This is a genomic window from Flavobacterium foetidum, from assembly GCF_004634245.1.
GTDB classification, from domain to species: Bacteria; Bacteroidota; Bacteroidia; order Flavobacteriales; family Flavobacteriaceae; genus Flavobacterium; species Flavobacterium foetidum.
In genome coordinates this window covers 115,343-173,013 of the sequence record NZ_SJTF01000003.1, presented here as the reverse complement: position 1 = coordinate 173,013, position 57,671 = coordinate 115,343, and the positions used below count along the sequence as shown (strand labels likewise).

Sequence of the window (57,671 nt, the reverse complement as noted above, 5' to 3'; positions counted from 1 at the left end):
TCTAATAGGTTCGTCCCAATTGTCCTGTACAATACGAATTGAATTTTCAAATTTTTTATGCCAGAAAGTCTGCCAGTGTTTTTCGCCCGAATTTCCAAGTCCGGGTAAAATTAAAAGTTGTGTCTCCATTGCCGTGGATTTTTATTTAGTGATTTATTTTTTACTTTCTTTCAGAATTCGGTTTACTTCGTTCACCAAAAGAGGAAAAGCTGGTTCTGTCATTCCGTGGTTGTAACCGTCTAATTCGTAAAGTTTAGTCTGTGTATGGCCAACCAATTTCATCATTCTTGCCAAGTAGGCATTTTCTTCATAGCGCCCAAGCATTTCCAATTCACGGTCTCCGGTAATTAATAACAAGGGAGGGGCATCTGCACGAACGTGATACAAAGGAGCGAATTCATCAATTGTTGGCTGTTTTTCTGGAATTCCCTTTTCTCTTCTTATTTCGAAGTGTGTGATGCATTGGCTGCTAAATGGTATAAGGCCGGCAATTTGATTGGCATCAATGTTTTCTTTTTGAAGCCATTTTTTCTCTAAGCCAATCATCAGGCCTAGATAAGCTCCCGCAGAATGTCCAGAAACAAAAATCTTTGTTTTGTCTCCACCGTAATTTGCTATATTGTTAAACGTCCAAGCAACAGCCGCCGCTGCATCCTCGATTGCTTTTGCCGCTTTTGCTTTAGGAGACAATCTGTAGTTTACGCCAATAATCGCAAAACCTTTATTTTTTAAAGCCTCAGGAATTTCTTTGTTTCCTCCGGTTAGTCCGCCGCCATGAAACCAGACAATTGTAGCAAATCCAGTTTTGTTCTTTGGATAATAAATATCGAGCACACATCTTTCATTGATATACTTGTCAGATTTGTTTGCAGATGCGCCGTAATATTGAATGTTGCTTTTTGTTTCGTATTCTAGATTTTGGGCAACTAGTGAAAATGCAAAGAGAAAGAAACTTAGTAGAAGGATTAATTTTTTCATTTTTTTTGGAAGTTGAGAGTTATGCGCTATAAGAGCGAAATACAAGATATAAAATATCCTAAAATAGTAAACGATGTTTAACATCTAACCCGTAACTTTTAACTCTTAAGCAAACTAAAATTAAAAAAAAAGCCCAAAATGCGGAACAATTTGGACTTGTGCTTTTTCAAGTTATGTTTGATTATATATCGTCAAAATCGATGTCAGTAAAGCTTGATCTTGGGCTTTCAATCTTATCTGAAGTGTATTCTTTTTTGAAATCTTTTTGATGTCTTTCAGAAATTACTTCCTCTCCTTTGTGGTTTAAAACATATGAAGTCATTTCTTCCAATATTTCTGCAAAGGCACTAAAATCTTCTTTGTATAAGTAAATTTTGTGTTTTTTGAAGTGAAACGAACCATCCTCTTCTGTAAATTTTTTGCTTTCGGTAATCGTGATATAATAATCGTCAGCTTTAGTTGCTCTTACATCAAAGAAATAAGTTCTTCTTCCGGCTCGTAATACTTTAGAAAAAATCTCTTCTTTTTCTAACATGTCATTTTCTCTCATAATACGTTCTATCATTATTTTGGAATTAATAGTAATCAAAAATCATAAAAAAATATCTATTACGCAACAATTAAAGTAATTCTTTTTCCGAAAGTTGTTTTAAATATAACGATGCATAATAACCCTCCTGATTTATTAATTGATTATGAGTGCCTTGTTGAATTATCTTACCGTCTTCGAGAATGATAATTTTGTCTGCATTCTTAGCCGATGAAACCCTGTGGCTTACAATTATTGTGGTTTTGTCTTTGCAGATTTCAAATAAATTATTCAAAATAGTTTCTTCTGTTTCGGTGTCTACCGCCGATAAACAGTCATCGAACAAAAGAATCTCTGGGTTTTTGATAATCGCTCTTGCGATAGAAACTCTCTGTTTCTGCCCGCCCGAGAGCGTAATTCCTCTCTCTCCTAAAATAGTGTCGTATTGTTTGTTGAAAGCAATGATATTATCGTGTACTACGGCATTTTTGGCTGCTTGCATGACTTCTTCATCAGTGGCTTCCTGATTTCCGAATTTGATGTTGTTTTTGATTGTATCTGAAAACAGAAAAGCATCCTGAGGAACAATGCCGATACTGTTGCGAAGATTATTTAGGTTCAAGCTGCTGATCTCGTTTTCATCAATTAGGATTTGACCTTTTGTTACATCATACAATCTGGAAATTAATGAAAGTATGGTCGACTTGCCAGAACCTGTTTTTCCAAGAATCGCCAGTGTTTCTCCTTTTTTAATTGTAAAAGAAACATTCTGAAGCGCTTCTATATTGGTGTCGCTGTACGTATAGCTTACATTTTCAAAAGTGATGGTTCCTTTTATCTCGGAGCGGTTTTCGTTTTTGTTTTTGATTTCGGGTTCGATTTTTAAAAATTCATTCAAACGTTTTTGAGAAGCTTCTGCTTCCTGAACCATAGACGAAACCCAGCCCAGAGAAGCCACGGGCCACGTTAGCATATTGACATATAATATAAATTCTGCAATCGTTCCGATGTTCGGAATCGTTCCGTTTATGTACATAACGCCTCCAAAATAAATAACAACCAAGTTGCTGATTCCGATAAGTGCAATCATCAACGGACCAAAAAGAGACTGTACTTTGGCTAAATCAAGGCTTTTGCTTTTGCTTTCTTCTGCAAGAGCCACCATATTATTCTGATGTTGGTTTTCTAATGAATAGGCTTTGATTACGCGGATTCCGGAAAATATTTCCTGTGTAAAACTCGAAACTTTCGACAAATATTGCTGGAAAGTGGTGCTTCTTTTATTGATTTCAGAACTCAGTCTAAAAATGCAATAGGAAAGAATCGGCAGGGGCAAAATAGTGTACAAAGTAAGCAATGGCGAAACACTGTACATAAACAAAATCACAATGATGAAGCGAATTGCTGTGTTAATGGTGTACATGACGGCTGGACCAACGTACATACGAACCTTAGAAACGTCTTCGCTGATTCTGTTCATCAAATCGCCGGTGCGGTTTTGCTTATAGAAATTCTGAGATAATGTCTCATATTGCCTGAAAACTTCATTTTTTAAATCAAATTCGATATGGCGTGACATTACAATCAAAGTCTGACGCATCAAGAAAGTCAGGAAACCTGCGACTATCGTAGTGCCGATGATTAGCAGCACGTTATGAATCAATTCGTTTTGAAAAAGAGCGGTGGCCGTCAAAGAAGATTGTTCTGCAGGAGATAGTTTGTCAAACCTCTCTATGGCATCAAAAGACTTGCTTACTAGCTTTGGAGTAAACAAAGAGAAAATTTGTGCGATAATGGTTATTAAAATCCCTAACGAAAAACTGTATTTATATTTTATGAAATATTTGTTTAAATAGCTTAGTTCTTTCATTTTTTTAAGAAATCTTCTGTTGAAACTAATTGGTTTTTCTGTAAAACATTGCATTAAAATGAATGTAAAACACAATTTGGTTAAAACAAAACGATTGTTATATTGTTATTTTATAGATAAAAAATTAGCACATGTGTATTTTTTAATTATGTTTGAGTTGTCTTTTTGACAAATTCATAATTTTAACAAATAAAACAGCAGCACTATGGATGCAACTTTTGCAACTGGAAAGGAACTTCAAAAAATGGATCCTGTTTTTGGTCAGTTATCTTTTGATGATCACGAACAAATTGTATTTTGCAACGACAAAGATACGGGTTTAAAAGCAATTATTGGTATTCATAATTCGGTTATGGGGCCAGCTTTGGGAGGAACCAGAATGTGGAATTACAATACTGAATGGGAAGCTTTAAACGATGTTTTGCGTCTTTCTCGAGGTATGACATATAAATCAGCCATTACCGGACTTAATATCGGAGGTGGGAAAGCAGTTATTATTGGTGATGCTAAAACTCAGAAAACGCCTGAACTGATGCGTAAGTTTGGTGAATTTGTTCATTCGCTTAGCGGAAGATATATTACTGCTGAAGATGTTGGAATGGAAACCAAAGATATGGACACGGTAAGAGATGTGACTCCTTACGTTACCGGAATTTCTGAAGAAAGAGGGGGTTCTGGAAATCCGTCTCCAATTACCGCTTACGGAGTTTATTTGGGTATGAAAGCGGCTGCAAAAAGCCAGTTTGGTTCTGATGCTTTGGACGGAAAAAAGGTGTTGGTTCAAGGTATTGGTCATGTGGGAGAAACTTTAGTTGAATATTTAACTAAGGAAGGAGCTCAAGTGACTATTTCGGATATCAACGAAGAAAAATTATATCAGGTTGCTTCAAAATACAACGCAACAATTTATACTGGCGAAGATTTGTATGCTGCAGATGTAGATATTTACGCTCCTTGTGCTATGGGTGCTACAATTAATGATGCTACTGTAGATAAGATTAAAGCGAAGGTAATTGCGGGTGCTGCCAACAACCAGTTGGCAGACGAAAATGTTCACGGTGCAAGATTACAAGAAAGGGGAATTTTATACGCTCCAGATTTCTTGATTAATGCCGGTGGAATCATCAATGTTTATGCTGAATTGGCAAATTATGGCAAAGCTGAAATTATGGCTAAAACAGAAAATATCTATAATACAACTTTAGAAATTATTGATTTTGCAGCCAAAAACAATATTACAACACATAAAGCGGCACTTACTATTGCCCAAAACAGAATCGATCAAAGAAGAATCGAGAATGCGGCTAAGTAATTAGAAGTGGTCAGTGTTCACTTTTTTAGTGTTCAATCTTAGAATCTCAGTTTACAGTTTAATCTGTAACTGAGATTTTTTTTGGGCATGTTTGGCACTGCTCACTAAACACTGCTCAATGACCACTATAGATAGAGACTGACCACTAAATTCTGAAAACTGACCACTAAAAGGACGACTTTTTTGCGAATTAATTTTAAAATAAACTTCAAAAGTTATACTTTTGCAAACTAATTTTTAAATGTTCTTACAAGGTGGTAAATAGAAGACATATACGCGTTAAGGTAATGCAGGCCATTTATGCAATGCATCAAAGCGGTTCTGATAATATGGAAAAAGAAGAGAAATTTCTTTTTTATAGCATAGACAATATTCAGGACTTGTATCTAGTAATGCTTTCGTCATTGATTGAAATATGTAAAAAAGAGTCTGTATTTTTACATCTGTCAAGTAAAAAACATCTTGCAACTGCTGCAGAACGAAATCCAAACGAAAAATTCATCAAAAACAAGATTTTTCAGCTTCTTGCCGAAAGCAACTCTTTGAGTATTGCTTTAGAAAATCGCAAAATCAACAATTGGTCTCTAAATGATGATTATATTTTGCTGCTTTTAAATGATATTAAGGCTAGCGAAGTGTACGCAAAATACATGAGAAACAACGTTAACACTTTTGAAGAAGACCGACAATTTATTATCGATTTGTTTGCAGACGTTATTGTGCCAAATGAAAAATTGTACGAATATCTGGAAGACGATAAATTAACGTGGGTAGACGATATTCCGGTAGTAAATACACATATCATCAAACAATTAAAGGCAATAAAAACTGAAAATCCAGACGATTTTAGAGTTCCTAAGCTTTACAAAGATATTGAAGATAAGGATTTTGCGAAAGATTTGTTTAGAAGAACAGTTTTAAATGAAACTGCTTTTGCAAAAGAATACGAAGACAAAACGCCAAATTGGGATAGTGACCGTATCGCAGAAATAGATACCATTATTTTAAAAATGGCAATCTGTGAGTTTGTGAAATTCCCATCGATTCCGGTAAAAGTAACTCTTAACGAATATTTAGAAATTGCTAAAGAGTATTCTACTCCAAAAAGCAGTATTTTTATCAACGGAATTTTAGATAACCTTGTAAAAGAGCTTACCGCTAATAAAAAGATGTTAAAGACAGGCAGAGGGTTGATGTAAACTCCACAGAAAAGCCGAATTCAAAAAAAATTATATAACACAAAAACAAAGATTATGTCAGAAATAATGAAATTTGCTCCTTATTTGCTAATGTTCGCAGTATTGTATTTCTTTATGATTATGCCTGCTCAAAAAAAGGCTAAAAGAGAAAGAGAATTTGCTCAAGCCTTAAAAGTTGGAGACAAAATTATAACAATAGGAGGAATTCACGGAAAAGTTGCGGAGCTTTCAGAAACTTCGTTAGTAATAGAGACCATGTCTGGAAAGCTGAAAATTGAAAGATCTGCTATTTCTTTAGATAAAACAGCAGCTTTAAACAACGTTAACAATAAAAAGGCGTAACGCTTTTAAATTTTCTAAAAAGATATAAATCCCAAATTCCAAAAAAAAATGGAGTTTGGGATTTTTTTGTTTGTCATGGTCATGAAAAAAATAGCATTTGCTCTTCGACTTTGTTAAGAGTGACAACAGCGTTGGAATTTGGAATTTGGAAAAATGAAATTTGAGAAAAATCACCTGTATTTGTCATTCAGCCCCACATGATTTAGAATCATCGGAATCACTTTTTCAATCCTTGAAATCTTGGTTTTTTCCTGTTTCGCCGATTCGATATATTCTAAAAACTCATATTGTTTATAAGGTTTGAAGTTTTCGAAAGCTTCTTTTAACGCTGGATTTTGTTCCATCTCCTTGTTGAGCAGTTCAGAAATAATTGCTTCTTTTTTTGAAGGTTTGATGACTTTTCCTTGCTTTTCGTTCTCAATAGCTTCCTGGATATATTCCAGAATGTCTTTTTCGTTTATTTCTGCTTTTGATTTAAAACGCCATTGTCGCAGCGACTTTGTCACTTCTTCTTGGGCGTTGATAAGTTTTTTCTTTTCATCTTTCAAGAAGACGCCATTGTAAAACCAAATCGTAAAATAATCTTTAAAACCGCCTAGGCCAATAACGTTCTTTTTATTCAAAACATAAACAGGCGCTCCCCATTTTACCGTTTCAGTCAGTTCGGTTTTATCAATAATTGATTTGAGAAGAAGGATTTCTTCTTCCCATTGATTCATTTTGTCCCAAACGTGTTTTTTTTCAGACATTGTGTCGACTATTTTTTTCTTTTATTTTTTTCTCCTGCATCAAACATTCCCGGAATTGCAGTTAGTTCAGCAATTTTTACAATAACATCTGTCGCTTTCTGAATGCTTTCTGCTGGTACATATTCATATTTTCCATGGAAATTATGACCGCCAGCAAAAATATTCGGACAAGGCAGTCCCATATACGAAAGCTGCGAACCATCTGTTCCGCCTCGAATAGGTTTGATGATTGGTTTGATGCTTAATTCTCTCATTGCTTTTTCAGCAATATCAACAATATGTTTTACAGGCAAAACCTTTTCTTTCATATTATAATACTGGTCTTTTACTTCTGCAATTACAATGTCTTCTCCAAATTTTTTGGCAAATCTCTTATTGAATTGTTTCGTCAGCTTATGAATTAGTTCTTTTCGCTTTTCGAACTTCTTTTTGTTGTGATCGCGGATAATCAATTCTAAAACGGTTTCCTCGATATTTCCTTTGATGTGGTGAACGTGGAAAAATCCTTCGTAACCTTTAGTTTCCTGAGGTGTTTCTCCTTTTGGAAGCTCGTTGATAAATTCATTTGCTAAAAGCATCGAATTGATCATTTTTCCTTTTGCATACCCTGGATGCACGCTTTTTCCTTTAAAAGTGATTTTCGCTCCAGCAGCATTAAAATTTTCATATTCTAATTCGCCAATTTGGCTTCCGTCCATGGTATAAGCCCATTGCGCTCCAAATTTTTCTACATCAAAATGATGTGCGCCACGACCGATTTCTTCGTCTGGCGTAAATCCGATTCTGATTTTTCCATGTTTAATTTCAGGATGCTGAATTAAATATTCCATTGCCGAAACAATTTCTGTGATTCCGGCTTTGTCATCGGCGCCCAAAAGAGTTGTTCCGTCAGTAGTAATGATGGTTTGTCCTTTGTATTGAAGTAAATCTTTAAAATAGTTTGGAGATAGGATAATATTTTTCTCTGCATTCAAGACAATATCCTTTCCGTCGTAATTCTCAACAATTTGAGGTTTCACATTTGCGCCGCTAAAGTCTGGTGAAGTATCAAAATGAGAAATAAATCCAATTGTAGGCACTTCGTGATCAACATTGCTTGGCAGCGTGGCCATGATATAAGCTTTATCATCAATAGTTACTTCTTCTAATCCGATTGATTTTAGTTCTTCAACTAACTTATTAGCAAGATTCCATTGTTTTTGAGTACTGGGAGTAGTTTGAGAATTTGGATCCGATTCTGTATCAATTGTTACATAACTGATAAAACGATCTATAATGTGTTGCATTTTTTTGATTTTTTAGCAAATATATAGAAAAATTTTCTGCTGTATAATTTGGCTTCAACCTCTTGAAAATAAAAAGGGATTCTTGAGTGAATCCCTTTTAATTGCTATTTGTGAGTATTTATATGCTTTTAACGCATCTAAAGCCTAGATGGTTGGCAGCCGATCTGATTTCGCCCTTTCCGCGAGTTCCAACCATATAACGAGTGCAATATTGATCTGTACATAAAAATGAACCTCCACGGTGTACACGTTTTATTTCTGCTGGGTCATTGGGGTCGTAATAAGCATCAGGCCCCTTTGGATTTTTTGTCGTTTTGCCGCTTTCAGCCAGCGACTTGTAATAGTCAACGCTGTACCAATCGTTTACCCATTCCCAAACATTGCCCGCCATATCGTAGAGGCCGTAAGCGTTTGGAGCATATTGACCAGTAGGTGCAATTCCTTTAAAGCCGTCTTCACCCGTATCACCATCTTTTATAGGGAAATGTCCTTGGTAGATATTCGCCTGAAATTTTCCTTTTGGTTTTAAATCATTTCCCCAAGCATAGAGGTTTCCTGTTTTGCCGCCGCGCGCTGCAAATTCCCATTCGGCTTCGGTTGGGAGTCTTTTTCCTGCCCATTTTGCGTAAGCGGCAGCATCTTCGTACACAACATGAACCACTGGATATTTTTCTTTTCCTTTAATGGTACTCTGAGGTCCATCGGGATGTCTCCAGTCTGTACCAGGCTCGTAACGCCACCATTGCAGAAAATTATTCAAATTAACGGCCGATGGAGTAGGAGTAAATACAACAGAACCCGTCACTAAATCTTCTTCATTTGCAGTTGGAAATTCTTCCTTAGTAGGTTTTTGTTCGGCTACGGTTATATAACCAGTCGCTTTTACAAATTTTTCAAACTCTTCGTTGGTAACTTCCGTCTGATCCATATAAAACCCATCAACATGCACCCTATGGATCGGAGCTGCATCTTTGGTAACGCCTTTTATGCTGCACAAGCTTTCATCTTCAACATTGCTTCCCATCGAAAATTCACCGCCTGGTATCCACACCATTCCTTCTGGATTTTTGCCGGCGGGTTTAAACTTATTTTCAACGGTAGGCTTGAAATCAGAACTAGCTGCAGTATTCGGAACATCGTTGCATTCCATCGCAACTGTTTCTTTTTTAGGATTCGAAAGTTTAGTAAAGCTATAAGCGATTGAAATAGCGGAAATTGTGAGTAAACCGAAAATCCATATGATTTTGTTTTTCATGGCAATTGTTTTTTGGTCTGGTACTGGTTGTCAAAAAGAATGCGCTAAAATTATAAAAATTAATTTTAATATTATAGTAATTCCATAGGGTTAATAAATTATTTGTCTTTTTCAACCAAAACAACTTCATATTTGTTCTTTCCATCCACTTGAACTGGCTGGTAGTAGGTTTCTCCAAATTTGATGTATTTTACGTCTCCAATGGTAACCTCTTCGCCGCCTTCTGGTAGATTATCTACTAAAGTTCCTGCCGTTGGAGGAACGACTTTGTAGTTGTTTCCGTCTTTTTCGTAAAATGTTCCACCGTAGTAGTAATTATTCACAGTTCCGGTATTGACAGTTTGAGCGCCACTCGGAATATTATTTACGGTTCCGCCAACTGGAGCTGGCACCACTTGGTAACCTCCGTTGTTTGGAGCATACCAATTTCCTTGATCGTAATGATATTGCGTATTTTCGACGCTCACCACGATGGCGGTTACTGCGAGGGTCGTAACAAAAAATCCCCATGGATGCCAAACCGGCCCCCAATAAAACGGACGATAAGGATGATAATAATAAGGATGATATCCGTAATAACGGTAACCTCCATACACATACGGAGGACGTGCGTAAACGACAGTATTTCTCCTTACTACAGTATTATGGTTGTTATTGATTGTTATGTCTCTGCTGCGGTCAACATTTCGAGTATTGCTACTGATGTTGGTGTTTCTATTGCCGGTTCTGTTGTTATAGTTTCTATTTGTAGACGTTGCAGGTCTGGCAGCGTTATTATTGGAATTTGAAGGTATCGTAACTCTATTATTAGATGTAGAGGGCCTGTTTGCCTTATTTATAGAAGAATTAGAAGGACGTCTAATACCGCTTCCATTTGAACCAGGTCGTGTTTGAGTGGGTCTTGTTTGAGTGGGTCTTGTTTGAGTGGGTCTGGTATGTGTGTTACCGCCTCTATGGCCTGCTCCTCCGCCAGCTCGACGTTGTGCAAAACTGTCTATTGAAATAAAAAATGTCCCGATAAGACATAATAGCGCTGTTCTTTTTAGTATTTTAGATATGTTTTTCATTTTCAGTGATTTATGTGAATTAAAGTTATGAAAAAAAAGTAATATTGCTTTTGAAATAAAACAAAAAATAAGTTTAAACCTTTTGATTTACAGTGATATATCCCATTGAATCCTAAAACGCCATCCTTGTTCCAGCGGCAATGTTTTGTCTTGAAAACTGAAATAACTCACCTCTGAGGTCAGTTTGTTTTTATGCCCTTTAAAAAACCAGTTAAAAGCCAATGTAGATTCTTCCTGTCTGTTTTCTCTAATAGAATAATCGGGTCTGTACGAAGCGTGTCTGGCGGCCATTTCTAAATGTTTTGGCCACCATTGAAAAATAGTATGAAAAAAATATCCCGCTTGTACATAATAGCCTTTCATTACGGTCATATAATCGCTGTTGTATTTGTCTATTATTTCTTTGTTATGCCATTCGCTCTGCCATGAAAAGCCACGGTACATAAGAGCGGTTTCCAAATTCCATTGGTTGACTCTGTACTGTCCGGGCAATCCATCTTCAAATCCGTCTAAAGAGCCTCCTCCGGCTTGTGAAAATCTTGTGTACGGACTTCGGTTGGTTATGGCTGAAAAGGCAATAATAGGTGTCGGTTTTTCATGAAATTCTAAATCAGAGCCTTCAAAATCGAGAAATCGTCCTAAGAAATTCCATTGTGCTCTTCCAAAATACATCAGGTTGCCGTCGTCATTAGAAGTGCTTCCACGTCCGGTTCCTGTTAAAGCGGCAAACCAGTAATTAAAATCGGCTATGCCTTTGCCTTTCAAATGACCATAAATTTCGACTCCTAATTGTCTATCAACGGTAAAAGGTCTGTTTATGAGTGATCGTTCCACCATTTGTTGTTCGCCACTGCTGATAAAACGTTCGCGACTAAATTCTGTTTTCCATTGTCCTACTTTAAAATTCAGAAAATCCCATTTTTCAATCATTATCCTAAAATCAAGTAAATTGGACTGGCTCAATTCATATTCCCAATAATATTTAAGCCATGGCTCAAAAGCATGCCCGCCAATTTTTAACCTGGCGCGGTTTATTTTGAAAGTAGTTTTAGCATCTTGACTATAATCATCGTAAGTTAAAGGATCTGTATCATAAGGAGTAGAAAAACGAAATTGCAGTCTGCTTTGTAATTGAAATAGAAATTTGTTGTCCCGGGTTTGCAGTTCAAATCCTTTTTCTCCATATCGAACACTCATTATTTTAGAAGTATCTTTTTCTTCTTGGGAGGTTCCTTTCAAGCTAATTGCCAACAAAAGCATTAAAAGCAGTATTCTGGATTTGTTGATTATTTTGTTTTCTTTATACATATTAAGATTGTGGTTTGTATAAAAACTTGTCTAATTATTTCAAAATTAAATAATTAATATCGGAGCAATGATTCCTGAAAAGCTCGAAGTTGTTTCATTTTATAACTTGCAACCTCTTATTTATTTGTTTTTTGTAAAAAAGCACCTTTTTAAACTATAATATCTAAATTTGCAGCCAAAATAACAACAACACAACTCTTATGTATAAATTGATAATTCGTCCGATACTTTTCTGTTTTGATCCCGAAAAAGTGCATTATTTTACATTTTCATTCGTTAAATTCATTTCAAAAATTCCAGGTGTTTCGGCAATTATTAGGTCAATTTATGAAGTAAAAGACGTTCGACTAGAAAGAGAAGTTTTCGGAATCAAATTCAAGAATCCGGTTGGACTTGCCGCAGGATTTGATAAAGATGCCAAGCTTTATAAAGAATTGGGAGATTTTGGTTTTGGTTTTATCGAAATCGGAACAGTAACGCCAGTTGGACAAGAAGGAAATCCTAAAAAACGTTTATTCCGTTTAAAAGAAGATCAGGCAATTATTAACCGAATGGGATTTAATAACGGCGGTGTTCTAGAGGCGGTTGAGCGCTTGAAGAAAAATTCAGGGGTTTTAATTGGCGGAAACATCGGAAAAAACAAAGTAACCGATAACGACGATGCGGTCAAGGATTATATCATCTGTTTTGATGCTTTGTACCATCATGTTGATTATTTTGTGGTGAATGTAAGTTCGCCAAACACCCCGAATCTAAGAGCATTGCAAGACAAAGAACCTTTGACGGCTTTGTTGCAGACTTTGCAGGACAGAAATGTCGATAAACAAAAAAGCAGCACGCAAAAAGCAAAACCGATTTTACTTAAAATTGCTCCAGATCTTACAGACGAACAATTGTTGGATATTATAGATATTGTAAAAACAACACAAATTGCAGGTGTCATTGCAACCAATACTACAATTTCTAGAGAAGGTCTGCAGTCGTCGAACCAAACAGAAACTGGAGGTTTGTCTGGAAAACCATTAACAAGACGTTCTACAGAAGTCATTCGTTTTCTTTCGGAAAAAAGCAATAAGGCATTCCCGATTATTGGAGTGGGAGGAATTCATTCTGCAGACGATGCTATAGAAAAATTAAACGCAGGAGCTAGTTTGGTTCAATTGTACACTGGTTTTATTTATGAAGGTCCGGCTTTGATAAAAGCAATCAACAAAAAAATCTTAAAGCAAAACGCTTAAAACTCTTTAAGGCAATTGCAGCAAAAGTGCCTGAACAATAAGTCCTGTAATAATAGCAGCTCCAAAACTGATTAGCGTTCCGATTAAAACATATTCAGTCAATTTGCGGTCTTTTGCTTCTTTTAAGTCCCCAAATCTGAAAATTGATTTGGCGGCAAGCAAGAAACCAATCGCTTCAAAGTGATTGGTTATGATAAATCCGAAAACGAATAATCGTTCTAAAATACCAATATAATTTCCAGCAGCTATCAGAGAGTTATCCTGATGGCTGTTTTGGCTTTCGGGTGCCCACATAGAAATAATGGTTTTTATAAATATCGATGTCGGTTTAGTAAGAAGCAAAATTCCGGTTAAGAAAACCCAGAATTCATCGTTTGCCCAAAAATTAGGAATACTTTCTTTTTCGTATAAAAGTGCAATGCCAATCAAAACAAGAACATGTGCTATTTGGTCAACTACAAACCAAGTTCGTTTTGTTTTGCTTTTCTGGAAATTCAATTTGATTAAATCGATTATTCCGTGTGTAACAGCAATTAAAATTGCATAAGGAATAAAACTGATTTCTCCAGCCAAAATTGCGGCCAAGATGCCATGAAGCAAAATATGAATGTATAAATAAACACTTTTGTGCTTTTTATGTTCTTTATCAATAACCCACTTATTAGGTTGCCAAATAAAATCGCCTAATAAATGCGCCAGAAACAGTTTTAAAAATAAAATCATTTGGTTGTATATTGTTTTATCTGTTTTCTAAAGTAAGAGTCTAAATCCATAACAAGTTCAAAATGGGCTCGTTTCTGTCTTCTGCTCACAGCAGCTTGATTAATGCCCAATTTTTGTCCCAGTTCTTCCTGTGATAAAGAAGGATTTTCTATTGCTGCCACTGCAAACTCGGCAGCTTGTACCAGCCAGTTATCCATAAATGTCAAAGCCAGCCTTATCATTAAATTCATTTTTTCGTCAATAGCAGAATCGCCTGTTCTTAATGCCAAATTGACTTTTTGTTTTTTTAAAGTCTCAAAAAGTTCTCCCGAATTGATAAATGCAGGGCCGTTGCTTTCAGATATTTTTTCGGCATCATGAGTCTTGTCTCCAAAACCAATACTCATTCTGGCATCATACTTTAAGGTTCTTAAATGCGCTTTTATCAGAACAGCGGTTATGAAGGAATCTTCGGGATTTCTGATTTCAACCTGAAATTCGTCTCCCCTGTAAATTTCCCATTGACTTGGAGTAGCCCCAAATTTGGCTAAGATTTTTTTAAGGCCTTCTACCCAATGTTCAGATTGTTGTCTTGAACCAATGATGTCTCCTGTAATTACGCTTGTCATAATCAAATATAAATAAAAAATTATAAACATTATATTACAAATATAAGTAATCTTTTTTAATATTACGTTTTTGTGTAATATTTTGTTTTATTACATATTTGTGTAATTTTTAGTGATATTACAGCAATGAATACTCTTTCAGATACTAAAAATTGTCTTTTATTTTCCTAAAAAAGGAACTAACTTAGCATTTGTTAAAGAGTAAGTTTTGAATAAAGAAATCAAGATTATCGAATGTCCTCGCGATGCCATGCAGGGCATAAAGACGTTTATACCTACAAAAAATAAGGTTGCTTACCTGCAAGCCTTGCTTAGAGTGGGTTTTGATACAATTGATTTTGGAAGTTTTGTATCTCCAAAAGCGATTCCGCAAATGCAAGATACAGCTGAGGTGCTTTCACAGTTAGATCTTTCACAAACTTCGAGCAAGCTTCTTGCTATAATTGCCAATACGCAAGGTGCTGCACAGGCATCAGAGCATGAGCCGATTCAGTATTTGGGTTTTCCTTTTTCTATTTCTGAGAATTTCCAGATGCGTAATACGCACAAAACTATTGCCGAATCTTTGGTGACATTGACCGAAATTCTGGAAATCGCCGATAAAAAGAACAAGGAAGTTGTGACCTATCTTTCAATGGGTTTTGGTAATCCTTACGGAGATCCTTGGAATGTCGAAATTGTTGGCGAATGGACACAAAAATTGGCAGGAATGGGGGTGAAAATTTTATCGCTTTCTGATACTATTGGCAGTTCTACACCAGAGGCAATTACCTATTTGTTTTCAGATTTGATTCCGAAATACCCTGAAATTGAGTTCGGTGCACATCTTCACACGACTCCCGACAGTTGGTTCGAGAAAATTGATGCAGCGGCAAAGGCTGGTTGCAAACGTTTTGACGGCGCAATTCAAGGTTTTGGAGGCTGTCCGATGGCAACAGATAAATTGACCGGCAATATGCCTACAGAAAAACTGATTTCGTATTTTACTGCCAATAAAAAAATAACCGGACTTAATTCCTTAAGTTTTGAAAGCGCTTATAATGAAGCCTCAAAATTGTTTGGGAAGTTTCATTGAAAATAAAAATCAATAGTACAGATTTCTAAACGGGACTGATTTTTTTTAAGCATAAACCTTACTACACTTAGAAAATTTCATTAAAAATTGACTATATTTACTATACCCAGATAATAATAACCTATGACATTGAGTTTTAAATTATTGTCAACCCTAGTATTTTGTCATGAAATCAACCTTCATACACAGAATTTCACAAATTATATTATCAGCCTTTTTTCTTTTTTCCTGTTCAAGCGATTTAGATTTTGATCAGGTTGAAGATTTTAAATTAGAGCCCGTTTTTGTGGCAAATCTGGCTTATTTTGATGTTCCTGCCAATAGGTTGGTAAACAATGGGGGCAATCAGATTGCTTATGATGCTCGCGATTTTGATGTTTTTAGGAATAAATTTTTAACAGATCATTTAAAAAAAGCAGCATTTGATGTTGAGATAGAAAATACTATCGAACGAGCTTTTGCTGTCAATATTTTGCTGCTCAGCGCTGATGACAGTGTGCTCGAGACCATACCTTATGTGGTTCCTGCTTACAACGGAAGCGCAAATGTTGTCAAATATCCTACGCAGATTTTTGAAAATCAAAGGCTTGATCTGCTCAAACAAACTGTGAAATTAGGCTTTGTGGTGATTATCACAGCAGGACCTCCTTTAAACCAAAACAGTATTGGAGATCTTAAATTAAAATCAAGTGGAACTGTTTATTTGGAAATAGAATGAGAAAAATATTTCTGACTCTAGCCTTGGTATCACATTTTTGCTGTTTTGCCCAAAATAAGGAAGTGTTGTATAATTTTACTTCTATTCCGCAGTCTTCTTTGGTTAATCCTGGAGCCGATGTTTCGTATAAATATTTTTTCGGATTTCCGGTTTTATCTGGAATTTCTGCTAATCTTGGCTCAAGCGGTTTTGCAGTCTATGATTTGTTTGCCGATAACGGAATCGATTTTAACGATAAAGTTAGAAATGTCATCAATAAATCTTCGAAAAATGACAAGGTAGTAACCAATCAGCAATTGGAATTATTTTCGGGCGGATTTAGGATTGGGGGCAAGGAAAGCCGTTCGTACATTTCTTTCGGACTTTATCAGGAATTTGATTTTTTTATGTATGTTCCTAAAGATCCAGCGCTTTTGGCCTTAGAAGGAAATAGAAATTACATCGGAAAATCATTTAATCTGGGAGATTTAACAGCCAAAGCAGAAATTCTTTCTGTTTTTCATGTCGGTTTTCATAAAAAAGTAAATGATAAATTTGTTTACGGCGGACGTGCAAAAATCTATTCTAGTGGCGCCAATGCAACTTCGACAAAAAATTCGGGTTTTATTTATACAGGTCAGGACACTGGATCTCCAAACATTTATAATCAGATAATATCTTCAAATTTAGAATTGAGAACTTCTGGAATTGCTCGTTTTACGAAAGACGAATACGAAGGAAGTATCGCCAAAGATATTGCACATAATACTTTTTTTAACGGAAGTCTTGGATTAGGTTTAGACATAGGACTTACCTATTACATAAAAAAGAATCTCCAGTTTACGGCTAGTATAATTGATCTTGGCTTTATTAGACAGACTAAAGATATTGAAACTTTAACTTATAAAGGAACTTATCAATATCAGGGGGCAAATCCAGATTTTACGAATCAGAATGATCCGGAGAATATTTTTGACGAATTTGATGCCGCCATTCCACGAGATACTCTTTATAACAAATACACAACCTGGCGACCGACAAAGTTGTATTCTTCTATTCAATATTCATTTGGAGAATCGCGTTCCAACGAAGATTGCGACTGCCTAAAGCGTACTAAAACACGTTACAAAAACGCAGCCGGCTTGCAGCTTTTTGCTATGAATGCGCCAAAAGAACCGCTAACTGCTGTAACAGCTTTTTATCAAAGAAACATTTTCGAAAAATTAGATGTAAAAGCTACTTACACATTTGATGCTTTTTCTAATAAAAATATCGGATTAGGAATATCAGGTACGTTCGGAAAAGTGAATGTTTATGCTCTAGTGAATAATGTTTTAGAATATAAAGATGTTTCAAAAGCTAATAGTATAGCTTTTCAGTTCGGAATTAATTTTGTTTTTCAAGATAATGATGATTAAAGTGGTTTTTGTTTGTGGTTTTTATAGATGAGAATATAGAATTTGGAGTTTGAAGTTTGAATTTGGAGCTTGAAGCTTGAAGTTTGAAATTTGAAGTTTGAAGTTTGAAATTTGAAGTTTGGAATTTGAAGTTTGGAATTTGAAGTTTGGAATTTGAAGTTTGGAATTTGAAGTTTAGAATTTGAAGTTTAGAATTTGAAGTTTAGAATTTGAAGTTTAGAATTTGAAGTTTGGAATTTGGAATTTGAAATTTGAAATTTGGAATTTAAATTTGTAAGCTCTTTCTTGTAAATGCAATTTTATGAAAGGGTAGGTAAACAAGTTGCGAATTTATTCACTATATTTGCACGCAATTCAACTAGAAATTGCATCATGATAGCACACAACTCCAAGATTATCGGCGAAGGTTTAACTTACGACGATGTATTATTAGTACCTAACTACTCGAATGTGCTTCCCCGCGAAGTAAGTATTCAATCAAAATTCTCAAGAAATATTACACTTAATGTTCCGATTGTATCTGCAGCTATGGATACAGTTACCGAAAGCGCAATGGCAATTGCTATGGCACAAGAGGGAGGAATTGGTGTTTTGCATAAAAATATGACTATCGAACAGCAGGCTGCAAAAGTTCGAAAAGTAAAAAGAGCTGAGGCAGGTATGATTATCGATCCAGTAACTTTGCCAATGACTTCTACAATTGCTGACGCTAAGAATGCCATGAAAGAATTCGGAATCGGCGGTATTCCTATCGTTGATGAAAATAGGATCTTAAAAGGAATCGTTACCAATCGTGATTTACGTTTCGAAAAAAATGGAGCCAGACCAATCGCCGAAGTAATGACAAGCCAAAACCTAGTAACTGTTTCTGAAGGAACTTCTTTAGAACAGGCCGAGGTTGTTTTACAAGGTCATAAAATCGAAAAATTACCAGTTGTAAACGAGAAAAACGAATTAGTTGGATTAATCACATTTAGAGATATTACCAAACTGACTCAGAAGCCAATCGCAAACAAAGATTCTTTCGGTCGTTTGAGAGTTGCTGCTGCAATTGGAGTTACTGGAGACGCAGTTTTAAGAGCAGAAGCTTTAGTAAATGCAGGTGTAGATGCCATCATTATCGATACAGCTCACGGACATACAGAAGGGGTAGTGAATACCTTAAAAGAAGTAAAGTCAAAATTCCCTCAAATAGATGTTATCGTTGGGAACATTGCAACACCAGAAGCTGCTAAATATTTGGTAGAAAACGGTGCCGATGGTGTAAAAGTAGGAATAGGACCAGGTTCTATTTGTACGACTCGTATCGTTGCAGGTGTTGGATTTCCTCAGTTCTCAGCAGTTTTAGAAGTTGCTGCGGCAATTAAGGGAACTGGAGTTCCAGTAATTGCTGATGGTGGAATTCGTTACACTGGAGATATTCCTAAAGCAATTGCTGCCGGTGCCGACTGTGTAATGTTGGGTTCATTATTGGCAGGAACAAAAGAATCTCCGGGAGAAACTATCATTTTTGAAGGAAGAAAATTCAAGTCTTACCGCGGAATGGGATCTGTTGAAGCAATGCAGACAGGTTCAAAAGACCGTTATTTCCAAGATGTGGAAGATGATGTTAAGAAATTGGTTCCAGAAGGAATTGTTGGACGTGTTCCTTACAAAGGGGAGTTAAATGAAAGTATGCTTCAGTTTATCGGCGGTCTTCGTGCCGGTATGGGGTACTGCGGTTCAAAAGATATTCCGACCTTACAGCAAAGCGGACGTTTCGTAAGAATCACTTCGAGCGGAATCACTGAGAGTCATCCGCATAACGTAACTATTACAAAAGAGGCTCCAAATTACTCTAGATAATTTAGCTTTCAATCATCATAAAAAGGTGTAAGATCAATATTCTTACGCCTTTTGTTTTTTTTGATTGATTTAAAAATAAAAAAAAAGCAACTTATGAGAGGAATAAGCTGCTTTTTTCAAGAAAGAAAGAATTATATCTTTAAAGTGAAGCGGTATTTTTTTCCGTTTCTCTTAATGTTTGATTTTGTAGAATCTCCTGTAAAAATGGTTTTACCTGACGGTCGATTTCAGATTCAGAGATATTCAAAGCTTTCGGGTCAGAAGACAGACTTAACCATGGTTTTGGTCCATCAAAATCATAACTTCCGAAAACAATTACTGGTGTACCTTTTACTTTTACGTTTTCTTTATCTTTCAAAATCCATTCGTCGGCAAATTTGTAAAGGTATTTAGCATCTTTTTCTAATAATCTTAAGCAGGAATGAGAAGCAGGATATCCCGGCAATTCATATTGATGGAAGCCCACTCCGAGTTTGTTTTCGATGTTGAAATTCCATTTTAATTCCCACTCGTCGTTAAAGGTGCTCGTTGTTTTTTCTGCCTTCCAATTAGTAAAAAACAGTCCTGTTGGAGTAGGGTCTTTTTTTCGTCCCATATTGGTTGGTCCGGTACGAACAAGTTCTCCATTTTCATAAGCGGCAAAAGTCTGTGTCGGATACGAAAAAAGGATAATTTTTGACACCTCTTCTAAGGCCGAAACATGCAGCGGAAATGGTAGGTAATAAACCAAATCACCACTGAAATCTGTCGGAATTACAAGAGAATCCAGTTTTTTAAGGCTTGCTTTGTCGGCTCTGTTAATGGCATAAACGATGTCCATTTTACTGCTGTCGGCTTCGTTGGTTTTCAGCCAATCTTTAGATTTTGAAAACTGATAGGAAACAGCCGATTCAGGTTTTTTATATTCAATTGTTTTCTTAGGCTTTTTATCTTCTGTGTTATCTGTTAAGTTTATAGTGTCGCTTTTTTTGCATGAAACCAATAAACCTAACAGTAACAATAATAAGGCGTTTGCTGCGTAATATAACTTTTTCATAGGTCGTGTTTTTTATTATGATAAAGTTATAAACCTGATAGCTGAAAAGGGTTACATAATTTTTTGAATTGGTTTCGGGATTTTCATTTTCAAATCGATGACAGAAAAGAAGACACTTCAAGGTTCCATTGAAGTTTGTTTTTCAAGAGATAATTTTCGTGTCCAGTATTTTTAAAAATTCCTAGTTTTTTAAAGCCTTGTAGATTTTTGTAAATTTCGTCTGTTTCTTGTCTGCTGACGCTTTTGTCTTTTTCTCCGTAAAGTAATAAGGTGGGACATTTTATTTTTTTTGCATATTCTGAGGGGCTATGACTAAATCCCCAAAAGCCATTTTGTATGCCTCCCCAAAAAAGCAAAATACCAGCCATTGGAAAAGTAGGGGCATTCATTTTCTTAAATCTGGCGCAAACCGTTTGGTACATCGAACCAAAAGGGCATTCTATAATTATTCCTTTTGGATCTATAGAATTGTCATTAAGGCATTTCATTATGGCAACCGCTCCCATAGAAGATCCAAATAGGTAAATATTCTTTTCTCCTGTAGATGAAACGTAATCAAAACAGGTTTTGACTTCTAATGATTCCTTAAAGCCGATTGTTGTCTGGTTTCCTTCAGAGTTACCGCTTCCCATAAAATCTACCAGCAATGTACTATAACCTAATTTTAAAAATTCATCAGAACGTTCGATTAAAGATGATTTTTCCGATCCATATCCATGAAATAAAATAACTGTACCTTTTGAATTTCGATTTCTAATCAGCCAGCATTCTATTTCTTTATTACTCTTAAGTTTTAAAGTTTGATATTTCTGAGAAGGAAATTTTGAATTTTGAGGTTTAGGGTTATTAACTCCAAAAAAGAGAGTAGATGCTTTTTGAAAAGAAGAAAGTTTTTCTGGGCTTTGAGTTTTCTTAGATCTGGCTTCTGCAAAGTGAGTAAATTTATAGGCATGGAAGAAGGCAATACCGTTCATGATTATGAAAATGAATAGTACTATCTTAAAGTATTTATTTCGGAATAGTTTCATTTTTTATGCAATAATTTAGACAATGGCTAATTGAGTTTTTTTTGGAAAGCGTAAAAAATTACATCTCTAGTTTAAAAGCTTCCCCCTCTACAAAAAATCCTTTCGAAGAAGTTATTTTTATTTTTTGATCTTCGGTATAGCCTAAAGTTTCTCCATTTCTAAAAACAACATTACTATTAATTACGTATGAAATAATGTTGGTAAAGAAATTAAAAAGTTCTCCCAATTCCATAGGAGATTGCAAGACTTCCATTTCCTGTTTTTCAAATTCAGGTAATCCATACGTATACATATAGTTTCCTTGCTCAGATGTTTTGATGCCGATATAAATCCACAAATGAACAGGCGATTTTCCCTGCTGTAAATCATTGATGTTCTCCAAATATTGATTTCTAGGTATCAATAAAGTCTGTTTTCCTTGGTAAACACCTACTGAATTTGTGGTAGAAAGAATAGAACATAATAACTTACTTAATATGGTATATCTTTCTATTTGACTTCCTTGTGAAGACATAACCGAAACGATTGCATGACCGGTGTAGTCTTTTAAATCTTCTTTTGCTGTGTGCCAGTTGTAGGCATATTCAATAGTTGTTGCGATTTCCTCGCCCGGAATTTGCGCCGGAATATATGCTACAGCTACTAACTCATTATTTATTTTAAAAACGGCAGAATTATCGTCTCCAGAAAAATCTGTAATAGACAATCCCCAGAAATTTTTTAGGTTTTCAATTACGATTTCTATGTTGTAATTCTCATTATCAGTAAACAGCGGCATGGCAAGAATTACGCTTTTTTCTTTTTTTTGAGGAGTTTCTTTTTTCTTTAAAAAGTCAAATAATCCCATAATTTAGTTTTGAGTAAGTTGATTTATTTCTGTTGAATTAAGTTCAAAGTGTATTCCAATTGTGTGTCTTTATTTTTCAAAAAATCGTCAAAAGTCTGTATTACCTTGAAATCTGGAATAACGCCTCTTCCAAAAATCTGATTTGACTTTTTAGGAACATCTTGGTTTAAATTAACAATAGAAAATTGTGTTCTGATTTTAGTATTCGGCAATTCATATTCAATAGGAGTGTGGCCGTTATGGCCAAAATAACCGCCCATAGTTTCTTCTCCAATCACAATGGCGTTCGTATTTCCTGCTACGAGCGAAGCAAACAACGAGCCAGCAGAAGCGATTCGAGGACTGATTAAGAGATAAACCTGCCCTTTAAAACTATTTTGGTCTGGCTGGAGCAATTCATTAAATTTTTCATTCTGAAAATAATTGTCATCTTGATTTTCTGTAAATTCTTCTTTTAACTCTTCTTCAAAATCTTTTTTTTCTTCTTGTTTCTTCTGCGGTTCCGTTTCTTCATAAACTAAATATTCTGCAAAGGGAATTTCTAGAAAATTAACGTATGCCGATGCGTTTTCACGAAAAGGTTTCTGTGCTAAATAAGAAAAAGTGACAATATCGTTTGGGTCGGTTCCACCGCCATTATTTCTAACATCTACAATTAAGTTTTTTATCTGATTGTTTTTTGCAAGATATTGAAAACAGCTGTCTAGATATTTTTTGTAAGCTAAATGTTCTTTATGTTTGGCGTTTCGCCCGATTACGAATGTGTGAACAGAAAGAAGCGCTGTATTTCCTGTAATAATTTTAAACGAATATTTGTCTTTGGCGCGATTGTATTGCAAGCTATCTACAGGAAGTGAAAATCGTTTTTTGAAGTTTTCTTTTCGCGTATCATTAGAAACAGCTTTTATGGTTTTTGTCTTTTTTTGCGTCTGATTAGGAAGTGAATATTCGACTATAAAACTCTTGCACGGACCATATTCCATTCGGAAATATTTGGCAAACGAACTTCCGATTCCGATAGATTTTCCAGTTATATTGTAGCCGTCTGTTGTATAGTATTTATAGATTGAATTCAGGATTTTATAAGAGTTAATTCCGTTTATGCTGTGAATTTCAGATCCTAAAGGTAGTTGCTGGTTGTCAAAATTAACGACCAATTTGTTTTCAATAAGTTTTACAGGAAACGGAAAAAAAACATTTCCTGAGGCGTATTTTTTTTCAAAATCAGCGGGAAGCGTTGTGTCATTGTGCAGACTGCCTTCAAAATCGGTAATTTGCAAGATGATTTTATAGAACTCGATAAGTTCTTGTGGTTTATTGATTTGTGTAAACGCCCAGGAATAAACGCTGTCAATCTGTTGTTTGCTTCTGTATTTATAAAGTCCAGAATTTGCTTTTTCTCTTATTTCCTTAAAAATGGTTAAATCCTGCTTGAGTTTTTCTGCCGCTATTTTTTCATTCTGAGAAATCAGGAGAATTGGGAAAAACAGAAAAAATAATAGTTTAGATTTGAGCATTTTAGATCGTTTAGTTAAATCTAAAATACTCAAAAAAACTTTAAATCAGATTTTTTATTTTAGCATGCTGCAATAACATAATAGTTTTAGCGTCTGTTATTTCTCCCGATTCAATCATAGCATAGGCTTCATCAAAAGTAAATTCCAAAACTTCGATGTTTTCTTGTTCAGCATCAAGTCCGCCACCTTCGCTTACTTTCATGCTTTGGTTGTATTCGCCGACAAACAAGTATAAGATTTCTGTTACCGAACCTGGTGACATGTAAGTTTCAATTACCTTTTGAACTTTTGTTAAACGGTATCCGGTTTCTTCTTCTGTTTCGCGGATAATAGCCTGTTCAGCATTTTCTTTATCCAAAAGTCCGGCACAAACTTCGATCATCATTCCGGTTCTGTTTCCGTTTAAATAAGTGGGTAAACGGAATTGCCTTGTTAGAATGACTGTTTTGTTGGAGGAGTTATACAATAAAATTGCAGCTCCGTTTCCGCGGTCGTACACCTCGCGAGTATGCGACTCAACAGGCTGATTCTCTTTTTTATAATTAAAAGTGACCTTGTTTAGTAAGTACCAATTATCAGATAACAACTTGGTTTCTGTGATTTCTATTTCTGGATTTTTTCTCATAAAATTTGTGTCAAAAAAAACGCTCTGATTATCAGAGCGTTTATAATGTATTATTTTGTTATTGTTTGTTTTCTATCTGGACCAACCGATACGATTTTGATTGGCACTTCGATTTCTTTCTCAATAAATTCAATATATTCTTTTAGCTCAATTGGCAATTCATCGTAAGTTGTCAATCCAGTTAAATCTTGTTTCCATCCTTTAAATTCTTTGTAAACAGGAGTAACATTTTCTGGTTCGATGTTATACGGGAAGTGAGAAATGTTTTGTCCTTTGTAGTTGTACTCTGTACAAACTTTTAAGGTTTCAAAACCAGAAAGAACATCACCTTTCATCATCATTAACTGCGTAACTCCGTTAACCTGAACAGCATATTTTAAAGCAACAAGGTCTAACCATCCGCAACGTCTTTGTCTTCCTGTTACAGAACCAAATTCGTTACCAACTCTTGCCATAGTTGCACCCACTTCGTCAAAAAGTTCAGTTGGAAAAGGTCCGCTACCAACACGTGTTACATACGCTTTAAAAATTCCGTAAACCTCTTTGATTTTGTTAGGAGCAATTCCTAAACCTGTACAAGCCCCAGCTGCAGTAGTGTTTGATGAAGTTACAAAAGGGTAAGTTCCAAAATCAACATCTAATAAAGATCCCTGAGCTCCTTCGCAAAGAATAGATTTGCCATCTTTTTGAGCTTGGTGCATGTATTCTTCACTGTCAATAAAATCTAATTTTTTCAATTCTTCGATAGCTTCAAAGAATTCTTTTTCAAGTTCAGCTAGATTGTACTGAATAGCAACATCGTAAAAAGCAATCATCGCTTCGTGTTTGTCTGCCAAAGCTCTGTAACGCTCTTTAAAATCTTCTAATTCAATATCGCCAACACGTAAACCATTTCTACCAGTTTTATCCATATAAGTTGGTCCGATTCCTTTAAGCGTCGAACCAATTTTAGCTTTTCCTTTTGAAGCTTCAGAAGCAGCGTCAAGCAAACGGTGAGTTGGCAAAATTAAATGCGCTTTTCTTGAAATGATCAATTTGCTTTTGATGTCAAGGTTGAATTTCTCTAAACCTTCTATTTCTTTTTGAAAAACTACAGGGTCTATTACAACGCCATTTCCGATGATGTTTACTGAATTCTTATGAAAAATTCCAGAAGGAATCGTTCTTAGTACGTGCTTAATTCCGTCAAATTCTAATGTATGTCCTGCATTTGGTCCTCCTTGAAAACGTGCAATAATATCATAATTTGAGGTAAGAACGTCAACAATTTTTCCTTTACCTTCGTCTCCCCATTGTAATCCTAGTAATAAATCTACGGTCATTCTGTTTTTAATTTGCGTTGGGACAATCTAAGCTGTCCTACTGATTGTAGTTAATTTTTCTTTTTTTTTAATTTTTGAAAAGTCTATAAAAAGACTATGAATTTGAGTTTTGCTTTTTGTTTCCGTAGAAATAAAGCGAGTGATTTGTAATTTCGATATCAAAAATTTCTTCGATAGTCTTTTTGATGGTTTGAATTCTTGGGTCACAAAATTCAATTACCTCACCAGAATCTGTCATAATGATGTGATCGTGCTGTTTATCAAAATATGATTTTTCGTAGTAAGCTTGATTCTGCCCAAATTGATGTTTTCTAACCAAAGCGCAGTCCAACAATAACTCAATCGTGTTGTAAAGCGTAGCCCTGCTCACACGATAGTTTTTGTTTTTCATTTTGATATAAAGGTTTTCTATGTCAAAATGTTCCTCGCTGTCGTAAATTTCCTGAAGTATAGCATAACGCTCAGGAGTTTTGCGATGCCCTTTTTGTTCAAGATACATTGTAAAAACATTTTTTACAATTTCTTGATTCTTAGTGTTGTCAGTTGAAATGAGTGTCATATCCTGCAAAGATAATTTTTTATTTTTAATCAATAAAAGTTTCGGGTTTAAAGTTTAGTTATAAAACCCTTATAGAAAGCTTAAAAAGTTAGGTTCTGTATTCTCTGGTCACTTTATCAACTCCGTCAATTTTCTTGATTGCATTAATCATTTTCTTCAATATGGTATTGTTTTTCACAATTACGGCAATTTGTCCGTGAAAAATTCCAGCATCGGTACTGAGCGAAATGCTCTGGATATTGACGCTCATATTATTCGAAATAACTCTCGTCAACTGATTTGTAAGTCCCAAAACATCCATTCCTGTAATATTGATGATCGCTTTGAATTCTTCCTGTGACGAGTCGATCCATTTGGCGCTCATGATTCTGTACGCATAATTAGACTGCATTCCGATAGCGTTTGGACAATCTTTTTTGTGCACTTTAATTCCTTCATTAATGGTCACAAAACCAAAAACATCATCACCAGGAATTGGGTTGCAGCATTGCGAAAGTTTATAATCGAGTTTGTCATGTTCGGTTCCAAAAACCAGCATGTCGTAATTGCTGCTGATAACTGGTTTGTGAATGTCTTCTGCCGCAGTGGTGTCTTTATTTCGTTTAATTTTATTCTTAAAGAAGTTAATAAACGAATTGCTTTTTTGGGCGGCATAATCTTTTAGCTGCTGATTTTCAATTGCTCCGATTCCGACCCTGTAAAATAAATCTAAACTGGTCTTTAATTTAAAAAAGTTAACAAGCTCGTTTGTTACTTGCTCGTTGAGTGTGATTTTTAAATGTTTTAATTTACGGGTAAGCAATTCTTTTCCTTCTTCGCCGATTTTCTTGGTGTTCTCGTTAAGAACATTTTTAATCTTATTTTTAGCTCGTGAAGTCGTAACATATTCCAGCCAGTTTACGGTTGGTTTCTGATTTGGCGAGGTGATTACTTCTACCTGATCGCCGCTTTTTAATTCGTGGTTTAAAGGGACTAATCTTCCATTTACACGAGTTCCGCGCGTTTTGATTCCGATTTCCGAGTGAATGCTGAAAGCAAAATCAAGAGAAGTTGCGCCCTTCGGCAATGATTTGATTTCTCCTTTTGGGGTAAAGACAAAGATTTCTTTAGAATACAAATTCATTTTAAAATCTTCCACGAAATCAACTGCGTTTGTTTCAGGATTTTCTAAAGCTTCACGCAGCAGATTCAACCAGGTATCTAAACCGCTTTCTTCGGTAGCGCCATTTTTGTATTTATAGTGTGCGGCATAACCTTTTTCGGCAATTTCGTCCATACGTTCACTTCGAACCTGCACTTCGACCCAACGTCCTTTTGGTCCCATTACGGTAATATGAAGTGCTTCATAACCAGTAGATTTTGGCGACGAAATCCAATCTCTTAAGCGGCTTGGGCTCGGTCTATAATGGTCGGTAACAATAGAATATATTTTCCAAGCTATGAATTTTTCGTCGTGCGGATCGGCTTTGTAAACAATTCGAAGTGCAAATTTGTCATAAACTTCATCGAAGCTTACGTTTTGTGCACGCATTTTTCTACGGATGGAATAAATAGACTTAGGACGTCCTTTGATGATATAATCTATATTTTCATGATCAAGAGATTTTTTCAAAACCTCCGAAATATCTTTTATATACGCATCCTGCTGTTCTTTTGTTTCACGAATTTTACTTACGATGTCTTCGTAAACAGCGGGTTCTGTGTATTTTAAGCCTAAGTCTTCTAGTTTGGTTTTAATATTGTAAAGCCCCAAACGATGGGCTAGAGGAGCGTAAATGTATAAAGTTTCAGATGCGATTTTGGTCTGTTTGTATTCCGCCATCGAATCCATGGTCTGCATGTTGTGTAGACGATCGGCAAGTTTGATCAAAATTACGCGAACATCATCATTCAATGTCAGAATCATTTTTCTGAAATTCTCCGCCTGCATCGAGGCATTCAAATCTTTTTGGACTAATGAAATCTTAGTAAGACCTTCTACAAGCTGTGCCACTTTTGGGTTGAACAGTCGTTCAATATCTTCGACAGTAATCGGAGTGTCTTCCACCACATCGTGCAGTAAGGCCGCAGCAATAGAAGTCGCACCTAGACCAATTTCTGAAGCAACAATTTTGGCAACTGCAATAGGATGAAAAATATAAGCTTCACCCGATTTGCGTCTCTGTTCTTTGTGAGCATCAACGGCAACATCAAAAGCTTTTCGAATTAATTTTTTGTCAGCGGGGCTTAAAGTTTGGTAACTTATTCGAAGTAATTCCTTGTATTCCTGCGCAATAGCTTTGTTTTCTTTTTCGATATCTATTTCTGTCATAACGGCATAGTTCAAGTACTAAAAATAATAATTAGTTTGAATATACACAAGGCTTTACAACTGTAGATTTTAGAGTGCAGATTTTGGATTTTTGGCTAGAGAAAATTAAAAATTAAAGATTAAAAATTAAAAGAAATAGACCTTTAATTTTAATCTAACAATCTCAGAATCTTTGAGCCTTTGTAACTTTGCACCTTTGCCCCTAAATTTAAAATCCTCTTTGTCTTTTCGCTTCAAAAATTAAAATAGCCGCAGCTACAGAAACATTCATACTGTCAATTTCTCCCTGCATCGGAATAATGATGTTCTGAGTTGCTTCGTCACGCCATTGCTGCGTTAAGCCCGTTGCTTCTGTTCCTACAACCAAAGCGGTTGGAGTAGTGAAGTTTTGAGTGTGGTAAGACGTTGAATTTTGCAGCGTTGCACTGTAGAAATTAATCTTTTTTTCTTTTAGAAAAGCGATAATTTCTTCGGTTGTGCCGGTTGCAATCTGGTTGGTAAAAAGACATCCAACACTTGAGCGAACAATGTTGGGATTGTATAAATCGCTTTTTGGATTTGCAACTAACACTGCATCCAAATTGGCCGCATCTGCTGTTCGTAAAACAGCGCCGATATTTCCAGGTTTTTCTAAAGATTCCACAACCAGAATTAACGGATTATCCGATAATTTTAAGTCCGATAATTTTAAGGATTTGCTTTTGGCTACTGCCAAAATTCCTTCTGTCGTATCACGATAAGCCAGTTTCTGATACACTTCTTTAGTGATTTCGATTAATTGAAACGAAGAAGGAACGAGCTTGTTTATTTCTCTTTCGGTTACTAGTTCAGGCAGAAACAAAATGGTTTCAATTTCGTAACCGCCTTTAATGGCTAAAGAAATTTCGCGTAAGCCTTCAATCAAAAATGTTCCGGTTTGTTTTCTGGCTTTGGCTTTTTCTTGAAGTAAAACCAAAGATTTGATAAACGGATTTTGGACAGAAGTGATTTGTTTCATTTTTTTTATGGCTCAAAGTTGCAGAGTGGCAAAGTTACAGAGTTTTTTTCGTCTTGCAAGGTTTTTAAAACCTTGTAAGTTATGGTGGTGAAGTTTTCTTTTTTGCCGCTAATTCACTTTTTAAGGTTTAAAGTTGTAGAGTTTTTTTCCTGCAAGGTTTTTAAAACCTTGTAGGTATAGTGGTAAAGTTTTTTTTTACTGTCACGAATTTCACAAATTACGCTAATTTTAATTCGTAAAAATTCGTGAAAATGCTCGCCTGTTCGCTGTCGCTTGGGTGTGGCTAAAAAACTAAAAACTATTTCTCAAAAACTTCTTTTACCTCTTCAGCAATAGGATGGACTGCTGTAAAAGTATATCCTAAAATCTTAGCAATAGTCTGTGCAAATTGTTTTTGGTAGAATTGAGATGCTGTTTTGATTTCTCCTTTTGGAGCTATTTCAGGCCCCATTACGGCAAACCAAATTTCTGAAGCGCCTGGAACATCAGCACCGTGGTCGGTCCATTGTGTTTTGGTCTTATCTCCTCGACCGTGATCTGTGGTAATAAAAATGGTGGTTTTGTTTTTGTATTGAGAATCATTTTGGACGAAATTACAGATCTCTTCAATCCATTTATCAACCTGATTGGCAGCATCAAGATACGATCTATAATGTCCGTGGTGTGCCCATTCGTCGGTTTCTCCATAAGAAATATAAAGCACTTTCGGCTTTTTTGTTTTCAGTTCGTCCATTGCTTGGTAATGCGTAAATACGTCCAAACATTCATCTTCATGAAAGGGTTTAAACGAATTATTGCGCATTTCGTTCAGCAGTTTTTGAGTTGCAGTTGGTTTGTCTCCTCCAACATTATCAAATGCAGCAACTACGGGAAAACCGCTTTTTTCTTCATTCAAAATTCGGTCAAAAGCATTCCACGCACCAAAAGCGATAACCTTTCCTTTCAGCTTTGGCTGATCATTCAAAAATGCTAAAACATTGCGATTTGGATTCGGTTTGTAGCCATTTGAGTTGATTTGAAGGTCGACGTTTCCTGTCATGATTTCGCTGTATCCAGGATAGCTAAACCAATACGGATTAGCAACATCAACTTTATTTCCTAGCTCTCTATTGCCGTAAATTTGTCCTTTCGAAACAATTTCAGACCAGAAAAAGGGCATTATTTTTTGACGTGATGCTTTAAAATCTGCTCCAGAATATTTGGTATAAATATAAGTGCTGTCTCCTTGATTGAATTTTTTATCATTCGCAATTTCAGAATCTATTCCTTTAAAAACTTCCTGCCGTCTAAAACCGTCTGTGGTAATGATAATGATGTTGTCAGTTTTTTGTGCCAGAGATTTTAAGCTTATGAAAATGAAGAGAATTAAGATGGCTTTTTTCATTTTTTATCTGTTTGAAATTATAAATAGTGAGCGTATTTATTTCAAAACTAAATAATAAAACCTACAGCTTTTTAAAGAAGCAAGAATATAACCATAAGTTAACAGACAACGGCTTATAAAATCCCTCTAGACTTAATTTCTAAATATTTATTAATCGCATCCAGTGTAAGGTTTTCTGGTTGGGTTAAAACCGAGTAAATGCCGTATTTCTTTAATTCATTTGCAATTAATCGTTTTTCAAACATGAATTTTTCGGCAATAACTTTATCATAAACTTCCTGAATCGTGTCGGTTTTCCTGTTGATGATTTGATTCAATTCGGTGTTCTGAAAAAACACTACAACCAACAAATGACTTTTTGCAATTCCTTTTAAATAAGGTAATTGTCGGTTTAATCCGTCCATGGTTTCGAAATTGGTATACAAAATAATCAAACTTCTTTGGTTGATGTTTTTTTTGATGTCAACATACAGACGACTGTAATCGCTTTCGAAAAAATCGGTTTTAATATTGTATAAAGTTTCAAGAATTTTCTGCATCTGAGAGCCACGTCTTTCTGCAAAAACACGATTTTCTACTTTTCTAGAGAATGAAAAAAGTCCGGCTTTGTCTTGTTTTTTCAAAATCACATTTGCCAAAACAAGCGAAGAATTGATGGCGTAATCCAGTAGGCTTAAACCGTCAAAAGGCATCTGCATAACGCGGCCCTTGTCTATAGCCATATAAACCGACTGCGATTTTTCGTCCTGAAACTGGTTGACCATCAGCGAACTTTTCTTAGCAGTCGCTTTCCAGTTTATCGTTCTTAAATCGTCTCCTTGAACATATTCTTTAATCTGTTCAAATTCCATTGTATGCCCGATACGACGTATTTTTTTGATTCCGTACTGAAACAAATTATTAGAAAATGCCAGCAAGTCATATTTTCTAAGTTGTAAATAAGATGGATAGGCAGGCACCATTTGGTTTTTGTCAAAGGTAAATCTTCTCGAAATCAGCCTTAGCGGAGAAGAAACATACACATTTAAACTGCCAAAATGATATTCTCCACGCTCAGTCGGACGCAGGTCATAACCAAATTCTTTTTGCTCTGAAGCTTTTATCGTTTTTAAAATCTTAAAATCACGAGCTTGGAACTGAAACGGAATTTCATCAATAACCATTATAGAAATCATAAAAGTATAATGATTTGTAATGCTGATGTTAATCGGATTCAAATCGCCATTTGATAACTTTTCGGGCGTTACTCTGTGCGCTTCGATTCCTGTTTTGGTCAGATACAAAAGCATTAAATCAAGTCCGGTAAAAGTTGCCAGAATCAGCACCAAAAGCCAAACTGCATTGTACAAGTTCGGAAAAACAAAAGCAAAGAAAAACATCGCTATAATGCCAATAAGCACATAGAAAAAAAAGTTATTGAGGTAAAGGCTTTTTAGTTTCAAGTTTTTTTTTGTTTCAGGTTTAAGGTTTCAGGTTTATTGTTTTGTTGTTCTATCTCGGAATTTCAACGGTTTCAATAATCTGCTTAATGATTTCAGAACTTGTAATGCCTTCCATTTCGCGTTCAGGCGTAACAATTACACGATGTTGTAAAACTGGAATTGCTGCTTCTTTGATATCTTCTGGAGTTACAAAATCACGACCTCTGATGGCAGCAAAACCTTTTGCGGCGTTTAAAATTGCAATAGAGGCACGAGGAGAAGCTCCTAAATATAAAAATGCATTTTCGCGGGTATTCACTACAATTCGAGCAATATATTCCAGAAGATTTTGTTCGACTCTGATTTGTTTTACCAACGCCTGATATTCTTTAATTTCATTGCCAGAAAGAACTGTTTTTACTGCTTCGAGTTTTCCGTGATTTTGCAGCGAATGCTCTCTTTGGATGATTAAGATTTCTTCGTTTAATTTTGGATAATCTATAGTGATTTTAAAAAGAAAACGGTCCAACTGTGCTTCTGGCAAGCGGTAAGTACCTTCTTGTTCAATTGGGTTTTGGGTTGCAATCACAAGAAAAGGCGCATCCAACTGAAAAGCAGATCCGTCGATTGTGATTTGGCGTTCTTCCATAACCTCAAAAAGAGCAGCTTGAGTTTTTGCCGGAGCACGGTTGATTTCATCAATTAAAACCAGATTAGAGAAAATTGGTCCTTTCTTGAACTCAAATTCTGAATTTTTTAGGTTGAAGATTGAAGTTCCTAAAATGTCTGAAGGCATTAAATCTGGCGTAAACTGAATACGGCTGAAATCAATATTTAGTGTTTTTGCCAGCAGTTTTGCTGTTATTGTTTTGGCAACTCCCGGTACGCCTTCTAGCAATACATGGCCGTTTGATAAAATCGAAACTAATAACTGATCGATCATTTTATGCTGCCCTACAATTACCGTTTCAATCTCTTTTTTAATTGTATTCACATGCTCTAAAAGAGGCGCTAGATTCAGGCGGGTTTCAAAATTCACATTTTCATTTGTGATTTCCTCTGTGGTTTTATAGCTTTCGTCCATGATGGTTATATTTTGAATTCTGTTAATTTAAAATCTTTTCGATTGCATTGTTTATTCGGATCAAATCTTCTTCAAGACTTCCGTGATAACTTTTGCGGTGCTCGTTTATTAGGTAAACAAGTTCTTCGATATCACTACTATTTTTTCCTGTTTTATGATGCAGTTTCTTAATGAATTCTTCGTTGAGTTTTGTGGTGTCAATTAAATATTCATTACGGATTTTCTCGAGGAAATAAATGATTTTTTTATCGATGATATTGGTGTGATCTCCTTCTTGATAATATAAATTTCCGATTGTTTTGGTAAAATCAACAGTCGAATTGGAAAGCGGTTTTATAATCGGGACAATTCTCTGTTTTCTTTTCGCATTAAAAATCATAAAAATAAGCATTCCGATCAGAAATAAATACCATCCCCACTTAAGTGCCGGCTGGCTTAAGAAATAACGCATAGACGAATCAGATACTTTCTCGCCGCCCAAGGGTTTTGTATACCAAAAAACATCGTATTTTGAGATATATGATAACACGTTTTCTGCATATTGAAAGTTGTCTTTTCGCAATAAATTATAATTGGTAAAAGCTGCTGGCTGCGTATGCAGATAGAAAAAGCCGTTGTTGAATGGCACTTTTATAAAATTAACGCTTCTTTGATTATGCGCACGGTTCTGGTACCCGAGTATGGTGGTGTTCAAAGTATCAATTTTAGAAAAATAATCACTCAGACCGGTGTTGAAAACATATTTTTTGGTACTGATTTTCTTGTTGGCCATCCAAACCGAAATACTATCTGCGGGAAGAAAATCTGTTTTTAACTGAATTTTTAAAGAGTCAAGCAGGATTTTCGGAAAAGCTTTCATGCTCAAAAAGGCGGTGTTCCCGTTGGAGACAAAATCGAAAACCTCCTTCATAGACTGTTCGTCAATATTATCAGCTTCAGAAATATTGAGAAAAGTTCCTCGTATGGTATAGGTGTTTATATTAAAGTCGTTTTCGTCCGGATTTGCTTCTGGATCTTCATAAGGATTAAAATCAGCATCTTCGTTCAATTTTGAAACCAAAAATTCGTAAGGAGTCTGAATCGAAATTCTTTCCACTTTTTGATTTTTGAAAAAGCCTTTGATTTCATGATCAAAAACATAAAGGCCAAACGGAATTTTATCTGCTGTATCGTAAGTAGGCCTCCAGTCAATTTCTTTAGGCTTTCCTTTATCGGCCAGAAGAATCAAAGTAAAAACAAAAACCAGTATGCCAATGTATATTTTGATATTCTTATTCATTGCCAAACGTTTTTAAAGCATTTTTGAATCGATTTTCGGTTTTATTAAAGGTAGCTTCGTCAATTTCAAACTCGCCGTACCAAATGTAATTGTACAAATAAGACAAATACATAAAATCTTCCTTATGCTTAGGAAGCTGTAATTCGTATAAATAATCCGAATTTGTTTTTTCGATATCCCATTCAATAAAACGATTCTGTGCCATAACTTTAAGCAACCAAAGATAGTAGTAGCGAACTGCGGCTCTCTTTTCGCCAGCTGCGAGACTTTCTTTTATCAGTTTTTGAAAATCGAGAAGATGAATGTTTTTTTCCTCATCAGAATAGTAAACTGTTTTTCTATGCGAATTCTTTCCGAAAATCCATTGTCCGTCTTTGTTGATGATTGCTTTTGCGATGAAATAAATCAAAACGACAATTACAATTACAGCCAAAACCCTGAATAGAATAACCACAAAATTCAGTGCTGTAGCTGGACTTCCAAAACTGAATAAATTTCGCAGAATGCTTGCCAGCCAATCTTTAAAATGATCCCACCAATTTTTTTCGGGTTCTTTGTATTCGTAGACAAATTCTGGATCAGTGTATTTTTTTTTGAAATCTTTCGGAAACTTTTTTTCTTCAGCCGAAGCGGTATCAATCTTAAGATCTTTCTCCGTATATTTTATGGTTTCTATTTTCGGCGGTTCTTCTGTTATAATAGAATCCTGGGCAGGGCAGATGCTGCATTGGAAAAGAAAAAATAAAAAGAAGAAAAACTTATTCATTAAGGACTATAATTAATTTAATTGGGCTTTAAGCATTTTTCTGTGCACTATAAAAGGATAGATCAAGTAGTAAAACGAAATTAATCCTAATGTAGAGAGAATAATCAAACTGCTCAGCCAAATGGGCATATCTATTGAATATCGGGTAATGAAACCTTCTAAAAAGCCTGCCGCAAAAGTAAAAGGCAGTGTGCTTAAGTAAATCTTGAAACTGTTTTTAAAACCGATTTTGAAAGAATTCATTCTCGAGAAAGTTTTAGGAAACAAAATCGACGCACCCAGTATAAATCCGGCCGCAGCTTCAATCACGATGGCAAAAATTTCCATTGAGCCATGTATCCAAATGCCTCGAACACTTTCCCAAAAGACACCATGTTCGTAAAAAAAGTATTGAAACGTTCCGAGCATAATGCAGTTTTTGAAATAAAAATAAAACGTTCCGATTCCTAGAAAGATTCCGAAGAAATAACAATTAGCTCCAACTACAAGATTGTTTCGGGTAATCTCAACAAAACTACCCCAATTTGAGCCAGAACCATAAACCGCCATCGGATTTCCTTTTTTGATGTTTTCCAAAGACATATTTACGTAATAATCTCCCAAAATCACGCGATTAAAATCGGGATCGTGTTTGGCAGAAACCACTCCGATCGTAACTAATCCAAAAAAGAAAATAAAAGAATAAAGAATATATCTTCTGTACTCATAAACCAAAAGAGGAACCTCGACTTTGAAGAATTCGATGATTCGGTTTTTCTCCGTTCGTTTGGTTTTATAAATTTTCTGATAAATCTGAGAAGCCAGGTGATTTAGATATACAACTGTTTTACTTTTAGGATAATACGTTTGCGCATACGACAAATCATTCATCATTTGAATGTACAAATTAGCTAATTCGTCAGGATTTTTCTTAGCTTTACCAAAAATTGCCAGCTCAAATTCGAGCCATTTTTCTTTATTTTGCTTTATAAAGGCGATTTCTCTCATGGTTGGCTAAAATATGAAATATGTCAGAATTATCTATAAACACAACTCAAAATGTCAAAATAAATTTTACTGCCGCTTCTGTAGGCGAACGATTGGGGGCGTACTTTATCGATTTGGGCATAAAAATATCGTACATTATCACAATTATACTAGTTTGTTTTTATTGGCTTAACCTCGAGCTTGTACTTAACAAGCTCGATAATTGGTCTGTTGGAGCGGTGTTGTTTTTTCTCTCCTTTCCGATTATGATTTATTCTATTACCTTAGAAAGCATTTTTGAAGGACAGTCAATCGGCAAAAAAATTGTTAAGATAAAAGTGGTAAAAATAGACGGTTATCAGGCTGGTTTCGGCGATTACCTTATTCGCTGGTTTTTTAGGATTATTGATTTTTCAACAATGTATGGTCTTATCGGATTTATAGCTGTCGTTACGAGTAAAAAGTCACAGCGTCTGGGAGACATGGCCGCAGGAACCGCTGTAATTACCCTAAAAAATAAAATCAATATAAGTCATACCATATTAGAAGAAATTGGTGATGCATATGTTCCAACTTATCCGCTCGTAATCAAGCTTTCAGACAACGATATGCGTATTATAAAAGAAACTTTTCAACGTGCAGAAGCCAAGAATGACCATGATGTTATTTATAGGCTCACAGCAAAAATTGAAAGTGTGGCAGGAATCAAAAACCAATCCGGCAACAACAGCGATTTTATACGAACAGTTTTAAAAGATTATAATTTTTATACCCAAAACATGTAATTTTTTTATTAAGAAATAGGAAAAGTCTTCTGGTTTGTGATTTATTTTTTTATATTTAACTAATTATTAGTGAGTATTTTAAAAAAAATAAATCGGTGTCATGAAAATTAAAACGTCCTTTCTTATTGTTGCAATGTTTTTTGCTTTCGTTTCTGCTTTCGCTCAAAGCGGAAAAAAATTAGATAAAATCATTAAAAGAGATTATCAAATCATCGAATGCACCATTTCTAGAATATCCGATAAAGCAGTAGAATATTCACTTCCGGGAGAAACACTGCAGATTTCGCTGGATGTATCGCAGATTGCAAAAATTGATTTTGCTAGCGGAAGATCTCAGACTTTTGATATTAGCCCAGGAAATACTTCGCCATCTTCTAATTCTTCTTCAATTACAGCTGCAGAATTTAAAACCAATACGATAGCGGTTCTTCCGGTGCCTTATTTAAATTCAGATACACAGGAAAGTTCAGGAGATATGGCAAAATTTGCCCAAAACGATTTGTATAATAAATTGTTGGACAAATCGTCTAATATTTTTCCGCTCACAGTTCAGGATCTACGAACCACAAACAGTTTATTGCACAAAGCTGGAATAGACCATAACAACATAGACGAAACTCCTATCGAAGAGCTAGAAAAAATATTGGGTGTCGATAACATAGTCGCGGCCAAAGTTTCTTATACGATTGGAACTGGTACCACTGCAACAACTTATAACAGCGGAAATGCAAAAGTAAGCGACAACAATAAAAAAGTAAAAACAAACGACGTTTCGACTACAACCTCAAACAATCAGACCTATTATTACTATACGGTTTATTTTGACATGTATAAAAATAAAGACAAAATATACTCTCAGACCCGTAAACCTTTTTTAGCAGTAAAAGACAGCTGGATGGATTCTGTAAGTTACTTATTAAAAAGAAGTCCGATTTACGCTAAAAAATAGGCATTTCGTTCAGGAGATTTATTTATTGAGATAATTCCTTACAACTTTGTAACTTTGACCCTTTGCATATTTGTAACTCAAAAGGAATGTTTCATTTACTAGATATTATTGGTACTATGGCTTTTGCCATGTCCGGAGCTTTAACGGCCATGCATAAAAAGCTTGATCCGTTTGGCGTTTTTATTATTGCTTTTGTAACGGCTGTTGGCGGCGGAACACTTCGAGATGTATTAATTGGGCGCACTCCAGTAGGCTGGATGCAGGATTTACAGTATGTCTACGTAATCATTTTGGGTTATTTTCTGGCAATTTTATTTAGAAAAAAATTCGACAAGCTTCGCACTTCCTTATTTTTGTTTGATACCATAGGTCTTGGCGTTTTTACCTTAATTGGTCTTGAAAAAGGAATCATGATTGGCCTTCATCCTGTAATCTGTATTGCTTTAGGAACCATGACGGCTTGCTTTGGAGGTGTTACACGTGATATTTTGTGCAATGAAATTCCGAATATCTTTAGACGAGAAATTTATGCAACAATCTGTATTTTTGGAGGAATATTATTTTTTGTTCTTAGAAAACTAGACTTAGAACAAGATGTTTTATATCTTGTGACTTCGCTGATTATTATTGCAATCAGATTACTGGCCGTTAAATACAAATGGTATTTAAAAGCATTTGATCATAAGTAGTTTTGAATAAAAAATTAAAATCCTTCCAATTTGTGGCAGAAAAACCAGAGAAATATACCATAAAAAAATACGATCAGAAAGATTATGCAATCTGGAATGATTTTGTAGCAAAGGCAAAAAATGCCTCTTTTTTGTTTTACAGAGATTTTATGGAATATCATCAGGACAGATTTAGAGACTTCTCTTTGATGGTATTTGAGGCAGAAAAACTAAAAGCAATCCTACCGGCCAATATAACACTGGATGCTGTACATTCGCATCAAGGTCTGACCTACGGTGGACTTGTTTTTTTAGAAAAATTAAAAGCTTTTAAAATTGAAATTATTCTAGATGAAATTCTGATCTTTTTAAAAGAAAACAATATTAAGACTTTTTATTATAAGCCAATTCCGGTTTTTTACCTTTCGAATGGAAATAATGCAGCCGACTTTTTCCTGTTTAAAAGAAATGCGGTTTTAGAACGAAAAGAAATGAATCTTGCGCTTAATCTTCAAGCATCGCTTCAGATTTCGAAAAGCAAAATGAAACATTTCAGACGAATCGAAAAACTGGATTTGATTATAATAGAAGAAACCGATTTTTTTCCGTTTTGGGAAAAGATTCTCGAACCGAGATTGGCGCAGAAATTCAATGTAAAACCCGTTCATACCAAAGAAGAAATTACATTGCTAAAATCTAGATTCCCTCAAAATATCAGGCAGTTTTCTGTTTACAGGGAAGGCCAGATTATTGCTGGAATCACTATTTTTGAAACCGAGAATGTCGTAAAATCGCAATACGGAGCTACATCAAAAAAAGGAGAGGAAGTTCGCGCGCTCGATTTTTTATTCATTCATTTGATATTTAAGTTTCAAAGAGAAGGAAAGCACTTTTTTGATATGGGAATTGTAAATGAAGATGATGAAAAAGGCTTTAATCCCGGACTTCTACAGCAAAAAGAAGAATTGGGCTGTACGGCTTATAATCAGGATTTTTATAAATTAATATTGTAAACTAGTTTCAATGTATTAAATACGACTTTATGATTTCTTTTCTTGACTTAAAAAAAATAAATGAGCCTTACGAAAGTGCTTTTCAGGAAAAACTGAAAACGGTTTTGCATAACGGCTGGTATATTTTGGGAGAAGAATTACATACATTCGAAAAATCATTTGCTGCATTTTGCAATAAAAAACACTGCATTGGCACCGGAAACGGTTTCGATGCTTTGGTTTTGATTTTTAAAGCCTATATCGAACTCGGAAAACTCAAAAATGGCGATGAGGTTATTGTGCCAGCTAATACTTTTATTGCCAGTATTCTAGCTGTAAAACAAGCAGGTTTGGTTCCTGTTTTGGTTGAACCGAAAATAGAGACTTACACTATAAATCCGGATTTAATTCAGGAAAAAATAACACCAAACACCAAAGCGATTCTTGCGGTTCATTTATACGGACAATTGGCAGAAATGAATGCAATTCAGGAAATTGCAGTAAAGAATAATCTTTTATTGATTGAAGATGCGGCGCAAAGCCATGGTGTGCAGGAAAGTCATAAAAAATATCTGAACTCTGCTATTGCATACAGTTTTTATCCCGGAAAAAATCTGGGATGTCTGGGCGATGGTGGTGCGGTTGTAACAGATGATGAAGAACTTGCCAAAATGCTTTTTTCGCTTCGAAATTATGGTTCAGAAAAAAAATACCATACTGATTTTATTGGCGTAAATTCTCGATTAGACGAGTTGCAAGCGTCTTTCTTAAATTTAAAACTGCCTCATTTGAACCGCGATAACGAAAAACGTCGTGCTGTTGCAAAACGGTATCTAAAAGAAATTAAAAATGATAGAATCATATTGCCGTTTTGGGATTTTTCAAACAATCATGTGTTTCATTTATTTGTAATTAGAACTGAAAAAAGAGACGAGTTGCAGCAATATTTGGCCTTAAACAATATTCAGACAGTAATTCATTATCCAATTCCGCCACACAGGCAGAAAGCTTTTTCAGATTGGAATGAATTGTCTTTCCCGATTACCGAGAAAATCCACGATGAAGTTTTGAGCTTGCCGATGAGTCCAGTTTTAACTGAAGAAGAAGTTGCTTTTGTTATTGAAATCCTAAACCGATATTAGCTTGAATTTCTTTCGGAAAATAGTACAAACGACCCTGTTTAAGATTACCTCTCTGAACAGTTTAAGCGTCATGCTAAAAATCGGAATTGGTCTGATCACATCCAAAATACTTGCTGTTTTTGTAGGTCCAAGCGGAATGGCTTTGGTTGGCAATCTCCGCAATTTTCTGACCTCGCTGGAGAGTATTTCGACTTTGGGTTTTCAAAACGGAATTGTAAAATATACTGCTGAAAACGAAAAAAATAAAACCAAACTTCAAAGAATAATTGCTACAGTTTTTATTAGTTTAGTATGTACTGCATTGGTTTTAAGTGCGGTATTGTTTTTTTTTGCTCAGTATTGGAACCAAAAAATATTCGGTCATGATTTTGAGTATGCCTTGGTTTTTAAAGTATTAGCATTAGCGCTGCCTTGGTATGCCGTATCCGTATTCTTTATTTCGATCATAAACGGTCTCGGAAAATTCAAAAAAGTAATCTGGATTACTATTTTTGGAAATCTCGGCGGTTTGCTCGTTTCGGTTTTGATGATTTGGCAGTTTAGGACTTTAGGAGCGCTGCTAGGAATTGTGATAACTCCTGCATTACTTTTTTTTGTCACTTCCTATTTTATACAAAAGGAAATAGGTTTTTTTCAAAATCTGAAAATTGGTTTATTTGATTTTAAAATCTTAAAAAACCTTTCTTCTTATTCTCTTATGGCTTTTTTTTCTTCCGTTTTCGGGCCCTTTGTTTTTTTGGCTGTCCGTAATCATATTATAGAATTCCTTGGTATAGAACAGGCGGGTTATTGGGAAACCATGAGCCGCATTTCGTCTTATTACTTGCTTTTTGTAAGTACTATTTTAACGGTTTACTTTTTGCCTAAATTGTCAAAAGCGCACAACTACTCAGAAACAAAAAGCATCGTGTGGCAGTATTATAAATTTATTCTGCCCGCTTTTGTTTCGGTTGCGGCTGTTATTTATTTTGCTAGGTTTTTTATTGTTGAATTGTTGTTTACCAAAGCATTTCTGCCTGTAACTTCCTTGTTTTTATGGCAGTTGCTTGGAGATGTTTTTAAGGTTTGCTCGTTAGTTTTGGGTTATCAGTTTTTTGCCCGAAAACTAACTATGGCGTTTATTATAACAGAGTTTTTCTCGCTCTCGCTTCTTTATGTTTCGAGTTTGTATTTTATTCAGTTTTTCCAAATAGAGGGAATTTTAATGGCACAAGCCTTTACAAATTTTGCTTACTTATTGGTTTTAGCAGTATATTTCAGAAAGAGCATACTCTAGAAAAATAATAGAATATTTGTTGTTATGAGTTTGTCCAAGCTTCAAGATATTTTTGCGCAATCTTGATATAATGATGTTCTTTCTCGACAAACGCACTGGATCTTTTTCCGATTGCGATAATTTCTTCGGGATTTTCAATTAAGAAAGACAATTCATTCACCAGATAATCAACATTTGCAAGAGCGTTAATGCATACTTTTTCTGTTAGATTGTAATATTCTTCGAACTCTTTTTCGGCACCTGTAAAAACAACTTTTCCTTTTGCCATAGCCTCGAGCGCATTATATCCTTGGTCGTATCCAAAAACTTGGTCGAGTATGATATGAGCCTTGTCATAGAGCTGGATATATTCTCTATATGGAAGATTTTTACTGATTATGATTTCGACTTGATCGGGATATTTCTGCTCGATAATTTTTAAAGTTTTTTCAAAATATGAGGCTCCTTTTTTGAGGTAGCTACCTTCGTTTATTCCAAGAAAAATTATGATTTTGTTGCTGATAACCAAAGATTCAGCTTTTATTTTGTCTGTGTTAATTGGATTTGGAATCAATTCGTATTCGGGAAGCGGAATCTTGTAATCCAAATCGGAAACGATGATTTTTTGGATGTTTTGTTTTACGAACTCAAACAAATCCCGATAATTTTTTTGAGTGTATTTTAATGAAAAGTAATAAGATTCTCGTAGTTTTTCATCTTCAAAAAGCGGACTCAATATTGAATATCGCATTTTTTTCAATAATAAAAAGTCGATGATTGGCGTGTCTTCTCCGCAAATCAAAAGAAAACTTTTACGGTTATTCTTAAAAACCTTTTTCAATAAATATTTTGAGAAAAAAGGATACGTTTCGATAGCATTAGAATTGATAAGCTGTACAATATCAAAGTTTTTTTGTTTCGGCAGAAAAAGATAGAATCGAATTCCTTTTTCCAGTAATTGCAGATCAGAATTAAAAACCTTGAAAAACGCCTTATTGAGAAAAACAAAAAATCGGTTTGAAGTAATGAATTTCGGAGAAATCGAGTAATCAACAGGAAATTGCTTAAAATTATCTCCCGTTCCGATAATAGTCACTTCGTGTCCGAGCGCCTGTAATCCTTCTTTCAAAGAATTGTGCAGCCTGCTGTATTCTCCAATTAAGAGGATCTTCATTTTTCTAGATAAAAACATTTATATTTACGTAAATATAGATGAAAATGTCAAATGTTTTAACGGAAAACGATTTAGAAATTCTGATTGCTACAAAAGATAGAAGCAGTCTTGATTTTTTGGAAAGAATGTTTCCTTTTGAGCATTTTTCTAATTTTCATCTTATCATAATAAACCAATCTCAAGAAAGTACTTTAGTCTCAGATTTTGAGAAAGTTAAAGTTTTTAATTCAAAAGAAAAAGGTCTTTCGAAGAGCCGGAATCTTGCCATTAAAAATGCTTCAAAAAAAATCTGTTTGATTACCGACGATGATGTAGTTTTTGAATCTCGTTTTGAAAAAGTTGTTTTAGAAGCTTTTGCAGAACACGATAAAGCTTCTATCATAACATTTAATCACCGTCGCAGCGGAAGTGAAACATCAGAAAAAAAAGAGTCTAGGTCTTTTCGGCATGATTTGAATTCAATTTGGAAAGTGAGTTCTATAGAAATTGCGTTTAGATTGGATGAAATTAGAAAGAAGAAAATTTGTTTTGACGAAAGGTTTGGTTTAGGTTCTTTTTTTGAAACTGCGGAAGAATTTTTGTTTTTAAGATCTGCTTTAGAACAAAAAATGGAAATATTTTTCTACCCGAAACTAATCGTTTCGCATCCACAAGAATCTTCGGGAAGAAATGAAGGTTCAGATCAGTTATTATTTGCCCGCACAGCCTTGTTTTACAAATTAAAAGGAAATTACGCCTATATTTGGTTGCTGAAATATTTATTCTTTCTTTACAGAAACCATTTTATAAATTCTTCAGATTTTAAAGAAAAATTCAAAACGGGTTTGGCAGGAATTCAAAAATATCAAGAGCTAATTAAAAGAAAATGACAACAATTGCCGATGTTCAATTAATTGAAATTCCTAAAATTCAGGATCGTCGAGGTAATCTTTCGGTTATCGAAGGAAAAACGATTCCGTTTGCCTCTAAAAGAGTATATTATCTTTACGATGTGCCCAGCGGAAGCAAACGGGGCGGGCATGCTCACAAAGAACAGCAGGCTTTTTTGATTGCTTTGAGCGGCAGTTTTGATGTTGTTTTAAAAGACGGGAAAAATATAAAAACCATAACTTTAAACAGGCCAAATATCGGGTTGTTGATTGTTTCTGGAATTTGGCGCGAAATTCAGAATTTTTCTTCAGGAAGCGTCTGTTTGGTACTGTCTTCAGACGAGTTTAATGAAGACGATTACATACGTGAATTTAAAAAATTCAAATTATTTAAAAACAGTTGAGCTTAATCCGATATTGGCTAGAAATGTTTTAAATGAAATCAAAATTCGCAGTATTGATGCAGGAAGATGCAGTAAAACTTTCTTCTTAAGACTTAAATTCTTGAAATCAATCGGGCGGGAATATTTTTTATATAATTCTTTTTTTCCGGCAATCTTACTTTTTACTGCCAACGAAAAACGGTTTAGGTCTAGAAATTTTTTAAGATCTGGATTTTGTTTTTCGATTGTTTCAAATTTCGTGAAATCCATTTTTTCATAAATAAAATCGCTTTTTTTAGAAAGACTTGCCGAATCATGAACATAACGAGCCAAGATTTTTCTCGAAAAAACAACAGGATATACAAGTCCGATCCTAATCCATAAATCGGTATCCTGCCCGCTTTTTATTTTGGGGTCAAAGTTTCCAACTTCCTTAAAAACAGATTTATGAAAAACCGAGCTCGAAGTCCAAAGAACACTTTCCTTTAAACTTGCTTTGAAACAATCTACTATTACGACCTCATTTGCTGTTTTGGCAATCTCATATTGCGCCTGAATTGTTTTTTTTGAAGTTTCAAACTCGATTGCAGCCGAAAATACTTTTTGTTCTGGAAAATGCTTTTGGTTCTCAAAAATGGTTTCTAGAAAATCGGGATACCAATAATCATCAGCGTCTAGAAATGCTATAAAATCGGAATTTGCCTTCTCGATTCCGTAATTTCGTGCCGATGAGACACCTTCGTTTTCTTTCGAAAAATATAAGATTCTGTTATCGTTGAAATTTTTTATTTTCTCTTCACTTTTATCCGTTGAGCCGTCATTTACAATAATAATTTCAAAATCATTATAGCTTTGTGCCAAAACGCTTTTTATCGTAGATTCGATAAAATTCTCTTTATTGTAAAGCGGAATTATGATAGAGAAAAAAGCCATTTTATATTGTTTTTAAAGTACAATAATACCCCAATTTATACAAGTCTAATAAAAATAGGGAAGGATTTTGTGAAGTCAGGTTTCTTTCGATTTTCAATGCTGTTTTTTGGAATAAAAAAACAAAAGTAGCAATCATCCGAAGTTTTTTTAAAAGCAAATACGAAGCTTCGATTTTGCTTTGTTTCTTGGTTATTTTTTTTGAATTTGAAAGAGAAGCTAGATTTCCGAGCGCTGTTTTTGTCTTCGCTAAAAAGACAGCCGAAGTTTCCAAATTTAAATGGTAAACAGGATTTTGGATATGTTTTATTCCAATATTATTTTCTTTTAAAATCGAAAAAAAAAGCAAATCCTCGTAACCGTATTGGGTTATGTTTTCGTCAAAAGGAAAGCGGGAGACGATTTCTTTTTTAATTGCTAAATTAGAGACCAAAGCCAGCTGTGATGGATTTTTAATTCTTTCAGAAACAGGCAACGCTTCTCTTTTTTGGCCATAAATCCATCGAAGAAGATTCTGAGGCGAAGGTTTTTTGTTTTCATATAAAATACCACCGTAAACTACTTTTTTGTTTTCGTTTATTTCATAAATATACTTGGAAATAAATTCAGTAGATACTGGAATTGTATCGGCATCCAAAAAAAGCAGGTTTTCGTATTTCGCTTTTTGTGCTAATAAATTTCGGATGGCGCTACGACCGATATTTTTCTCCAGAATATAGAATGATGTACGGTTGTGTAATGTTATTTTTTGATTTTCAAAAGCAAAGGTCTCCGACTTATCGTCTATACAAATGATTTCAAAATCAATTTTAGATTCCGAGCATTGTTTATATACTGCCGCAACTAATTTTGTGACATCATAATTGTAAACCGGAATCAGAACAGAAAGCATTACACGCTTCTTTGCACTACTTCGAAGATTCTTTCGTCTTCACATTTCAATGTTTTAGAAGGGAATTTCATCAACAAAGCATAATCGTGTGTAGCCATAATGATGGTTTTTCCTGCAGCGTTGATTGCTTTTAAGACTTCCAAAACTTCAGAGCTTGTCTGTGGATCAAGATTTCCGGTCGGCTCATCGGCTAGAATAAATTCAGGATCATTAAGAAGCGCTCTGGCAATTGCAACACGCTGTTGCTCGCCTCCCGAAAGTTGGTGAGGCATTTTGTTCACAAAATCTTTCATGCCGACTTTGTCAAGCACTTCGTCGATTTTATGCTCCATGGCTTCTTTTTCGTGCCAGCCAGTTGCTCGTAAAACAAAAAGCATGTTGTCTTTGATAGAACGGTCTGGAAGCAGTTTGAAATCCTGGAATACAATTCCGATTTTTCGTCTTAAATACGGAATATCATTTTCTTTTATGGTTGCCAAATCAAATTCAACAATATGGCCTTCTCCTTCTATTAACGGCAGGTCAGCATATAAGGTTTTTAGGAAACTACTTTTTCCAGAACCTGTTTTACCAATGATGTAGATAAATTCACCGTGATTGACATCCAGATTTATGTGAGATATAATTTTTCTTCCTTCTTGATATATAGTGACGTCTTTAAGAGACAGTACGGTTTGTGACATAATAAAATGATTTGATTGGTAAAAGTAATAAGATAACGCTTGTATTCAAAATAATTTTGAATCATTTCTTAAAGAAAATTTACTTCTAATTTAATCAAATTTTTATCGATTTAATAATTTAATACTCGCTTTTAGAAGAAGCATTTATTAAAACAGTTTGCATTTTTGGAATCTTCCGAAACGGATTTTCGGATAAAAATAGCAATGAAACCTTTAATAGATAATTACTTATGCGATTTAAAAAGAGGATTTGTTTTAAATGTCTTTGCTATAAATATTTCGTGTTGGGCATTTGTTGATAATAAAAACACGAAACGTTTCGTTATAAACGTTATAAAATGATAAATTTGAATACTAAATAAAACTAAAATGCGTAAAATTTCCAGGTTCTTTTTATTCCAAATTATCCTTAGTTCGAGCATGATTTCGGCACAAAAATCAGCTATTTATACTTATGATTTAAAGGATTTTGACAAAGCACTGGCTTTATATAATGACAAACAATATGCTTCTGCACAGCTTATTTTCGAACATGTAAAAAATACAGAAAGCACCGCCGTTACAGAAGAAGTACAATCTGATTGTGCGTACTATATTGCAAATTGTGCCATCAGAACCAATAAGGCAAATGCCGATGCATTGGTAGAAAACTTCGTAAACGATTATCCTACAAGCACCAAGCAAAATCAAGCTTATATAGATGCGGCGCAATATTTCTTCGAACAAGGAAATTATCCTAAAGCGCTGCAATGGTTTGACAAGGTTGACGAAACCTATATGGGCAGAGCAGAAAGCGACAAGTTCAACTTCATGAAAGGATACAGCTATTTTAATGCTAAAAAGAAAAAAGAAGCTACAAATTATTTCAATAAGGTGGTAAATTCTCCAGAATTTGGTTCACAGGCCAAATATTACTTAGGATTTATGGCTTATGAAGGCGATGATTATAAAGAGGCTACAAAATACTTTGATGAAGTATCTGGAGAAGAAAAATACAAAGAAAAGCTTTCGTACTATCAGGCAGACATGAATTTCAAATTGGGTAATTTCCAAAAAGCCATCGATTTGGGTCAGACCGCAATGGGAAAATCGAATGATATTGAAAAATCGGAACTGAATAAAATTATTGGTGAAAGTTATTTCAACCTAAAACAATACGAAAAAGCGATTCCGTATTTAGAGAAATATGAAGGCAAAAAAGGGAAGTGGAACAATACCGATTTTTACCAGCTTGGTTATGCATATTATGAGCAGAAAAATTATGAAAAAGCCATTTCTCAATTCAATAAAATTATTGAAGGAAAAGATTTCGTCGCACAGAACGCTTATTACCATTTGGGCTTGAGTTATCTCAATACGGGGAAAAAGCAAGAAGCGCTGAACGCTTTTAAGAATGCTTCGGAAATGGAGTTTAATGCGCTGATTCAGGAAGATGCTGCACTTAATTATGCTAAATTGAGTTATGATATCGGAAATGCCTATCAGACAGTTCCTGGAATTCTGCTTGATTTCTTAAAAAAATATCCAAATAATTCAAGCCGTGCTGAGGTAGAAAAACTTTTGGTTGATTCTTATATTTCGACTAAAAATTACAAAGAAGCATTGGTTTTATTAGAAAAAAACAAAACTGCAGAAAATAAGGCAGCGTATCAAAAAGTACTTTTTTACCGCGGTGTCGAGTTATACAATGAAGCCAATTATCAGGAAGCGGGCAAAATGTTCAAAAGCGCTGTAAGCGAACAAAAAACGCCTGAATTTACTGCTCGCGCCACTTTCTGGAAGGCCGAAACCGAATATCTGAATGATGATATGCAGAATGCTTTACTGACTTATAAGCAATTTGCAGGAATGGCCGCGGCAAAATCGACAGAGGAGTATAAAAACATCAATTACAATATTGGATACACGTATTTCAAATTGAAAGAATACGATCAGGCGGCGAATTCTTTTCAGGCTCAGATTGATAATTCTCCATCAGACAAAGTTCGTTTAAACGATTCGTATCTGCGTTTAGGAGACTGTCGTTTTGTAACCTCAAAATACAGCGCAGCAAATGAGGCGTATGCAAAAGCAATTGCTGCAAAGGGTGTTGATGCCGATTATGCTCAATTCCAAAAGGCACTTTCTTATGGGTTCATGTCAAATAATACAAAGAAAGTTGATGAGTTGAACAATTTCCTTCAGATGTATAAAAAATCATCGTACCGTGACGATGCTTTGTTCGAATTAGGAAATACTTATGTGGCAGAGAAAAAGAATGAGCAGGCATTAAAAACCTACGATCAATTGATTTCTGAATATAAAAACGGTTCGTTTGCTTCAAAAGCTATTTTAAAACAAGGACTTATTTACTACAATTCAGACCGTGACGATCAAGCATTGACAAAATTCAAAAAAGTGGCGGCAGAGTTTCCGAAAACTCCAGAAGCTCTTGAAGCGGTATCGACAGCAAGATTAATTTATGTAGATTCTGGAAAAGTAGACGAATATGCATCTTGGGTTCGTACGCTGGATTTTGTTGCCGTTACAGATGCTGAATTGGATAACGATACTTACGATGCCGCTTTTAAACAATACAGCCAAAACAATAGTAAAGTTGCTATTACAGGATTTTCGGGCTATATAAGCAAATTCCCGAACGGAATGCATGCGCTTGAAGCTAATTTTTATCTGGCACAATTGTATTATGCAGAAGGTTCAGAAACTAAATCGGTTGCCAATTATCAATATGTTATCGATCAGCCTCGAAATGAGTTTACAGAACAGGCTTTGAACAGATTGGCGCAAGTTTATCTTAAAGCAAAAGATTGTGATAAGGCGATTCCGGTTTTGGTTCGTTTAGAAAACGAAGCCGATTTTCCTCAAAACAAAAACTTTGCTCAGGCCAACTTGATGAAATGTTATTATGATAAAAAAGACTACGGAAATTCTGTTGCCGCCGCCGAGAAAGTATTAGAGAATCCTAAAGCAGATGCAGGGGTGAAGGCAGATGCCCAGATTATTGTAGCCCGTGCAGCAATGCAAACAGGTAATGAAGATAAAGCTAAAGCAGCATATGCGAAACTTTCGGCAACATCAAAAGGAGAGCTGGCAGCAGAGGCTTTGTATTATGATGCTTACTTTAAAACCAAGGAAGGAAAATTTGAAGCTTCTAATACGGCGGTTCAAAAATTGGCAAAAAGCTATTCGGCTTATAAATATTACGGAGCGAAAGGCTTGGTCTTGATGGCTAAAAATTTCTACGGACTTAAAGACAGTTATCAGGCCACTTACATTCTGGACAACGTAATCAACAATTTTACAGATTTTCCAGATGTGGTTGAAGAAGCAAAAAGAGAATTGAGTGCTATCAAAGCGGAGGAGTCAAAAACGAATTCGTCTATTAATAGATAGAATATAGAATACAGAAAATAAAATAAAAATGTAGAAAAAAGAAGATGGATTGAGTCAAAGATTGGAGGTCTATTCTCTATACTCTTTGTTCTATTTTCTAAAAAAGTACAAATTAGAGAGTCTATTCTCTATATTCTATGTCCTAAAAGAAACAAATAAATGAGTTTACCTTTTTATATAATTGATGTTTTTGCTGAAGAAAAATATGCCGGAAATCAATTGGCGGTTTTTTTAGAAGCGGGAAATTTAAGTTCGAAAGAAATGCAGCAGATTGCACGCGAAATTAATTTTGCGGAAAGCACATTTATTACCAAACTTGACAAAGAAAACAACAAAGCCGAAATCAGGATATTTACTCCAGCCAATGAAATGCAGTTTGCAGGACATCCGATTATAGGAACGTCTTGGGTTTTGATGAATAAGGTGTTTGAAGATTCACCAACCGAAATCAAACTTGAAGTGCCGATTGGACCAATACAGATTCATCAATCAGACGATTTGATTTGGTTGAAAGCGGCACAGCCGAAATTTTGGGATATTTTTTCTAAAGAAGATTTTACAACATTCAGCAATCTGGCAGTAAGCGATTTTGAAAACCAATTTCCGGTTCAGGAAATAACCACAGGAAGCGCTTTTGTTATGGTTGGATTAAGCAGTAAACGAGCGCTTGAAAATCTGGTTTTAGATAAAGATAAAACAGATAAATGGCTCAAACAAAATTGCAAAACAGACCATAGGGGATTATATTTTTATTATCTCGAAGGTGAAAAATTGTTTAGCCGAATGTTGTGCATCGAACATAATCAATTGGTTGAAGATGCCGCAACCGGAAGCGCGAGTACATGCCTGCAGGCTTTTCTGCTAAAATATCACAAACCTGAATTTGAATTGATCAATTATCAAGGAGATTATATAGGGCGTCCGTCTCAGATTTATTTTAAAGGGAAACTAGTAGAGAATGATTTCGATATCAAAATTGGAGGAAAAGCTCAGTTTGTAGCCAAAGGAGAATGGGAAGCTTAATTTGGAATATAGAATACAGAAAATAGAACAAAGAAAATAGATTTTAGAATATAGAAAGAGAACAAAGAGTTTTAGTATAAGAAATTGAGAAGTAGCATAAGTCTATTTTCTATATCCTTTTCTATATGCTCTTAAAAAGAAGAAATATGAGATTAAATTGCCAGTATAAAATTATCATTCTGTTAGTATTATGTACTACTCAGTTTTTGTTTGCACAGAAGAAAAATGAAAACATCGGGACGGAAACAGTAAATGTGGTAAAACCTTATTCGCCGACAATTTCGGATGCATTTAAGGTTAAAGAAATCCCTTCGCTTGACGATAGTGGCAACCAGCCCAAAGAAACAATCAAGTACAGTATTTTGTCTGTTCCAGTTGCTTCTACTTTTACGCCATCTAAAGGAAAGGCCGCTGGTGTCGAAAAAAGCAAAAAAGAACGTTTGTTTAATAACTATGCAACGTTGGGACTTGGAAATTACAGTACGCTTAACGCAGAATTGTTCGTAACGCAAGATTTAGGGAATAATGATTATCTGGCAGGAATGTTTCGTCATCATTCTTCTCAAGGCGGCATAAAAGGTGTTGAACTAAATGACGAATTTTACGACACCTCTTTAAATGTTGGATATGGTGCAGACAATCGTGACGTTTCATGGAATATCGATTTAGGATACCAAAATCAGATTTACAACTGGTACGGACTTCCAGCCGAATTCGGTTCGACTATTCCGGATCAGCGTTATGATTTGATAAACAGCATCAATCCAAATCATTCGTATAATACTATTTCGCTTGGCGGAAACGCAGAGTTTCACGAAAGCATCTTCAGTAAATTATCGGCAAGGTTTACGCATTTTTCAGACAATGCCTCCTCTTCAGAAAATCGTTTTTACATTAAACCAACTTTTACGGTTGATGTTATGGAACAGGCTATTAAGACAAATCTTATTGTAGACCATGTAAGCGGTTCTTTCAAAAATAACTATGCGCATGATAATACAGCAGCCATTAAATACGGATTTACGAATGTTGGAATAGAGCCTAGCTTTGTAGTCACTGAAAATGACTGGACATTAGAATTGGGCGCCGGAATTTTCTACAGCGGAGATTCGGAAAACAGCAGCAATAAATTCTATTTTTATCCGAAAGTTAATGCTTCTTATAAGCTAGTAGGCGATTTAATGATTTTTTACACAGGAGTAAACGGTGGACTTAAGCAAAATTCGTATGCTGATTTTGTAACCGAAAATCCGTTTGTATCGCCTACACTAAACATGCGTCCGTCAAGTACACAATATAATGTTTTTGCAGGTTTAAAAGGAAAATTGGCAAACAATGTGAATTATAACCTGACAGGTTCGTATTTGAATGAAAAAGACAAAGCATTGTTTAGAGCCAATGATTATACGGAAGTAATTACAAATGAGAATTATGCTTTTGGGAATTCTTTTGGAGTGGTTTATGAAGATATCAGAACATTACGTTTTTATGCAGAATTGAAAGCGGATTTCTCAAAAAATGTGACTTTTGGAATCAACGGAACGTTTAATAGTTACAATACAGATAATGTAGTGGAAGCATGGAATTTGCCAACAATGAAATTAAGCTCAACTCTTGATGTTAATTTTACAAAACAATGGTATGCAGGTTTGAATGTTTTTTATGTTGGCGAAAGAAAAGATATGCAGTCTAATTTAGATTTAGCAACAGACCCATCTGTAATCACTCTTAAGAGTTATTTTGATGCCAATGCGCATTTAGGATACAAGTTCAGCGAACGTTTGACATTTTTCGTAAAAGCAAATAACATCGGAAATCAGGCTTATCAAAAATGGCTGAATTATCCAGTGCAGGGATTTCAGATTTTAGGAGGAGCAAACTATAAATTTGATTTTTAGATTTCTGCACAAAGACACAGAGGCACAAAGATTTTATAAAAGAATAAGTGCCTTTTTTTTCAGCCATGGGCTCATGAATTTTTGGAGTAGATTCGTGAATTCGTGGCTGTTTTTTTTAATAAAGGAAAAACCTTTTGCATCTTTGTACCTTAGAACCTCAGTAACTTAAAATAATGACTTTCAAAGAAAAAATATATTCCCATTATACTCAAATGGTTCAAGACCGAATTGATGTGTTTAGAGACATGATTTCAAACTTGACCGAAGATTCAAAAAATGATGCCAAAGGTTCTGCCGGCGACAAACACGAAACGGCTTTGTCTATGATGCACATCGAGCAGGAAAAATTGACTAATAAATTAAAAGAAGCCATCGCACAAATTGCGATTTTAGATAAGATTGACCCGATAAAGACAACAGAAAATATAGTTTTAGGAAGTTTGGTAAAAGCAAACGGAATTTACTTGTATGTAAGTGTCGCTCTTCCCAAGATTGCCGTTGACGGAATTAATGTTATCGCACTTTCTCCGCAATCTCCGTTAGGAAATCATTTAATGGGAAATAAAGCGGGTTTTAAATTTGAGATTAATAAAACGCATTATACGATTGAAAGTGTAGAATAATTAATTTTAAAAAGAAAGTTATGAAGAATCTTTTTGCTTTTTTAGTGTTGATCTGTCTCAATACGACTGCTCAAAATTCTGAATTTAAAGTTTATGACAATGGACTGATTTATTCAGAAAACTCGGTTTCTAAACTTAAATTCATAGTTGATTCATTGAATTTAAAATTTAAGGTCTGTGAATTCAATAAAACCTTCAGGTCTTCTAGACAAGCAAAGGCAAATTTTATTTTGATTGAGAAATCAGATGCTCTAAAAGCAAAAAAAGATTTAGAAAACGGTATTTCTTATGCTGCATTCAAAGCAAAATATTCCAGTGCCCATTTTGATGAGAATTTATTAGTTTTAGAGTCAAACTACGTTAATTATAGAAATCAGGAAGAAGTTCAGTTTTCAAGTCTTTCGCTTGGGAAAGAAGAAGGAAAAAGAATTGTGAAAGCTAAAAAAGACATTGATTCTTATAATGGTGATTTCAAAGGAAAATGGGTTTTTGAGTATGAAGAAAAAACTTCCTATTCAAAGGAATCTTTAAGAGCCTTTTATTTTGTTGAGGAATTTAAGACAAAACCACTTTCTGAAAAGTATGCCCGATTAATTCAATATTCAGATTGTTTGGTCGATACTACAGCCCAAGTTTTTTATGATAATGCAAAAGATTCTGGTGTAAGATATGCAGACACAATGCCAACTAAAGCGAAGAAGCTTGAAGAATATGTTGCGAAAGTCCTAAAAAGACCAAGTTTTGATGATGATAAATTTTCTATTCTGTACGGTTTTGACGATATGGAACTCGAAGGGAAATCAAAGAAAAAATCTAAAGAACAGTTAGCTCAAAAAGAAAGTATTGAAAATGAATATATGGCTTTTTGGGAAAAAATGGGAAAATGGAAAGCAGAACGACTTGCCCGAGTAGATTCTCTAAGAAGTAAAGATAAAAATTTTGATATAATGCTTCATGAAGCATTTACAGAAGCTAAAACAACAAAAGTTTCTGATGATGAGTTTGAAGAATATGTTGAACGTTATATCGGTAAGGAAGAAGCATTAGAACTAAAGCGAAACAGACATGTTATTGGCGGTTGCAGTATGGATCATAGCCCTAGAATTCACGCGCAAAATATTGCGGTACTTTCTGCAGAGACCATTAAATGGGAAATTTTTCTTAGATCTCATCTTAACATTATGAATGATCGTTTTGATAGAGCGAGCGACGGAAGTTATGCCCAAGGCGCAAGACAGACTTATATAAAGGAAATCGAAGTATTGGATATAAATGTTCTGGATTTAATTCTAGGAATATCACTCCGAGTAGATAATCCTTCTAAAAATCATTATTATTCAAGTATCAACAGAGTGGGGCGTGCACTTTCTGAAAGCTCAAATACCGAATTGGTTGAAACAAGTTTGCTGGATATGATTGCCGACAATGAATTGGACGATTACAATAGAGTTTTGATGTTTTACTTGTTTGAAAATTATAATTATAATCTGAAAGATGAAAATACTAAAAAGCTGAATCAGTCTAAACTGAAGTTGGCAGTTGCTAAAATGCCAAGCTATATTTCTTCAAGGGTAAATCTTGAAGATTAATTTTAAAGGCAAGAATTTGTCAATTACAACTTTGTCAAATTTTTAAACTTTGCCAAAGTATCATTTCAACTCAAGTACAAATTTTGGAAACTAATTCCTTGATCCGAAATTATTTTTATCTTGTTATCAAACATAGCCCGTGGTTGCAACCACGGGCTATGTTTATTTGCGAGATTTTTTTTGTTGTAATTGATAAGCTTATGGCTAAGATGATTGTATAAAGTACAATTCAGGAACAATTTTTACCACTTGCTTTACGAATTTTTTATTAATGTCAGAGTAACTCAAAAATTAATTCAAAAAATCATCCTAAACTTTCAATTTTAAACTAGTTTTTGACTCCAAATTAAAATTTTCAAGTTTACAGCTTATTTTTACTTCTAAATTTTACATTTTATATGTAAAAATAAAAATGTGGTTAAAATTTGTAACTGAAATGACTATTTGTGTTTTTCAATTTTAACTAATACTCCATCTTTGCCTTATCAAAATAAAAACTAAAAAATAAAATATAGAATTATGTGCGGAATTGTATGCGCCTTTGATCTTAAACAAAAAGCCGAAGCTTTAAGACCTCAAGTATTAGAAATGTCAAAAATCATTCGTCACCGCGGACCAGATTGGAGCGGTATTTACAGCAATGATAAAGCAATTCTTTCTCACGAGCGTTTGGCTATTGTAGATCCGGCATCAGGAAAACAGCCTTTGTTTACAGAAGATAAAAAATTGGTTTTGGCTGCGAATGGTGAAATTTACAACCACAGAGAAATCCGCAAAAGATTTGAAGGAAAATATAACTTTCAGACAGAAAGTGACTGCGAAGTCATTTTAGCATTATACAAAGAAAAAGGCCCTGATTTTGTTGATGAAATGAACGGGATTTTTGGATTCGCAATCTATGATGTAGAAAAAGACGAGTACTTTGTTTCTCGCGACCATATGGGAATTATTCCATTATACATTGGGTGGGATCAGCACGGAACTTTTTATGTAGCATCTGAATTAAAAGCTCTTGAAGGATATTGTACAAAAATCGAATTATTCCCTCCAGGACACTATTTGTCTAGCAAAGATGGAGAATTTGTACAATGGTACAAAAGAGATTGGACTGAGTATGATGCTGTAAAAGACAACGAAACAAGCATTCCAGAAATCAGAAAAGCTCTTGAAGCCGCAGTACACAGACAATTAATGAGCGACGTTCCTTACGGAGTGTTACTTTCTGGAGGCCTAGATTCTTCTATCACTTCAGCTGTAGCTAAAAAATTTGCTCAAAAACGTATTGAATCTGATGATACTACAGATGCTTGGTATCCGCAATTGCATTCTTTCTCAGTTGGACTAGAAGGTTCGCCAGATTTAGCTGCAGCTAGAAAAGTAGCAGATCATATCGGAACAATTCACCACGAAATCAAATTTACAATTCAAGAAGGTTTAGATGCCGTTCGCGATGTAATCTACAACTTAGAAACTTATGATGTAACTACAGTTAGAGCTTCAACTCCGATGTGGTTAATGGCAAGAGTTATCAAATCAATGGGAATCAAAATGGTTCTTTCGGGCGAAGGAGCAGACGAATTGTTCGGAGGATATTTATATTTCCACAAAGCGCCAAATGCTAAAGAATTCCACGAAGAAAACGTTCGTAAATTAGGAAAACTTCATATGTACGATTGTTTGCGTGCCAACAAAAGTTTAGCCGCTTGGGGAATCGAAGGTCGTGTGCCATTCTTAGATAAGGAATTTATGGATGTTGCTATGCGAATCAATCCGCAAGATAAA

52 protein-coding genes (2 of these 52 running past the window's edge) are annotated in these 57,671 nt (G+C 35.0%); 22 read left to right on the top strand and 30 right to left on the bottom strand.

The annotated features are described in order from the left end of the window. The 4 genes from E0W73_RS05500 to E0W73_RS05485 all read right to left on the bottom strand — a co-directional run. Positions 1 to 129, bottom strand: partial view of an RBBP9/YdeN family alpha/beta hydrolase gene (locus E0W73_RS05500; RefSeq protein WP_135221087.1) — the 5' portion only. Its footprint begins 417 nt before the window's first position; the window shows 129 of its 546 coding nt (coding positions 1-129); it begins with the start codon at positions 127 to 129; its stop codon lies off the left edge, out of view. A gap of 24 nt (positions 130 to 153) precedes the next feature. After that, complete coding sequence (locus E0W73_RS05495) at positions 154 to 978, bottom strand: alpha/beta hydrolase (RefSeq protein ID WP_135221086.1); 825 nt, start codon at positions 976 to 978, stop codon at positions 154 to 156. 181 nt (positions 979 to 1,159) lie between these two features. After that, positions 1,160 to 1,528 (bottom strand): PUR family DNA/RNA-binding protein, encoded by a 369-nt coding sequence (locus tag E0W73_RS05490; protein ID WP_135221298.1) that lies wholly within the window; start codon positions 1,526 to 1,528, stop codon positions 1,160 to 1,162. Between the two features lie 70 nt (positions 1,529 to 1,598). Next, complete coding sequence (locus tag E0W73_RS05485) at positions 1,599 to 3,377, bottom strand: ABC transporter ATP-binding protein (RefSeq protein ID WP_135221085.1); 1,779 nt, start codon at positions 3,375 to 3,377, stop codon at positions 1,599 to 1,601. A gap of 205 nt (positions 3,378 to 3,582) precedes the next feature. Between E0W73_RS05485 and E0W73_RS05480 the strand changes: the two genes are divergently transcribed. The 3 genes from E0W73_RS05480 (at position 3,583) to yajC (ending at position 6,230) form a co-directional block, all read left to right on the top strand. Continuing rightward, positions 3,583 to 4,689 carry a Glu/Leu/Phe/Val family dehydrogenase gene (locus tag E0W73_RS05480; RefSeq protein WP_135221084.1) on the top strand — a complete coding sequence of 369 codons (1,107 nt, stop codon included), beginning with the start codon at positions 3,583 to 3,585 and terminating at the stop codon, positions 4,687 to 4,689. Between the two features lie 287 nt (positions 4,690 to 4,976). Continuing rightward, positions 4,977 to 5,888 (top strand): transcription antitermination factor NusB, encoded by a 912-nt coding sequence (gene nusB / locus E0W73_RS05475; RefSeq protein WP_135221297.1) that lies wholly within the window; start codon positions 4,977 to 4,979, stop codon positions 5,886 to 5,888. 54 nt (positions 5,889 to 5,942) lie between these two features. Further along, the gene (gene yajC, locus E0W73_RS05470) at positions 5,943 to 6,230 is read left to right on the top strand and encodes a preprotein translocase subunit YajC (RefSeq protein WP_135221083.1); all 288 of its coding nucleotides are present in this window, start codon (positions 5,943 to 5,945) and stop codon (positions 6,228 to 6,230) included. 170 nt (positions 6,231 to 6,400) lie between these two features. Here yajC and E0W73_RS05465 read toward each other — a convergent pair whose 3' ends face one another. The 5 genes from E0W73_RS05465 to E0W73_RS05445 form a co-directional block, all read right to left on the bottom strand. Next, the gene (locus E0W73_RS05465; protein WP_135221082.1) at positions 6,401 to 6,979 is read right to left on the bottom strand and encodes a YdeI/OmpD-associated family protein; all 579 of its coding nucleotides are present in this window, start codon (positions 6,977 to 6,979) and stop codon (positions 6,401 to 6,403) included. 8 nt (positions 6,980 to 6,987) lie between these two features. Next, positions 6,988 to 8,265, bottom strand: a complete 1,278-nt coding sequence (gene pepT, locus E0W73_RS05460; protein WP_135221081.1) for a peptidase T — start codon at positions 8,263 to 8,265, stop codon at positions 6,988 to 6,990. A 118-nt stretch (positions 8,266 to 8,383) separates the two neighbouring features. Continuing rightward, complete coding sequence (locus E0W73_RS05455) at positions 8,384 to 9,520, bottom strand: formylglycine-generating enzyme family protein (RefSeq protein ID WP_135221080.1); 1,137 nt, start codon at positions 9,518 to 9,520, stop codon at positions 8,384 to 8,386. 98 nt (positions 9,521 to 9,618) lie between these two features. Further along, positions 9,619 to 10,587 carry a DUF6515 family protein gene (locus E0W73_RS05450; RefSeq protein ID WP_135221079.1) on the bottom strand — a complete coding sequence of 323 codons (969 nt, stop codon included), beginning with the start codon at positions 10,585 to 10,587 and terminating at the stop codon, positions 9,619 to 9,621. Between the two features lie 87 nt (positions 10,588 to 10,674). Further along, complete coding sequence (locus E0W73_RS05445) at positions 10,675 to 11,895, bottom strand: OprO/OprP family phosphate-selective porin (protein WP_135221078.1); 1,221 nt, start codon at positions 11,893 to 11,895, stop codon at positions 10,675 to 10,677. A 200-nt stretch (positions 11,896 to 12,095) separates the two neighbouring features. On the opposite strand from E0W73_RS05445, the gene E0W73_RS05440 reads away from it, so the two are divergent. Continuing rightward, positions 12,096 to 13,133, top strand: a complete 1,038-nt coding sequence (locus tag E0W73_RS05440; protein WP_135221077.1) for a quinone-dependent dihydroorotate dehydrogenase — start codon at positions 12,096 to 12,098, stop codon at positions 13,131 to 13,133. Positions 13,134 to 13,139: 6 nt separating this feature from the next. Here E0W73_RS05440 and E0W73_RS05435 read toward each other — a convergent pair whose 3' ends face one another. Both E0W73_RS05435 and E0W73_RS05430 read right to left on the bottom strand, forming a co-directional pair. Then, a complete protein-coding gene (locus E0W73_RS05435) occupies positions 13,140 to 13,856 on the bottom strand; it encodes a DUF3307 domain-containing protein (RefSeq protein ID WP_135221076.1) in 717 nt (238 codons plus the stop codon). Next, a complete protein-coding gene (locus tag E0W73_RS05430) occupies positions 13,853 to 14,464 on the bottom strand; it encodes a SatD family protein (RefSeq protein ID WP_135221075.1) in 612 nt (203 codons plus the stop codon). The genes E0W73_RS05435 and E0W73_RS05430 overlap by 4 nt, the downstream gene beginning before the upstream one ends. A 208-nt stretch (positions 14,465 to 14,672) precedes the next feature. Between E0W73_RS05430 and E0W73_RS05425 the strand changes: the two genes are divergently transcribed. The 4 genes from E0W73_RS05425 to guaB all read left to right on the top strand — a co-directional run bounded on the left by E0W73_RS05425 (position 14,673) and on the right by guaB (position 19,499). Further along, positions 14,673 to 15,539: a hydroxymethylglutaryl-CoA lyase gene (locus tag E0W73_RS05425; protein ID WP_135221074.1), complete on the top strand. Its 867-nt coding sequence runs from the start codon at positions 14,673 to 14,675 to the stop codon at positions 15,537 to 15,539. Positions 15,540 to 15,705: 166 nt separating this feature from the next. Further along, positions 15,706 to 16,257 carry a hypothetical protein gene (locus tag E0W73_RS05420; protein WP_135221073.1) on the top strand — a complete coding sequence of 184 codons (552 nt, stop codon included), beginning with the start codon at positions 15,706 to 15,708 and terminating at the stop codon, positions 16,255 to 16,257. Beyond that, the gene (locus tag E0W73_RS05415; protein ID WP_135221072.1) at positions 16,254 to 17,654 is read left to right on the top strand and encodes a DUF5723 family protein; all 1,401 of its coding nucleotides are present in this window, start codon (positions 16,254 to 16,256) and stop codon (positions 17,652 to 17,654) included. Before E0W73_RS05420 ends, E0W73_RS05415 begins: the two co-directional genes overlap by 4 nt. 372 nt (positions 17,655 to 18,026) lie before the next feature. Continuing rightward, positions 18,027 to 19,499, top strand: a complete 1,473-nt coding sequence (guaB, locus tag E0W73_RS05410) for an IMP dehydrogenase (protein WP_135221071.1) — start codon at positions 18,027 to 18,029, stop codon at positions 19,497 to 19,499. A 139-nt stretch (positions 19,500 to 19,638) separates the two neighbouring features. On the opposite strand, the gene E0W73_RS05405 is transcribed toward guaB, so the two are convergent. From E0W73_RS05405 to E0W73_RS05335, 15 genes are all read right to left on the bottom strand, one after another. Next, complete coding sequence (locus tag E0W73_RS05405) at positions 19,639 to 20,535, bottom strand: L,D-transpeptidase (protein ID WP_135221070.1); 897 nt, start codon at positions 20,533 to 20,535, stop codon at positions 19,639 to 19,641. Between the two features lie 89 nt (positions 20,536 to 20,624). Beyond that, the gene (locus E0W73_RS05400; protein WP_135221069.1) at positions 20,625 to 21,563 is read right to left on the bottom strand and encodes an alpha/beta hydrolase; all 939 of its coding nucleotides are present in this window, start codon (positions 21,561 to 21,563) and stop codon (positions 20,625 to 20,627) included. 58 nt (positions 21,564 to 21,621) lie between these two features. Beyond that, a complete protein-coding gene (locus tag E0W73_RS05395; protein WP_135221068.1) occupies positions 21,622 to 22,410 on the bottom strand; it encodes a DUF4261 domain-containing protein in 789 nt (262 codons plus the stop codon). 23 nt (positions 22,411 to 22,433) lie between these two features. Further along, a complete protein-coding gene (locus tag E0W73_RS05390) occupies positions 22,434 to 23,927 on the bottom strand; it encodes a S41 family peptidase (protein WP_135221067.1) in 1,494 nt (497 codons plus the stop codon). A 40-nt stretch (positions 23,928 to 23,967) separates the two neighbouring features. Beyond that, positions 23,968 to 24,552: an NUDIX domain-containing protein gene (locus tag E0W73_RS05385; protein ID WP_135221066.1), complete on the bottom strand. Its 585-nt coding sequence runs from the start codon at positions 24,550 to 24,552 to the stop codon at positions 23,968 to 23,970. 50 nt (positions 24,553 to 24,602) lie between these two features. After that, on the bottom strand, positions 24,603 to 25,874 hold the full coding sequence (locus tag E0W73_RS05380; protein WP_135221065.1) for an adenylosuccinate synthase: 1,272 nt from the start codon (positions 25,872 to 25,874) through the stop codon (positions 24,603 to 24,605). A gap of 94 nt (positions 25,875 to 25,968) precedes the next feature. Then, positions 25,969 to 26,433, bottom strand: coding sequence for a Fur family transcriptional regulator (locus E0W73_RS05375; RefSeq protein ID WP_026729002.1), 465 nt, complete (start codon positions 26,431 to 26,433; stop codon positions 25,969 to 25,971). A gap of 88 nt (positions 26,434 to 26,521) precedes the next feature. Beyond that, positions 26,522 to 28,744, bottom strand: a complete 2,223-nt coding sequence (locus tag E0W73_RS05370) for a RelA/SpoT family protein (protein ID WP_135221064.1) — start codon at positions 28,742 to 28,744, stop codon at positions 26,522 to 26,524. Between the two features lie 208 nt (positions 28,745 to 28,952). Then, positions 28,953 to 29,741: a TrmH family RNA methyltransferase gene (locus E0W73_RS05365; protein WP_135221063.1), complete on the bottom strand. Its 789-nt coding sequence runs from the start codon at positions 29,739 to 29,741 to the stop codon at positions 28,953 to 28,955. Between the two features lie 298 nt (positions 29,742 to 30,039). Beyond that, positions 30,040 to 31,125, bottom strand: coding sequence for an alkaline phosphatase family protein (locus E0W73_RS05360; RefSeq protein ID WP_135221062.1), 1,086 nt, complete (start codon positions 31,123 to 31,125; stop codon positions 30,040 to 30,042). Positions 31,126 to 31,238: 113 nt separating this feature from the next. Continuing rightward, a complete protein-coding gene (locus E0W73_RS05355) occupies positions 31,239 to 32,504 on the bottom strand; it encodes a DUF58 domain-containing protein (RefSeq protein WP_394345985.1) in 1,266 nt (421 codons plus the stop codon). 112 nt (positions 32,505 to 32,616) lie between these two features. Next, positions 32,617 to 33,630, bottom strand: coding sequence for an AAA family ATPase (locus E0W73_RS05350; RefSeq protein ID WP_135221061.1), 1,014 nt, complete (start codon positions 33,628 to 33,630; stop codon positions 32,617 to 32,619). Between the two features lie 22 nt (positions 33,631 to 33,652). Further along, positions 33,653 to 34,909, bottom strand: coding sequence for a DUF4350 domain-containing protein (locus tag E0W73_RS05345; RefSeq protein WP_135221060.1), 1,257 nt, complete (start codon positions 34,907 to 34,909; stop codon positions 33,653 to 33,655). Further along, on the bottom strand, positions 34,902 to 35,675 hold the full coding sequence (locus tag E0W73_RS05340) for a DUF4129 domain-containing protein (RefSeq protein ID WP_135221059.1): 774 nt from the start codon (positions 35,673 to 35,675) through the stop codon (positions 34,902 to 34,904). The genes E0W73_RS05345 and E0W73_RS05340 overlap by 8 nt, the downstream gene beginning before the upstream one ends. A 12-nt stretch (positions 35,676 to 35,687) precedes the next feature. Beyond that, complete coding sequence (locus tag E0W73_RS05335) at positions 35,688 to 36,662, bottom strand: stage II sporulation protein M (RefSeq protein WP_135221058.1); 975 nt, start codon at positions 36,660 to 36,662, stop codon at positions 35,688 to 35,690. Positions 36,663 to 36,682: 20 nt separating this feature from the next. On the opposite strand from E0W73_RS05335, the gene E0W73_RS05330 reads away from it, so the two are divergent. The 6 genes from E0W73_RS05330 (at position 36,683) to E0W73_RS05305 (ending at position 42,453) form a co-directional block, all read left to right on the top strand. Continuing rightward, on the top strand, positions 36,683 to 37,426 hold the full coding sequence (locus tag E0W73_RS05330; RefSeq protein ID WP_135221057.1) for an RDD family protein: 744 nt from the start codon (positions 36,683 to 36,685) through the stop codon (positions 37,424 to 37,426). 100 nt (positions 37,427 to 37,526) lie between these two features. Then, positions 37,527 to 38,375: a hypothetical protein gene (locus E0W73_RS05325; RefSeq protein WP_135221056.1), complete on the top strand. Its 849-nt coding sequence runs from the start codon at positions 37,527 to 37,529 to the stop codon at positions 38,373 to 38,375. Between the two features lie 86 nt (positions 38,376 to 38,461). Continuing rightward, positions 38,462 to 39,064: a trimeric intracellular cation channel family protein gene (locus E0W73_RS05320; RefSeq protein WP_135221055.1), complete on the top strand. Its 603-nt coding sequence runs from the start codon at positions 38,462 to 38,464 to the stop codon at positions 39,062 to 39,064. Positions 39,065 to 39,096: 32 nt separating this feature from the next. Then, positions 39,097 to 40,056 (top strand): GNAT family N-acetyltransferase, encoded by a 960-nt coding sequence (locus tag E0W73_RS05315; protein ID WP_135221054.1) that lies wholly within the window; start codon positions 39,097 to 39,099, stop codon positions 40,054 to 40,056. Positions 40,057 to 40,085: 29 nt separating this feature from the next. Next, complete coding sequence (locus E0W73_RS05310; RefSeq protein ID WP_135221053.1) at positions 40,086 to 41,177, top strand: DegT/DnrJ/EryC1/StrS family aminotransferase; 1,092 nt, start codon at positions 40,086 to 40,088, stop codon at positions 41,175 to 41,177. A gap of 1 nt (position 41,178) precedes the next feature. After that, complete coding sequence (locus E0W73_RS05305) at positions 41,179 to 42,453, top strand: O-antigen translocase (protein WP_262710878.1); 1,275 nt, start codon at positions 41,179 to 41,181, stop codon at positions 42,451 to 42,453. A gap of 22 nt (positions 42,454 to 42,475) precedes the next feature. Here E0W73_RS05305 and E0W73_RS05300 read toward each other — a convergent pair whose 3' ends face one another. Beyond that, on the bottom strand, positions 42,476 to 43,606 hold the full coding sequence (locus E0W73_RS05300; protein WP_135221052.1) for a glycosyltransferase family protein: 1,131 nt from the start codon (positions 43,604 to 43,606) through the stop codon (positions 42,476 to 42,478). A 44-nt stretch (positions 43,607 to 43,650) separates the two neighbouring features. Between E0W73_RS05300 and E0W73_RS05295 the strand changes: the two genes are divergently transcribed. Further along, complete coding sequence (locus tag E0W73_RS05295) at positions 43,651 to 44,475, top strand: glycosyltransferase family 2 protein (RefSeq protein ID WP_162847663.1); 825 nt, start codon at positions 43,651 to 43,653, stop codon at positions 44,473 to 44,475. Next, a complete protein-coding gene (locus tag E0W73_RS05290) occupies positions 44,472 to 44,879 on the top strand; it encodes a sugar 3,4-ketoisomerase (protein ID WP_135221050.1) in 408 nt (135 codons plus the stop codon). The genes E0W73_RS05295 and E0W73_RS05290 overlap by 4 nt, the downstream gene beginning before the upstream one ends. Here E0W73_RS05290 and E0W73_RS05285 read toward each other — a convergent pair. From E0W73_RS05285 to E0W73_RS05275, 3 genes are read right to left on the bottom strand one after another with little or no spacing between them, the layout of a single operon-like run. Beyond that, entirely contained in the window at positions 44,862 to 45,791 is a 930-nt protein-coding gene (locus E0W73_RS05285; RefSeq protein ID WP_135221049.1) for a glycosyltransferase family A protein, read from the bottom strand. The two genes, E0W73_RS05290 and E0W73_RS05285, sit on opposite strands and share 18 nt — an antisense overlap. 1 nt (position 45,792) lies before the next feature. Further along, positions 45,793 to 46,680: a glycosyltransferase family 2 protein gene (locus tag E0W73_RS05280; RefSeq protein ID WP_135221048.1), complete on the bottom strand. Its 888-nt coding sequence runs from the start codon at positions 46,678 to 46,680 to the stop codon at positions 45,793 to 45,795. Further along, positions 46,680 to 47,363 carry a cell division ATP-binding protein FtsE gene (locus E0W73_RS05275; RefSeq protein WP_135221047.1) on the bottom strand — a complete coding sequence of 228 codons (684 nt, stop codon included), beginning with the start codon at positions 47,361 to 47,363 and terminating at the stop codon, positions 46,680 to 46,682. Before E0W73_RS05275 ends, E0W73_RS05280 begins: the two co-directional genes overlap by 1 nt. 369 nt (positions 47,364 to 47,732) lie before the next feature. On the opposite strand from E0W73_RS05275, the gene E0W73_RS05270 reads away from it, so the two are divergent. From E0W73_RS05270 to asnB, 6 genes are all read left to right on the top strand, one after another. Continuing rightward, positions 47,733 to 50,756 carry a tetratricopeptide repeat protein gene (locus tag E0W73_RS05270; RefSeq protein WP_135221046.1) on the top strand — a complete coding sequence of 1,008 codons (3,024 nt, stop codon included), beginning with the start codon at positions 47,733 to 47,735 and terminating at the stop codon, positions 50,754 to 50,756. 159 nt (positions 50,757 to 50,915) lie between these two features. After that, a complete protein-coding gene (locus tag E0W73_RS05265) occupies positions 50,916 to 51,779 on the top strand; it encodes a PhzF family phenazine biosynthesis protein (RefSeq protein WP_135221045.1) in 864 nt (287 codons plus the stop codon). A gap of 146 nt (positions 51,780 to 51,925) precedes the next feature. Next, a complete protein-coding gene (locus E0W73_RS05260; RefSeq protein ID WP_135221044.1) occupies positions 51,926 to 53,677 on the top strand; it encodes a TonB-dependent receptor in 1,752 nt (583 codons plus the stop codon). Between the two features lie 173 nt (positions 53,678 to 53,850). Next, on the top strand, positions 53,851 to 54,300 hold the full coding sequence (locus E0W73_RS05255; protein ID WP_135221043.1) for a hypothetical protein: 450 nt from the start codon (positions 53,851 to 53,853) through the stop codon (positions 54,298 to 54,300). A gap of 20 nt (positions 54,301 to 54,320) precedes the next feature. Beyond that, a complete protein-coding gene (locus E0W73_RS05250; RefSeq protein ID WP_135221042.1) occupies positions 54,321 to 55,889 on the top strand; it encodes a hypothetical protein in 1,569 nt (522 codons plus the stop codon). 519 nt (positions 55,890 to 56,408) lie between these two features. Continuing rightward, positions 56,409 to 57,671, top strand: partial view of an asparagine synthase B gene (gene asnB, locus E0W73_RS05245; protein WP_135221041.1) — the 5' portion only. It continues 414 nt past the right edge of the window; only the first 1,263 of its 1,677 coding nucleotides appear in the window; its start codon is at positions 56,409 to 56,411; the stop codon falls past the right edge of the window.

Bases quoted from the DNA above. Each gene is read 5' to 3' on its own strand.
- E0W73_RS05495 (WP_135221086.1), bottom strand. From the start codon at position 978: ATGAAAAAATTAATCCTTCTACTAAGTTTCTTTCTCTTTGCATTTTCA.
- E0W73_RS05490 (WP_135221298.1), bottom strand. From the start codon at position 1,528: ATGAGAGAAAATGACATGTTAGAAAAAGAAGAGATTTTTTCTAAAGTA.
- E0W73_RS05485 (WP_135221085.1), bottom strand. From the start codon at position 3,377: ATGAAAGAACTAAGCTATTTAAACAAATATTTCATAAAATATAAATAC.
- E0W73_RS05480 (WP_135221084.1), top strand. From the start codon at position 3,583: ATGGATGCAACTTTTGCAACTGGAAAGGAACTTCAAAAAATGGATCCT.
- nusB (WP_135221297.1), top strand. From the start codon at position 4,977: ATGCAGGCCATTTATGCAATGCATCAAAGCGGTTCTGATAATATGGAA.
- yajC (WP_135221083.1), top strand. From the start codon at position 5,943: ATGTCAGAAATAATGAAATTTGCTCCTTATTTGCTAATGTTCGCAGTA.
- E0W73_RS05465 (WP_135221082.1), bottom strand. From the start codon at position 6,979: ATGTCTGAAAAAAAACACGTTTGGGACAAAATGAATCAATGGGAAGAA.
- pepT (WP_135221081.1), bottom strand. From the start codon at position 8,265: ATGCAACACATTATAGATCGTTTTATCAGTTATGTAACAATTGATACA.
- E0W73_RS05455 (WP_135221080.1), bottom strand. From the start codon at position 9,520: ATGAAAAACAAAATCATATGGATTTTCGGTTTACTCACAATTTCCGCT.
- E0W73_RS05450 (WP_135221079.1), bottom strand. From the start codon at position 10,587: ATGAAAAACATATCTAAAATACTAAAAAGAACAGCGCTATTATGTCTT.
- E0W73_RS05445 (WP_135221078.1), bottom strand. From the start codon at position 11,895: ATGTATAAAGAAAACAAAATAATCAACAAATCCAGAATACTGCTTTTA.
- E0W73_RS05440 (WP_135221077.1), top strand. From the start codon at position 12,096: ATGTATAAATTGATAATTCGTCCGATACTTTTCTGTTTTGATCCCGAA.
- E0W73_RS05435 (WP_135221076.1), bottom strand. From the start codon at position 13,856: ATGATTTTATTTTTAAAACTGTTTCTGGCGCATTTATTAGGCGATTTT.
- E0W73_RS05430 (WP_135221075.1), bottom strand. From the start codon at position 14,464: ATGACAAGCGTAATTACAGGAGACATCATTGGTTCAAGACAACAATCT.
- E0W73_RS05420 (WP_135221073.1), top strand. From the start codon at position 15,706: ATGAAATCAACCTTCATACACAGAATTTCACAAATTATATTATCAGCC.
- E0W73_RS05415 (WP_135221072.1), top strand. From the start codon at position 16,254: ATGAGAAAAATATTTCTGACTCTAGCCTTGGTATCACATTTTTGCTGT.
- guaB (WP_135221071.1), top strand. From the start codon at position 18,027: ATGATAGCACACAACTCCAAGATTATCGGCGAAGGTTTAACTTACGAC.
- E0W73_RS05405 (WP_135221070.1), bottom strand. From the start codon at position 20,535: ATGAAAAAGTTATATTACGCAGCAAACGCCTTATTATTGTTACTGTTA.
- E0W73_RS05400 (WP_135221069.1), bottom strand. From the start codon at position 21,563: ATGAAACTATTCCGAAATAAATACTTTAAGATAGTACTATTCATTTTC.
- E0W73_RS05395 (WP_135221068.1), bottom strand. From the start codon at position 22,410: ATGGGATTATTTGACTTTTTAAAGAAAAAAGAAACTCCTCAAAAAAAA.
- E0W73_RS05390 (WP_135221067.1), bottom strand. From the start codon at position 23,927: ATGCTCAAATCTAAACTATTATTTTTTCTGTTTTTCCCAATTCTCCTG.
- E0W73_RS05385 (WP_135221066.1), bottom strand. From the start codon at position 24,552: ATGAGAAAAAATCCAGAAATAGAAATCACAGAAACCAAGTTGTTATCT.
- E0W73_RS05380 (WP_135221065.1), bottom strand. From the start codon at position 25,874: ATGACCGTAGATTTATTACTAGGATTACAATGGGGAGACGAAGGTAAA.
- E0W73_RS05375 (WP_026729002.1), bottom strand. From the start codon at position 26,433: ATGACACTCATTTCAACTGACAACACTAAGAATCAAGAAATTGTAAAA.
- E0W73_RS05370 (WP_135221064.1), bottom strand. From the start codon at position 28,744: ATGACAGAAATAGATATCGAAAAAGAAAACAAAGCTATTGCGCAGGAA.
- E0W73_RS05365 (WP_135221063.1), bottom strand. From the start codon at position 29,741: ATGAAACAAATCACTTCTGTCCAAAATCCGTTTATCAAATCTTTGGTT.
- E0W73_RS05360 (WP_135221062.1), bottom strand. From the start codon at position 31,125: ATGAAAAAAGCCATCTTAATTCTCTTCATTTTCATAAGCTTAAAATCT.
- E0W73_RS05355 (WP_394345985.1), bottom strand. From the start codon at position 32,504: ATGTTTTTCTTTGCTTTTGTTTTTCCGAACTTGTACAATGCAGTTTGG.
- E0W73_RS05350 (WP_135221061.1), bottom strand. From the start codon at position 33,630: ATGGACGAAAGCTATAAAACCACAGAGGAAATCACAAATGAAAATGTG.
- E0W73_RS05345 (WP_135221060.1), bottom strand. From the start codon at position 34,909: ATGAATAAGAATATCAAAATATACATTGGCATACTGGTTTTTGTTTTT.
- E0W73_RS05340 (WP_135221059.1), bottom strand. From the start codon at position 35,675: ATGAATAAGTTTTTCTTCTTTTTATTTTTTCTTTTCCAATGCAGCATC.
- E0W73_RS05335 (WP_135221058.1), bottom strand. From the start codon at position 36,662: ATGAGAGAAATCGCCTTTATAAAGCAAAATAAAGAAAAATGGCTCGAA.
- E0W73_RS05330 (WP_135221057.1), top strand. From the start codon at position 36,683: ATGTCAGAATTATCTATAAACACAACTCAAAATGTCAAAATAAATTTT.
- E0W73_RS05325 (WP_135221056.1), top strand. From the start codon at position 37,527: ATGAAAATTAAAACGTCCTTTCTTATTGTTGCAATGTTTTTTGCTTTC.
- E0W73_RS05320 (WP_135221055.1), top strand. From the start codon at position 38,462: ATGTTTCATTTACTAGATATTATTGGTACTATGGCTTTTGCCATGTCC.
- E0W73_RS05310 (WP_135221053.1), top strand. From the start codon at position 40,086: ATGATTTCTTTTCTTGACTTAAAAAAAATAAATGAGCCTTACGAAAGT.
- E0W73_RS05300 (WP_135221052.1), bottom strand. From the start codon at position 43,606: ATGAAGATCCTCTTAATTGGAGAATACAGCAGGCTGCACAATTCTTTG.
- E0W73_RS05295 (WP_162847663.1), top strand. From the start codon at position 43,651: ATGTCAAATGTTTTAACGGAAAACGATTTAGAAATTCTGATTGCTACA.
- E0W73_RS05290 (WP_135221050.1), top strand. From the start codon at position 44,472: ATGACAACAATTGCCGATGTTCAATTAATTGAAATTCCTAAAATTCAG.
- E0W73_RS05285 (WP_135221049.1), bottom strand. From the start codon at position 45,791: ATGGCTTTTTTCTCTATCATAATTCCGCTTTACAATAAAGAGAATTTT.
- E0W73_RS05280 (WP_135221048.1), bottom strand. From the start codon at position 46,680: ATGCTTTCTGTTCTGATTCCGGTTTACAATTATGATGTCACAAAATTA.
- E0W73_RS05275 (WP_135221047.1), bottom strand. From the start codon at position 47,363: ATGTCACAAACCGTACTGTCTCTTAAAGACGTCACTATATATCAAGAA.
- E0W73_RS05270 (WP_135221046.1), top strand. From the start codon at position 47,733: ATGCGTAAAATTTCCAGGTTCTTTTTATTCCAAATTATCCTTAGTTCG.
- E0W73_RS05265 (WP_135221045.1), top strand. From the start codon at position 50,916: ATGAGTTTACCTTTTTATATAATTGATGTTTTTGCTGAAGAAAAATAT.
- E0W73_RS05260 (WP_135221044.1), top strand. From the start codon at position 51,926: ATGAGATTAAATTGCCAGTATAAAATTATCATTCTGTTAGTATTATGT.
- E0W73_RS05255 (WP_135221043.1), top strand. From the start codon at position 53,851: ATGACTTTCAAAGAAAAAATATATTCCCATTATACTCAAATGGTTCAA.
- E0W73_RS05250 (WP_135221042.1), top strand. From the start codon at position 54,321: ATGAAGAATCTTTTTGCTTTTTTAGTGTTGATCTGTCTCAATACGACT.